Origin of the sequence: Limnohabitans sp. DM1, assembly GCF_001269385.1 — a bacterium.
GTDB lineage: Bacteria > Pseudomonadota > Gammaproteobacteria > Burkholderiales > Burkholderiaceae_C > Limnohabitans_A.
Map to the genome: position 1 here is coordinate 1 of NZ_CXOO01000016.1, position 53661 is coordinate 53661.

52 protein-coding genes and 2 pseudogenes are annotated in these 53661 nt (G+C 55.0%); 20 read left to right on the forward strand and 34 right to left on the reverse strand.

What is annotated here, in order from left to right; all coding sequences use genetic code 11:
• The 10 genes and pseudogenes from AMM33_RS07070 to AMM33_RS07115 all read right to left on the reverse strand — a co-directional run.
• Positions 1–374, reverse strand: a pseudogene (locus AMM33_RS07070) (ISL3 family transposase); the annotation flags it as partial.
• Positions 375–449: 75 nt separating this feature from the next.
• A complete protein-coding gene (locus tag AMM33_RS07075; RefSeq protein WP_194945293.1) occupies positions 450–1238 on the reverse strand; it encodes a hypothetical protein in 789 nt (262 codons plus the stop codon).
• Between the two features lie 305 nt (positions 1239–1543).
• Positions 1544–3463 (reverse strand): ATPase, T2SS/T4P/T4SS family, encoded by a 1920-nt coding sequence (locus AMM33_RS22715; protein WP_090139910.1) that lies wholly within the window; start codon positions 3461–3463, stop codon positions 1544–1546.
• Positions 3463–3957, reverse strand: a complete 495-nt coding sequence (locus tag AMM33_RS22370) for a hypothetical protein (RefSeq protein ID WP_090139912.1) — start codon at positions 3955–3957, stop codon at positions 3463–3465. Before AMM33_RS22370 ends, AMM33_RS22715 begins: the two co-directional genes overlap by 1 nt.
• Positions 3947–5368 (reverse strand): type 4b pilus protein PilO2, encoded by a 1422-nt coding sequence (locus AMM33_RS07090; protein WP_194945295.1) that lies wholly within the window; start codon positions 5366–5368, stop codon positions 3947–3949. The genes AMM33_RS22370 and AMM33_RS07090 overlap by 11 nt, the downstream gene beginning before the upstream one ends.
• Positions 5369–5378: 10 nt before the next feature.
• Positions 5379–6989 carry a hypothetical protein gene (locus tag AMM33_RS07095; RefSeq protein ID WP_194945296.1) on the reverse strand — a complete coding sequence of 537 codons (1611 nt, stop codon included), beginning with the start codon at positions 6987–6989 and terminating at the stop codon, positions 5379–5381.
• A gap of 24 nt (positions 6990–7013) precedes the next feature.
• The gene (locus AMM33_RS07100; protein WP_090139917.1) at positions 7014–7874 is read right to left on the reverse strand and encodes a TcpQ domain-containing protein; all 861 of its coding nucleotides are present in this window, start codon (positions 7872–7874) and stop codon (positions 7014–7016) included.
• Between the two features lie 29 nt (positions 7875–7903).
• Complete coding sequence (locus tag AMM33_RS07105) at positions 7904–9067, reverse strand: TraB/TrbI/VirB10 family type IV secretion system protein (protein WP_194945297.1); 1164 nt, start codon at positions 9065–9067, stop codon at positions 7904–7906.
• A gap of 113 nt (positions 9068–9180) precedes the next feature.
• Positions 9181–10119, reverse strand: coding sequence for a TrbG/VirB9 family P-type conjugative transfer protein (locus AMM33_RS07110; protein WP_090139921.1), 939 nt, complete (start codon positions 10117–10119; stop codon positions 9181–9183).
• Positions 10116–10826 carry a VirB8/TrbF family protein gene (locus tag AMM33_RS07115; protein WP_090139923.1) on the reverse strand — a complete coding sequence of 237 codons (711 nt, stop codon included), beginning with the start codon at positions 10824–10826 and terminating at the stop codon, positions 10116–10118. Before AMM33_RS07115 ends, AMM33_RS07110 begins: the two co-directional genes overlap by 4 nt.
• Before the next feature lie 137 nt (positions 10827–10963).
• On the opposite strand from AMM33_RS07115, the gene AMM33_RS21830 reads away from it, so the two are divergent.
• On the forward strand, positions 10964–11167 hold the full coding sequence (locus AMM33_RS21830) for a hypothetical protein (protein WP_194945298.1): 204 nt from the start codon (positions 10964–10966) through the stop codon (positions 11165–11167).
• Positions 11168–11172: 5 nt separating this feature from the next.
• Here AMM33_RS21830 and AMM33_RS07125 read toward each other — a convergent pair whose 3' ends face one another.
• From AMM33_RS07125 to AMM33_RS07155, 8 genes are read right to left on the reverse strand one after another with little or no spacing between them, the layout of a single operon-like run.
• Entirely contained in the window at positions 11173–12240 is a 1068-nt protein-coding gene (locus AMM33_RS07125; protein WP_090139927.1) for a type IV secretion system protein, read from the reverse strand.
• A gap of 1 nt (position 12241) precedes the next feature.
• Positions 12242–12544, reverse strand: coding sequence for a hypothetical protein (locus tag AMM33_RS21835; RefSeq protein WP_194945299.1), 303 nt, complete (start codon positions 12542–12544; stop codon positions 12242–12244).
• Positions 12545–12549: 5 nt separating this feature from the next.
• Positions 12550–13377 (reverse strand): TrbJ/VirB5 family protein, encoded by an 828-nt coding sequence (locus AMM33_RS07130; protein ID WP_194945300.1) that lies wholly within the window; start codon positions 13375–13377, stop codon positions 12550–12552.
• Complete coding sequence (locus AMM33_RS07135; RefSeq protein ID WP_090139932.1) at positions 13370–15985, reverse strand: VirB4 family type IV secretion system protein; 2616 nt, start codon at positions 15983–15985, stop codon at positions 13370–13372. Before AMM33_RS07135 ends, AMM33_RS07130 begins: the two co-directional genes overlap by 8 nt.
• Complete coding sequence (locus AMM33_RS07140; protein WP_090139936.1) at positions 15982–16308, reverse strand: hypothetical protein; 327 nt, start codon at positions 16306–16308, stop codon at positions 15982–15984. The genes AMM33_RS07135 and AMM33_RS07140 overlap by 4 nt, the downstream gene beginning before the upstream one ends.
• A 1-nt stretch (position 16309) precedes the next feature.
• Positions 16310–16624 (reverse strand): hypothetical protein, encoded by a 315-nt coding sequence (locus AMM33_RS07145; protein ID WP_194945301.1) that lies wholly within the window; start codon positions 16622–16624, stop codon positions 16310–16312.
• 22 nt (positions 16625–16646) lie between these two features.
• Positions 16647–17618, reverse strand: a complete 972-nt coding sequence (locus tag AMM33_RS07150; RefSeq protein ID WP_194945302.1) for a CpaF family protein — start codon at positions 17616–17618, stop codon at positions 16647–16649.
• 40 nt (positions 17619–17658) lie between these two features.
• Positions 17659–18240: a lytic transglycosylase domain-containing protein gene (locus AMM33_RS07155; RefSeq protein WP_228767992.1), complete on the reverse strand. Its 582-nt coding sequence runs from the start codon at positions 18238–18240 to the stop codon at positions 17659–17661.
• A gap of 528 nt (positions 18241–18768) precedes the next feature.
• Between AMM33_RS07155 and AMM33_RS07165 the strand changes: the two genes are divergently transcribed.
• Genes AMM33_RS07165 through AMM33_RS07180 form a run of 4 tightly spaced genes read left to right on the forward strand, consistent with a single transcriptional unit; the run spans position 18769 to position 24031 of the window.
• Positions 18769–19146, forward strand: a complete 378-nt coding sequence (locus tag AMM33_RS07165) for a hypothetical protein (RefSeq protein ID WP_090139944.1) — start codon at positions 18769–18771, stop codon at positions 19144–19146.
• Complete coding sequence (gene mobH, locus AMM33_RS07170; protein ID WP_090139946.1) at positions 19143–21260, forward strand: MobH family relaxase; 2118 nt, start codon at positions 19143–19145, stop codon at positions 21258–21260. The genes AMM33_RS07165 and mobH overlap by 4 nt, the downstream gene beginning before the upstream one ends.
• The gene (traD, locus tag AMM33_RS07175) at positions 21238–23352 is read left to right on the forward strand and encodes a type IV conjugative transfer system coupling protein TraD (protein WP_090139948.1); all 2115 of its coding nucleotides are present in this window, start codon (positions 21238–21240) and stop codon (positions 23350–23352) included. Before mobH ends, traD begins: the two co-directional genes overlap by 23 nt.
• Positions 23342–24031 (forward strand): IncC plasmid conjugative DNA transfer DtrJ family protein, encoded by a 690-nt coding sequence (locus tag AMM33_RS07180; protein WP_090139950.1) that lies wholly within the window; start codon positions 23342–23344, stop codon positions 24029–24031. Before traD ends, AMM33_RS07180 begins: the two co-directional genes overlap by 11 nt.
• Positions 24032–24102: 71 nt before the next feature.
• Here AMM33_RS07180 and AMM33_RS07185 read toward each other — a convergent pair whose 3' ends face one another.
• Together AMM33_RS07185 and AMM33_RS07190 are read right to left on the reverse strand one after the other, a co-directional pair.
• Positions 24103–24429: a type II toxin-antitoxin system PemK/MazF family toxin gene (locus tag AMM33_RS07185; RefSeq protein WP_090139952.1), complete on the reverse strand. Its 327-nt coding sequence runs from the start codon at positions 24427–24429 to the stop codon at positions 24103–24105.
• Positions 24416–24634, reverse strand: a complete 219-nt coding sequence (locus tag AMM33_RS07190; RefSeq protein ID WP_228767993.1) for an addiction module antitoxin — start codon at positions 24632–24634, stop codon at positions 24416–24418. The genes AMM33_RS07185 and AMM33_RS07190 overlap by 14 nt, the downstream gene beginning before the upstream one ends.
• A 483-nt stretch (positions 24635–25117) precedes the next feature.
• On the opposite strand from AMM33_RS07190, the gene AMM33_RS21840 reads away from it, so the two are divergent.
• Positions 25118–25255: a hypothetical protein gene (locus AMM33_RS21840; RefSeq protein WP_194945303.1), complete on the forward strand. Its 138-nt coding sequence runs from the start codon at positions 25118–25120 to the stop codon at positions 25253–25255.
• 301 nt (positions 25256–25556) lie between these two features.
• On the opposite strand, the gene AMM33_RS07195 is transcribed toward AMM33_RS21840, so the two are convergent.
• The 11 genes from AMM33_RS07195 to guaB all read right to left on the reverse strand — a co-directional run bounded on the left by AMM33_RS07195 (position 25557) and on the right by guaB (position 37186).
• The gene (locus tag AMM33_RS07195; protein WP_090139957.1) at positions 25557–26024 is read right to left on the reverse strand and encodes a DUF3237 domain-containing protein; all 468 of its coding nucleotides are present in this window, start codon (positions 26022–26024) and stop codon (positions 25557–25559) included.
• 422 nt (positions 26025–26446) lie between these two features.
• A complete protein-coding gene (locus AMM33_RS07200; protein WP_090140006.1) occupies positions 26447–28927 on the reverse strand; it encodes a penicillin acylase family protein in 2481 nt (826 codons plus the stop codon).
• A gap of 168 nt (positions 28928–29095) precedes the next feature.
• The gene (locus AMM33_RS07205; RefSeq protein ID WP_090139959.1) at positions 29096–30007 is read right to left on the reverse strand and encodes an LD-carboxypeptidase; all 912 of its coding nucleotides are present in this window, start codon (positions 30005–30007) and stop codon (positions 29096–29098) included.
• Between the two features lie 70 nt (positions 30008–30077).
• The gene (tadA, locus tag AMM33_RS07210; protein ID WP_090139961.1) at positions 30078–31448 is read right to left on the reverse strand and encodes a tRNA adenosine(34) deaminase TadA; all 1371 of its coding nucleotides are present in this window, start codon (positions 31446–31448) and stop codon (positions 30078–30080) included.
• The gene (locus AMM33_RS07215) at positions 31445–31795 is read right to left on the reverse strand and encodes a hypothetical protein (RefSeq protein ID WP_090139963.1); all 351 of its coding nucleotides are present in this window, start codon (positions 31793–31795) and stop codon (positions 31445–31447) included. Before AMM33_RS07215 ends, tadA begins: the two co-directional genes overlap by 4 nt.
• A 6-nt stretch (positions 31796–31801) precedes the next feature.
• Positions 31802–32179 carry a hypothetical protein gene (locus AMM33_RS07220; protein WP_090139965.1) on the reverse strand — a complete coding sequence of 126 codons (378 nt, stop codon included), beginning with the start codon at positions 32177–32179 and terminating at the stop codon, positions 31802–31804.
• A 43-nt stretch (positions 32180–32222) separates the two neighbouring features.
• Positions 32223–33368 carry a PQQ-dependent sugar dehydrogenase gene (locus tag AMM33_RS07225; protein ID WP_228767994.1) on the reverse strand — a complete coding sequence of 382 codons (1146 nt, stop codon included), beginning with the start codon at positions 33366–33368 and terminating at the stop codon, positions 32223–32225.
• Between the two features lie 29 nt (positions 33369–33397).
• On the reverse strand, positions 33398–35011 hold the full coding sequence (gene guaA / locus AMM33_RS07230) for a glutamine-hydrolyzing GMP synthase (RefSeq protein WP_090139967.1): 1614 nt from the start codon (positions 35009–35011) through the stop codon (positions 33398–33400).
• A 12-nt stretch (positions 35012–35023) separates the two neighbouring features.
• Positions 35024–35329 carry a HepT-like ribonuclease domain-containing protein gene (locus AMM33_RS07235; protein WP_228767995.1) on the reverse strand — a complete coding sequence of 102 codons (306 nt, stop codon included), beginning with the start codon at positions 35327–35329 and terminating at the stop codon, positions 35024–35026.
• A gap of 38 nt (positions 35330–35367) precedes the next feature.
• The gene (locus AMM33_RS07240) at positions 35368–35658 is read right to left on the reverse strand and encodes a nucleotidyltransferase family protein (protein ID WP_090139972.1); all 291 of its coding nucleotides are present in this window, start codon (positions 35656–35658) and stop codon (positions 35368–35370) included.
• A gap of 58 nt (positions 35659–35716) precedes the next feature.
• Positions 35717–37186 (reverse strand): IMP dehydrogenase, encoded by a 1470-nt coding sequence (gene guaB, locus AMM33_RS07245; RefSeq protein ID WP_090139974.1) that lies wholly within the window; start codon positions 37184–37186, stop codon positions 35717–35719.
• Between the two features lie 991 nt (positions 37187–38177).
• Between guaB and AMM33_RS07250 the strand changes: the two genes are divergently transcribed.
• From AMM33_RS07250 to AMM33_RS07260, 3 genes are all read left to right on the forward strand, one after another.
• Positions 38178–38405, forward strand: coding sequence for an XRE family transcriptional regulator (locus AMM33_RS07250; protein WP_090139976.1), 228 nt, complete (start codon positions 38178–38180; stop codon positions 38403–38405).
• A 204-nt stretch (positions 38406–38609) separates the two neighbouring features.
• Complete coding sequence (locus AMM33_RS07255) at positions 38610–39032, forward strand: putative toxin-antitoxin system toxin component, PIN family (protein WP_090139979.1); 423 nt, start codon at positions 38610–38612, stop codon at positions 39030–39032.
• Positions 39029–39265 (forward strand): toxin-antitoxin system HicB family antitoxin, encoded by a 237-nt coding sequence (locus AMM33_RS07260; protein WP_228767996.1) that lies wholly within the window; start codon positions 39029–39031, stop codon positions 39263–39265. Before AMM33_RS07255 ends, AMM33_RS07260 begins: the two co-directional genes overlap by 4 nt.
• 51 nt (positions 39266–39316) lie before the next feature.
• Here AMM33_RS07260 and AMM33_RS07265 read toward each other — a convergent pair whose 3' ends face one another.
• From AMM33_RS07265 to AMM33_RS07275, 3 genes are all read right to left on the reverse strand, one after another.
• The gene (locus AMM33_RS07265; RefSeq protein ID WP_369802414.1) at positions 39317–39952 is read right to left on the reverse strand and encodes an AAA family ATPase; all 636 of its coding nucleotides are present in this window, start codon (positions 39950–39952) and stop codon (positions 39317–39319) included.
• A 94-nt stretch (positions 39953–40046) separates the two neighbouring features.
• Positions 40047–41030 (reverse strand): virulence RhuM family protein, encoded by a 984-nt coding sequence (locus tag AMM33_RS07270; protein ID WP_090139983.1) that lies wholly within the window; start codon positions 41028–41030, stop codon positions 40047–40049.
• A gap of 54 nt (positions 41031–41084) precedes the next feature.
• Positions 41085–41432: a TA system antitoxin ParD family protein gene (locus AMM33_RS07275; RefSeq protein ID WP_090140010.1), complete on the reverse strand. Its 348-nt coding sequence runs from the start codon at positions 41430–41432 to the stop codon at positions 41085–41087.
• 303 nt (positions 41433–41735) lie between these two features.
• Here AMM33_RS07275 and AMM33_RS07280 point away from each other — a divergent pair, with 303 nt between their 5' ends.
• The 11 genes and pseudogenes from AMM33_RS07280 to AMM33_RS07335 all read left to right on the forward strand — a co-directional run.
• Positions 41736–42071 carry a type II toxin-antitoxin system RelE/ParE family toxin gene (locus AMM33_RS07280; RefSeq protein ID WP_090139985.1) on the forward strand — a complete coding sequence of 112 codons (336 nt, stop codon included), beginning with the start codon at positions 41736–41738 and terminating at the stop codon, positions 42069–42071.
• Complete coding sequence (locus AMM33_RS07285) at positions 42071–42355, forward strand: helix-turn-helix domain-containing protein (protein ID WP_090139987.1); 285 nt, start codon at positions 42071–42073, stop codon at positions 42353–42355. The genes AMM33_RS07280 and AMM33_RS07285 overlap by 1 nt, the downstream gene beginning before the upstream one ends.
• A 52-nt stretch (positions 42356–42407) precedes the next feature.
• Positions 42408–42791 (forward strand): response regulator transcription factor, encoded by a 384-nt coding sequence (locus tag AMM33_RS07290; RefSeq protein ID WP_090139988.1) that lies wholly within the window; start codon positions 42408–42410, stop codon positions 42789–42791.
• Between the two features lie 150 nt (positions 42792–42941).
• Entirely contained in the window at positions 42942–45146 is a 2205-nt protein-coding gene (zorA, locus tag AMM33_RS07295; protein WP_090139990.1) for an anti-phage ZorAB system protein ZorA, read from the forward strand.
• A complete protein-coding gene (locus tag AMM33_RS07300; protein ID WP_228767998.1) occupies positions 45146–45832 on the forward strand; it encodes an OmpA/MotB family protein in 687 nt (228 codons plus the stop codon). Before zorA ends, AMM33_RS07300 begins: the two co-directional genes overlap by 1 nt.
• A 2-nt stretch (positions 45833–45834) precedes the next feature.
• Positions 45835–46962, forward strand: a complete 1128-nt coding sequence (locus AMM33_RS22650; protein WP_090139993.1) for an EH signature domain-containing protein — start codon at positions 45835–45837, stop codon at positions 46960–46962.
• Positions 46904–47755 (forward strand): EH signature domain-containing protein, encoded by an 852-nt coding sequence (locus AMM33_RS22655; RefSeq protein ID WP_194945304.1) that lies wholly within the window; start codon positions 46904–46906, stop codon positions 47753–47755. Before AMM33_RS22650 ends, AMM33_RS22655 begins: the two co-directional genes overlap by 59 nt.
• A complete protein-coding gene (locus AMM33_RS07315) occupies positions 47752–51489 on the forward strand; it encodes an SNF2-related protein (RefSeq protein WP_090139997.1) in 3738 nt (1245 codons plus the stop codon). The genes AMM33_RS22655 and AMM33_RS07315 overlap by 4 nt, the downstream gene beginning before the upstream one ends.
• Positions 51490–51501: 12 nt before the next feature.
• Positions 51502–51921, forward strand: coding sequence for a hypothetical protein (locus AMM33_RS07320; protein WP_090140000.1), 420 nt, complete (start codon positions 51502–51504; stop codon positions 51919–51921).
• Positions 51922–52436: 515 nt separating this feature from the next.
• Positions 52437–52988, forward strand: coding sequence for a hypothetical protein (locus tag AMM33_RS07325; protein ID WP_194945305.1), 552 nt, complete (start codon positions 52437–52439; stop codon positions 52986–52988).
• Positions 52989–53441: 453 nt separating this feature from the next.
• Positions 53442–53661 (forward strand): annotated as a pseudogene (locus AMM33_RS07335) (hypothetical protein); the annotation flags it as partial.

Sequence of the window (53661 nt, forward strand, 5' to 3'; positions counted from 1 at the left end):
ACAAGACGCGAGACGGCGGCAAATGGCATCTGGCCAGACAGCATCAGAATGAAAGCTTCAAACAGCAAGGTGAAGCCATTAAGTCGCCCGGCAAAATCAGGCTCGACCAACCGCACCGAACCGTTGGGAAGTTTCACGCGAGGCGTGCGAACTTGCAGATGGCACTCGTGTTGAAAGAAGTTCAGGTGCCGATACGTCTTGGCCACCGTGTCGTGCACACCATGCAGCCCATCGTGACCCGAGACTGCAAAGCGACTGCCGACTTTGAAGTCAATCAATATCGTCAAGGTCTTGGCACCTTCGTCGAACTCAACCGAGGCAACGCACCACGGGTCAGTGATGCCCAGGGCAGATTCAAACAGCTTGGCAGTCATCAATTCACGCTCAAAAGTTGATCAATATGGCAGAAGCTTACCCACTCAAATTTCAAGAGAACCAAAATTGTTAAATCACTGATGCGAGGTCATCGCATTCATCATCACGGTCTTCATTTCTCCGACCGTCGATTGAAAAGCTGCAACCAGGAATACGACGACTGCGAGTGCCAAGAGCAGCAATATCCATCGCCAGACGATCATCTGGCGCACGAGCTTTGGCAGCCACAGGTCCTGAATGCTCTGTGCGATCACGCCGAATGCCTCAGCCAAGGGCTTTGCACGAGTGACATCCATCAAACGCCAGTACATGGGTTGCGTGAAAATTCCAGTGCCAAATACTTCTGCGGAAGCCGCGCCGGTCGCATCAATGTGGTCAATGACGCGCTGCAATTGCCAGCTTTTCCAGGTAGAGGTCGTGCTGCTGGCCAGCACTTCGATGGCCGAGCGCAAGGTCAGCATTGCGGAAGCGTTTTTGCGCGTGAGGGTCGCCATGGTCAGGGCCGCTCGGATGCCAAACATCTCGTGATAGACGCGGTACAGCAAAATTTTCCTGTCTGCCCAGTCCCGGCCTGGCCCTACCCATCCATCCAGTGACCAGACGACCCAAGCCAGAGCAAGGGCGAAAATCACACCGATGTAGGGGCCGTACAACTTGACAAAATCTGCCCAGGCGGCAAGCCGACGGCCTACGGGTCCCCAGTCGGATGTAGGCACCTCAAATGCTTGCATCAACACGCCTACGCCCCAGGATGGCATGAAGGCCACAGCCATGACTGCAATGGCCATGGCCAGCAAGCCGACCCCGACCGATGTCTGAGCAGCTGACTGCAATTGCCGCTTGATCTTGGCGGTCTTGGCCAAGTCTTTGAGAGCGCCGCAAATCGCATCGCTGCCAAGGTCTTGCTGAACTCGGATGATGGCCACATCATCGTCCGGCAAAAACCCCTCCCAAGTCGCGGCCAGATCGGCACCCAGTTCTTCGTACCTTTCGGCCCAAATTTGGGACAACTGCCCCCGAGGCGTGCCCTCGTACCGGGCAGCGTCAGACTGAAAAATTTCAAGCTGCCTAATGTTTTTGGCAGTCTCAAGTAGTGATCCCAGGTCTTCATAATAGTCGGGCAACTGTCGTGCAAAGGAGTACATGGCAAGCCGCGTGTTCAGTGACTTCATGCAACACCTCCTTCAGTTGATTTTTTGGAAACAAATGAAGGTGTGGATCCAAAAATACTTGCTCGTGAAGCATGTCGACGTGCTGAAAGCATTTTTTCTGCCGCAGCTTTGGCTTTCAGGGTCGAAAACGGTTCGAAGTGGTGTTCGATCTCGTAGGGATCAATCACCCCCTTTGACGCTTTGAGCAATGCGATTTCCATCGCGGATTTACCAACCAGATTGGATGAAGTCAGATCACCATCTGATAACCCTCTCCAGTACCTCTGCAGGTCAACTTTTTTACCCGCCAAAATCAGCTCGCACATGGTTTCGTCGGGCTCGATCATCTCGGCCACCACGGTGCGGCCTGAGAAGCCTGTCAAGGCCTCAAGTCCGTGGCGACGGCATTTGGGGCAGCCCTGCGGGTTGCGAACTCGGAAAACCCCCTGCCCCAGTCCATACAGGCTTTCGATGTCATCAAACATGCGCTTGTGGTTTGTCAGGGCATCACCCTTCAAATCATCTGCAAGTGCTTGAGGCGTCAAAGCACAATCACAATTGCGCAGCAACAACGCTTGGTAGACGTTGAGTTTCAGCATCCCTGGATCACCCAGTACATCCAGTGGAATGCCGACCTGGGGAGATGCAAACTTGGAGATGATGCCCAGTGCGCTGCCTGCGTGTGTTGTGGTGTAGCAGCTGTGTCCGCTTTCAAGGACAGCGCGAACCACTTTACCGGTGGTCACATCGCGCACCTCGCCCAGCATGAACATGTCCAGTGCCGAGCGAAATAATGCGCGCACGCCCGCTTGAAAATCCCTGTCATCGTCACCGACCAGGTCGCGTGAAATGGTCTTTTGGTGCAGGTTGTCGTTTTCGATTTCGACCGGGTCTTCAAACGAAACAATCTTGGTGTTGGGAGGCAGCAAACCCATCAAGATCGCCAATGTGACTGTTTTGCCCGAGCCCACCGTTCCGGCCAGCGTCGTCAAACCGCCCTTGCCCATCACCACCCGTCGAAAAATTTCGACTTGTTCCGACAAATACCCTGCCTCTTCGAGCGTCTGGACAATACGGCTGCTGCCAAGCGGCTGCAGCCGAAACGTCACCGTGCAACCCTTGTCGGTGGCCATGGAGGCCCAGCGAAGGCGCAATCTCGATTGCGTGCTCAGCGTGACATCGACATTGCACTGCTGCTCTTGGCGGGGCTCGAACTTAGAGCCCGCGCCGCCTTTGCTGTGCTGCCAGGCAATTCCCAGCATGGACATGAGCGTCTCGGTTGGCAGGCTCCACCTGGGCATGGTGATGTAGCGGCCGTTGATCTTGAAAAAAACCTGACTTTCGTGGGCTGCGTGGCAGATTTTGAAATCAATGTCGTTGGCACCCTGAGAGTGAGCCCACTCCACAATGTCCATGAACGATTGCCACAACGCCGATTGCGCACTGTCGCCCATGCGGGCTCGCACCATGCGGGTTTGCTGGGCAGACACGTCATCGGCCACAACGGCGGTGAGTACGGTGACTGAACACCACCAGGCCTGCACACCCGTTTCATTGGGGGCGATGCCCCTGTGCTCCAGTCGTTCAAGCACAGAGCGCACGACATCGGCAGATGCCGTCCTGGATACCAGCAGTGTTGCCCGCGTCTTGGTAGCGTCTGTGCTCAGCACAGCAATAGAGGCAGCCAGGCTCGGTGCCAGATCCAGCTCGCGATTGAGGCATGCCTCAAATCCAACACGGGTCAGGCCCTCGATGCTGGTGATGGGTTGAGGGTCAAAAACCAGACCCGCAAAATCCGCCGGGGCCGCTGCTTCAGAAGCGTCATGCTTCGTGGACGGGGTATCCGTAGACTGTGCTGCACTGATGGTGGTGGCGGGTAAGCGCAAAACCGATTGGGTAGCCTGGGGAGCCTTGGGGGTGAGAAACATCGAGAGCATCAACGTACTCCTTGTGTGGACGTGGCCAGGGCACCAGGTACAGGCGTCGGCGGATAAGGCAGAGGTAACAAGGGCGCTTTGGTGTTGGATGCAGAAAGGCTTGACTGATAGGGCTTGCCGGTCCAGCAAGCAGTTTTCGGGCAAATGTCCCCTGCCTTCTTTTCTTGACCTAAGTTGACGCAACGGGAATGCATGTCCAGAGCAATCACTTTGCAACTGGCGGTCTCTGATTTCAGAATCGCCCCCGGCGAAAGTGCACGAAAAACCTTGTCGTTGAGATGCATGTCCACCCGAAGATCGGAAGACTGACCGTAGATCGCATCAAGGGTGATGCTCGCCGTCACCCTGTCTTGTTCCCGAGGCTGAGAGACCTGCTTGTTTTGCACTGGTTGGGATAAAACATCCCGAATCGTCACCGTCTGTGACTGCTGGCCATGAGCGCTGAGCGCCATCACGACCAGCAAGGCACCACACCAGATGGACTTACTTTGCATAGATGGCTCCTGTCATGTCCAGAACGATCTCTGGGCGATCCCCGGGGTTCAAGGTCAGGCGTGCGGTTTGCCAGTCCACCGGTAATGCCACAAACTCCTTGAAGACTTGGAAGCGCGCACGCAGAGAAATATTCGCTTGCTGGAGCAAAACTGCGTTGACAGGCATGTCTATGACAAGCCCATCTTCGGACTTAGGAGGCTGCACCTGGATGGCAGAAAATTTGATGTCAGAGGTCGACATCAGACTGCTGAGGTTGCTCTGAACGATGGAGGCTGTTTGTACCAGGTGATGGTTAACAGTCTCCAGTGCATCCTGTGAGATTGGCGTGGCCGCATGTTTGACTTGCCAGGTCAATTTAAGCGCCTTGGTGGGCAGATACTCCACTTCAAACCCTGCAGGCACGTTGACCTTGGAATTGGGAGCGAAGAACTTTCCAGTCGTAGGCTCTGGTGCTGAATAACTCGCCTCGCAAGACCATGATTTGGTCTCATTTGCAAAACTTGAAGCGCACTGTGCGTTTTGTAATGCCCAGCCTTGAAGCTGCACGGGCAATGGCAAAAAACTGTCAAACAGCTTTTGAATATCCAGGTGATGTGCTCGTTTACCCAGCTCCTTGGCAATCACCGCAGTCCAAAGCTGCTGCCCCTCTTCTTTCTGACGCAATCTTTTAGCCTGAGATTGAGAGACCTTGTCATCTTGCTGCTGCTGCAGATAGACCTCATAGCCCAGCAATCCAAAGACCACCAACCCAAGGGCCACCTGAACGGGGACTGGGATGCGTTTGAATAGGCTTTGTGCGCCCACTGGCTGAACCCGTGCCCATGTGCCCGGAGGGATGAGCATCAAGTCGGCAAATGCCAGCAACTCAGCGCCACCGGGCACATGTTGCAGGTCCGAGTAAACAGACAGCGCTCCCCCACCATCCTTGATTTGACGCAGGCGCTCGATGGCATCGGCAATCGAATCCATGATCAGCTCGGCCCCTGAGGGCTTGCCGTTCTGAACCGTGCACAGCCATACACGTTCATCTGGAAGCCGTAAAGCAAACAAGCCATCACGGGCATGTTGTGCTGCCAGCATTGCAGCGCTGACCAGGTTGTCAGCCCTTTTGAGGGTCAAGCGCCCCAGGCCCAAAATCGCGGGGGCGACCACCATGTGCGTTGCTCGCGCTTTGAGGGCAGCGTTTCTGCTGGTTTTGCTTTGCGTGCCTGCTGTGACCACCGCTTTCCATGACAAGCCCAGCACCAACGTCTTATTGCCCGTGCTGCCTTCCAGCAGGGTCAGATCAGGTGCCATTCCTTGTGCACTTTTGGGCTTTCTCGAACCAAATGCACTGAATACTCGATTGGTGGACTCTGTGGCGGCCGCACGTGGGGGCGGCATCAGTTTTCTGCGTTTTTTCCAAAACATGGCGACCCTTTCAGAATCCATCCTCACTGACACAGGTCACCAGGAGTACCGTGTGTGACTTCTGAAGGCTTGCTTTATCGGAGCCCCCCGCCAGCAGCGGCATGCCTGGAGCCAGTCGGCGCTCGGTCGAGCTTCCCGTTACGCTGTCAATCGCCCCAATCACGACCGTTTGACCTGAGCGCATAGGCAACTCTTGAACAACGCCTGTGCCATTCACTGACTTTTGTTGGACCGTCACACCGTTGCTTGCGTTGCCGACAGGAAATGGCACCAGCGGGTCAGCCGTGGTCACGTCGTAGCTGATGCTCAAGAAAATTTGCCCAGAATCTTTGGCAACAGGGACGAACGTGAGGAAGGTGCCCACGGTTTCCTCTTTTTGGCTCACCGTCGGGGACGGTGACACAGTGGTCAAACCCGATGCCGGTATGGCTTGGACCTGATCCACATAGCTGAAGGTGTTGCGCAGCGCTTGAGTGATTGGGCGACCTGATGTGGTCACAAACGGGAAAGTCCGGCGACTGACCACGGTGCCGACTTCGGACAGCGCCTTGACGATCAAGGTGCTGCTGGCCAGCTTGCCGCTCAGCGCACTCAAGCCCACCGATCCAGATTGGCTGCCCGTCAGGCTTGCAGGACTGCCCAATGAAGCCGTATTTGCGAGGTTTTTGTAGACAAGGCTCCAGTCCAGGCCGACTTCCGAGCTGTCCTTGGCCACGACTTCAATGGTTTCCAGGATGACCCGCACACGGCGCGACATGGCTTTGTTGGTCTCTTCCACGAATGCCGTGATTTTTTCGAGTGAACTTGGTGTATCGGTCACCACCAAAGTTTGTGATTCAGGTGAAAGCACTGCGCGGCCACCAGACGTGAGCATGGCCTCAACCGTATTTTTGACACCTGTCAACTGGTCCTGCTTGTCGAGCGTAAATCCTGTTTTGGAAGCCGCTTCAAAAATACCGTTAGGAGCCGAGTTGCGGCCCAGGGATACCGCCGTGGTGGCTGAATGAGCCAATGCATTGAGTTTGTAGATTCGGGTTTCGGTCCTGAAAAATTCAGCGCCACCGCCGACCGGTCTCCAGCTGACACCCGCTTGCCGTGCTATTTCATCCAGCACGGTGTAGATGGGGGTTTTGTCGCCAATTGCAGATAGAAAAATCTGACCTGAACCGGTTCGAATGGAGCCGGGTGCCATGGGTGGATTGGCTGCGGTGCCAGCCATCACCGTGAGACGCGGCGAGAACATGGATGCAGGCAAAAGTGCGTCGGGCGTGATGGAAATCGAGAGTTTTGAAGCCTGGCTGATTTGCCGAATGGCTGTTTGCAAGTCCACCCCGTCACTCGAAAACAGTGCGGTCACGGGCAAGTTGGCACGCAAAGGCGCAGGCAACGTGACTTCGCGGGCCAGTGGCACGCTTTTGCCCGTCAAAAATGGTTTGTTGACATCCTGGCCGGCAACGCGTGATTGTTCGGCTTCGAAGATGGATTGTCTGGTTCGTTCTGCATAGCCCTTGGCATCGATGTCAGCTCGATCTGTGAGCTCAGCGACGCGTGGCTTGACGCTGCAGCCGCTCAACAAGGTCAACACAGCCAATGCGGCAATTGAAAATGGTTTGTGGTTCATTCCGAATCCTGTGGTTCCGTGGGTTTAGAGACGATCGCAACGCTCAGAGCGAAGAACGACACGAAGCACTTTGTTGCTGTAGAAGCAAGGCTGAATGGGGGCATCGGTCAAGGCCGTGCTGTCAAGCAGCAGGCGCACCGCAGTTTTGAAGTCGGTGCCCAGGTTTTCTGCATTGGCCACGACAGGAATATCGAAGCTGACGGTGTAATGCTCGGGACCAAAAGCCCAGCCCGCTGACTTTGACCAGCGATCCAAGGCCGTGCGCACCGTTTCTGGTGGCTGAAGCTTGAAAGGCGGAACCACCGGGGCGGGAGCGCTGATGGGTGTGCCAAATTGACCAGGCAAAAGTGGCTGTACCGCTGACGCCTGCACTGCTTCAACATGCTGGGCAACGTGAGGCACCCTCCCCGCTCCTGCCCATGCGCTTTCCAGAGCCCGTTGTTGCGCTGAATCGGGCAATTGACTCACGGGAGCAGGCTTTTGCGCCGAGGCGTACTGTTGGACGGGGTTCACGGCTCCGTAGGCAGCTGCACCACCCATTCGCTCGGGGGTACTTTCTCCGGCATAAGCCACATTGATTTCTCGGCCATTTGCCCAAATCAGCTTCAGGGTCTGATGGACACCAGGGATGACCAAATACGACCCCTCACGCTTGAGATCAATGATGCTTTGACCGCTGGTTTTGATGGTGATGACTGCTGGAATCAGTGTGCCTTCGGGCAGTTGCAAGCGCGTGTTTGAGCCATCATCAAAAATGTTGACGCGAGAGTCACTCACTCGGTAGCGAAAATTGAATGCACCTTTGTCCTGGGCTTGCACTTGCACAGAGGGCATGGCCAAAATGCAAGCCACCAAAATGGCAGATGCGATGGGCTTGGTTTTCATATCAGATCAGGTCCTTGGTTGGTTAGAAATCAGCGGCGAGAAAACGGCTCAAGAACCATGTCTCGGGTCACGACCACACGAAGCACATCGCCAGGTTTCACGCGAAGCTCAGGTTTGATGTTCAAGTTGCGTTCCAGTGTTTTGCGGGCGGTTTCCGCAAGCACGCCTGCGGCGGTGGCGGCACCGGATGCGCCAGTTGCATTGATCGTCACTGAGGCTGAGCCGCCTGTGCGCTCAGCTGCGCGAGTGACCGCAGCTATCAACAGCGAAGACCCGTAGATCCGCCAAAACCGTGAATTGACATCCGCAGGAGCCCCAATGGCACCCTCCATGTCTGCAGCTGGCATGCCCGCCAGGGCCACGGAAGTTCCATTTGGGAAAATCAACCGGGTGAAGGCGATCAAGAGCCTTTCTTGCCCTTGCACGACCCCAGAGTCATAAGCACAGATGACTCGCGATCCAGCCGGGATCAACAAATACCGCTGAGTCAACGAGTCGTAGATGTCTTCAGAGACCTGTGCGCGGCATGGGCCAGCAATATCAGAAGACACTGCAACGCGCATCACGACAGGTATGGTGTCGCCCTCCATGAGGGGATGGGATTCGGCATTGCCTGGCTTGCCTTGGGAATACAAAGGCGCGGCCACGCCTTTTGGCAATGACTGCCGAAATTGATCTTGACTGGTCTGTGCGGCAGCCTGGCCACCCTGTGATTTCAGATACGCATCCAACAATGCACTGGATGCTGGTGCACCGCCTTGCACGCCCCCTGCTGATGTGGTTGCCTGCCGCATCAAGGGGCTATCAGCATTGCCTTTAGAGTTGCTACTGTCGTCCTTATGCTCCCAGCTGGCCAGTCTGCGATTGGCATCTCTGACGTTGGCGTCTTTCGATTGCGCATAGGCATCCAGTTCTTGATCGCTTGGGGGCGGCGGCGGCGATGTTGGCAGCTTGGGCGTGTTGGCTGCTTTATCGGACGCTGAAGGGGCACCTGCAGGGACTGGTGGCAGAGATGGGAGTGGTTCTTTGGGTGCGCCACCCACGTCGGGGGCGGCTGCAGGCTTTGCAGCATTGGCCGCTTCTTCGCGGGCACGCTCCAACTTCACACTCAAGGCCTCGGCATTCGGGGCGGGCTTTTTGGACAGTTCCAAAGATGCTTTTTCAGCTTCCTTTTGCAGCTTTTGATCACGCAAGGTGCTACCCGTCAAAGAACGGTATAGCAGTGCTACGGCAATGAAAATGAGCATCGCACCACATGCGTAATGCAGCCACTTTCGCGTGGTTCCCGGCTTGAGCTTTAGCATGGTCAATCGCGAGTGATGTTGGATGTACGAACTTCGCGGCACGCCGAATCAAAGACCCCGCAACTGCCCGCCTTGTTTCGGATGCGCACTTCTTGCTTTCCGAGCTTCAAAAGCAAACCACCCTGGTAAGTCTTTGGCAGCACGAAATAGGAGCCTCTTGGGACGTACTCAACAGGTTCGCCCACGCCCTCTTTGCTCACAGCAAATATCGCTGGCCTGAGGACCAGGTGCTTAGAAAACTGGACCCATGTGCGAGAACCGTCATCAAACACCCGCTCAGGTTTGATGTCTGCATCGCCATCAATCGAGTAATTCATGTTCAGCTTGGACAGCTGAATGCTGTCATCCATGCCTTCGTCTGCCGCTGAATGACGTGCAGAAACTGCTGACTCAGAGCCCAAAATTTTGGGGGCCTTGGGCAGTTCATCGGTCTCCTTCGGTGCTTCAAACACACCGTCGTGAGTGACCCAGGAGACCCGCTGATAACGCGATTGGTCGGGACAACCCGCCACATCCAACAATTCGATCTGATAGCGGCGTTTTGAGGTGATCACGGTCATCGTTCCGCTGACGCCGCGCACTTTGGAGCGCACAAAAATATCCTGCCCAGTAATGGCTACCTTCTGCTCCCATTCAGACTCATCGTTGAGGAATGAAGACAGCACTTTTTCGCCATCCTGGAATTCAAAGTGCGTGAAGCGATTGAAGGTGGTGTAAATCGGAAACAAGGCATTTTTGTCATAGCCAAAGACCACCAACCGGGAGTCATGTGGCATGGGTCTGGCCTGAACGCCTGAGGCGGAGCTGGGGCCTTTTTCACGGCTCAATTGACACAGATCCTTTGTCAAAGATCGGGCATCTTTGGAATCCTTGGGTTGAGCTGCAGCGACATTGCAAAACACGATCGCTGTAAGGGCGAGCAAAGAAAGAGTGTGTTTCATTTGGATTCTTGATCGTTCATCGTGAAGTGGGTAATGACCAGGCCCAGTGGGTTATCCAGGTCATCAGCTGACGTGGATACCTGCTTGGAGCCCAGTGACGCGTTCTCAGCAACGGTGCCGAACTCCACGGTCAAGAGCTTTCGACGGCGATCTGTTTCAACGCCATTGATCTTTTCTGCCCAGACCAAATCAATGAAAGCCACCGAGCGGTCTTCGTTGAAGCTGACAACAGGCGTGCCAATGAGTTCTCGCGACAAGCCAGGTATCTTTCCGATCCGTGTTGCGGTTTGATCTACCTTATCAACCCAGTTGTCGAGTTCGGTTGATGCGGCCCCGCGTGTCCATTTGTAGGCCCCGGGCAAGCCTTGTTTGAGCGTGGCCGCATTGATGACCACCAAACGAGCCGCCCAAAGCCGGAGGAAAAAACCAATGTTTTTGTCACTGATCTTGAGCTCTTCAGCGACCTTTCCTGAGGCGGCCACTCGCCCAGTGACTGAATCCACCTCATAGAAAAATGGCACAACCTTTTTGAAGGGCATGGCAAACATCAACGTCACAATCAGCAAGCCGACCATGACCATCAGCACCCCATTCTTCTTTTCAAGGCGTGCGTTGTTGGCTTTGAGCGCCGATATCAGGTCTACGAATACACCAGCAGCGGCCAACCCCTCTTGGGTGCCAACTGGTGGTCTTGTGTGGTCGGTCATGCTTGGCCCCTAACTGGAAATTTGACAAAAGTTTGTGTAGGAAATAAAGTTCGCTTGAATGAGGTTGAAAGCCTCCCCACTTCGGCAGCGAGAGCCGCTCGCACTTGTCCAATGTTCAACAACAACTGGAGCGAGTCATGGAACTCTTGCACTATCTCTACATTCACGCGCTGATCATTTTTTCGATCCCCATCGTCTTGGGTGTCGTTCTGCGGAAAATCGCGGGTAAGCACGCTCCAACGCATTACCCCGAACTTGAAACACCCGAAGAAAAGCGCGCCAGAAAGCGCAGAGAAGAAGTTCGTCGCCGCAAGCAGCTTGATGACGTTTGGTGGTGGTAAAGCGCTCATTTGTCACCCTTACCTTTCCTCATAGCATCCGTAAAGGCTTGGAGTTGATTAGCCGCACCATTGATGCCTTTTCCTGGCAAACCACCAAGACTGGAACCAATAGTGCTTCTCCCAAACTTTTGCGCTGAAGCCCCACCCGATCCACTGATCAAGCCCTGAGCAATTCCAGGCACCTGCCACATCAAGAATGCGGAAATTGCCGCGCAGATGCAGATCAAAAACGCTGCCATTTCATCCACGGCCAGCATCTCTGAGCCACTTTTGACGTTGGCAACGTCAGCCACCGTTTTGGCTGCAGTGATGATTCCTGCGGTGATGCCAACCATGAAGAAGGCAACGACCTTGGTCAGGCATGCGCCAATCGTGAAGCGCAACCAACCATCAAACAGCCATTCCATGCGCTGCCAGATGAGCCATGGCACCAAAATCGGCCCCATGGTCAATGCCAGCCCGAACAGCACTTCGGCAATGAAGATGGTCAGCAAGAATGCGGCTGTAGCAAGCATCAGAAATACCAAGGCCAGCAGCTTGAACAACCAGGTGAACAAGATCATGGGGAAGTTCAGCAAAATGTCAGACCACGTGGGTTCGGCACCACGGGTTGTGTTTTCACACTGAACGCCTGTGCTGATCGTTCCGGTCATGGGATCACTGACTTCTACGTCTTTGCACTTGCTGGAGCGACTGTCGTACTCAGCTGAGACAAACAGTTTTTTAGCCGCTCCAAGCATCAAATTGATGGAGCCATCCACTGAACTCGTGCCCGCCACTTTTTTGGACAAGTCATTCACATTCGCTTGGAAAAATCCACCCACCGTACCGAGCCACCCGGCCAAAAGCATGGTGACGATGGAGTATTTGGCAATCGCTCCAAATGCATCCATCAATGCCGTGGAACCATCGCCACTGAGAAGCCAGATCACCACGATCCAGCCTGATGTGATGAGGAGCAATACAGCAGCCAGGTCCTGACCATCACCGATCAATACGCCCGACGTGCTTTGCGCGTGGGCGATGATCCCTTTGTAGATCGAAAGCAATGTATCGCCTGCATCCAATGCCATGTCAGGCTCCAATCAATCGAAAAAGGCGTAACACCAACGCCCACAGTCCATACAAAACAGTTGGTGGCGTGCAGACAACACCAATCGCAAAAACGGCGGGCTCATGAATGGCCAGGCGAAACGCTGAGGTCAATGCCAGCAGTGACATGGATTTACTGACGCGCTTGGGAACCTCTGGGAGTGTTACCCTGCTGTTGTATGCAGATGCATAAAGTTGCATCCAACGGAAAGTTGCACGGATTTGTGATCCGGTGACCAAATTCCGACGACCGAGCGCGAGGGCTGAAGTTTCAAAAATGTTCATGGCAATCAATACCCATTGCCACCAAGATTGCCCCAGGGTTTCAGGGGATCAATTCTTGAAGAAGTTGCTGAGTTGTCACGATTTTTTCGCTCACGGGCACCACGTACTGTTTGGTCATGAACGCCAGATTTGACTTCGGTATTGGCCACTGCATCAATTTGCTGTCGATTGGATTCTGCGTTTTGAGCGAGAACCGCAGCCTTGAGTTCCATCAGCTCACCGGCAGTCATTGCGCTCAGCTGTGACAGACGTTGCAGGCCTTGGACGTTGCCGGTAATGTTGGCCGTTTCGTCAGCTACACGGCGAAACTCCTGCGACCGCTGCTGCATGTTGTCCAGGGCACCGAGGTCTTGGTCCAGACGCTGTCTGTAAACACCGCCCTTGCGCTTAGCGAGCTCCAATTCATACAGGATGTATGAGCGCAAATCAGTGCGGCCTGACCCGGAAAAATCAATGCCTCGGGCCTCAAACATGGCTCGCGCAGATGCAGCCGCATCACGCAATCCCGTTGTTGCGTTTTTAAGGTCCTGGTAGGCGCGCACTTGAGAGCGGAACTGATTGATCACTGATGCGACATCGCCGCTACGCAACTTTTCCAAGTTTGTTTGCATCGAGGTGAGTTGATCGAGCTGAACCAGTTTGCTTTGCACCTGTTCCGCAACCATTTCGGCCTGCTTGTAAACACCTGCAACCAACTCGGAGTTGTTCAATATCTGGGTTATTTCAGTTGCCCCCCCAGTCCCCGCAACCGTCCCGGATTGAACTGAAGCTCCAAGAGCGATCAGAACAATGCCTGCGATCAGCCGCTGAAAAATTGAGGTTTTTTTACTCATGGCACAACTCCTGGATGTACTTTTGCTGCCAGCCATCTGGAAGCCCCAAGTGGATGTAGTGATCCAATGCCTTTTGGGCCTTGGGATCTGAACGCACCATGGCCACGAGTTCGGGCGATAAGCGCATGCTGATGCGCCGAGAAATCTCACCTTGCTTGATGTAGTAGTCCTGCCCCGGCGTGCCTCGTGCGATGTAATTCAGTTCGTGTTCGCTAAAGCCCAACTCTTCGATGTACATGCGCGAAAGCGATGCCGTTTTTGCCATCGGATTGGGCGTCAAGATCAGCGATGGAATGTTGTCGCGTATCGCGGCGAACACCGGGCTTTGAATCAGCTTGTCAGGGTTTTGCGTGTCCAGCGTGATGCGCGCTCCCAGCTTACGAAGCGTGACAAGCCATTCATCCAGCTCATTGGCAAAAGTCGGCTGGCGCACAAAATACCAAGCCTCTGGGATGTATATCTGCGTTGGAATCGGGGCGTCTTCGCGTGCTCCCATGTCCCTCAGTCGAACTTCAATTCGATAGAACGCGTACATCATGAACGGCGCTGCCAGTTCCTCATTGGACAGCACGCTGCCCATCTCGATGCCCGTCAATTGGTCGATATTGAAGTCATCGCTTGCGTTGTCGTAGTAGCCCGCATACACACTGTCGCCAACCCAGAGCGCCAATTGTTGTGCAAGCTCTGTCGTCGCATCAAGCCTGACGACAACGGTTCCCAACCGCAAAGCCGATGGTTCGACCTGGCCCAGCTCCGCCGTCGCACGCAATGCCACTTCAAGGTCTTTGCGGTCCACAGATGTGACGGTGTAGCCACGCATGCTGGCCAGAAGCTCCAGCCAACGCGTAATAAACGGCAAGTGCCTCTGACTACCCCCCTTCATCAAGGCCGCGATAGGGGACATTCTTTTACGATTGGCGCCCTCTTGTTTTTCTGGGTTCAGGTCAATGTAGTTGCCCCCTTGCAGGTAGATGGCAGGACGGCAGCTGTAGTTTTTGTCAAAAACCAAAACACGGGCACCGGGGTACTTTCTGAACTGTGACCACAGGATGGTGGAGATGGCTGTTTTGCCTGTTCCGGTTCCACCGATCACAAGCTCATGACCTACCTGGCCAACATACCCCGTGTAGTAAAAAGGTGTTTTTGATTTGGTCGGGAATGCGACCAAGGCATGACACGGCGCACCCATTGAATCGCTCAGATATTCATTCACATAAGCGCCATCACTGACGGTTCTGGATGGGCACAGATCGACAAAGTTTTCTGATGTGATCTTGACCCAACGAGCAACCTCTTCTTGGCTACCCGGGATGGTTGCGCAAAAGCTGCTGAATTTGTGCAAGCCCTCCAGACGCGGACTCAGGCGGGCTGCCTGCAAAATCTCTTCAACTTTTTTCTGAGCTGTTTCCAGGCCTGCCGTGGTGGCCGCTTGAATCATCACAACCCCATAGTAGTAGCCAGCCCCCTCTTTGCCCGCTTCAATGTTCTCCTTGAGAGCGCGGGCCTCGTTGGCATCGGACTCACGTGCTTCGTTTGTCTGCAGCCTGGACACGTCCCCATGGCTGACTGCAGCCGCAACGAAGGATTTCAGCGAGTACTTCCGATTGGCGTGATAAACCTCCGCCTCTGCAACAGCCTTTGCGCCCTTGCTTCGAGGTAACGCTTTGTAGACCTGAGACAGTGTGAATTCGCAGGGCGCTGACATCAGCTGGTCCAGAAGATCCATTCCGATTTTTTCGCGCCGACGCAAGTCCAGCGTGTAGCAGCAAGCCCATGATTTTTTGGTGTTGTGCTGAAACTCCAGCACATCCGCATACTCATTATTGATGGCGCCCTGGGGCAGAACTTCATCCAGCATGGATGCACCATGTATCGACAGTTCTGCTCGGCAGTCCAGATCGCTGGTAGGTGTGGACGCCAGCTGCAAAAATCCTCCGAGCACAGCACCGGTCATGACCTTCGTTTTCAAACCCGCTGTGCTCGCAAGAAAGGTGTCGACCACCTTCTCAAATGACACCAAGGCCTGCTCTACCTCCTCCATGTTCGAGTATGGAAAGTCATCATCGCCTTTGATGCTTTTATAAAGACCACCCAGCAGAATGCGGCCGATTTGTAGCAGCCCACGACTCTGTGCTCGTGCAATGGCATCAATCAACCGAGTCGAGCCCCCTGCAGGAGGGAGACTCAAGATCAAGGTATGCCGGTTGACGTAGTGCACATCACTGATGAATTTTTCATTCTGCAGTTCGTTCATCCGCGATGTGATGGCATCGGGATAGACCCCCTGCGGGTATTTCGTTGTGATTCGTCTGCGCACCTGCCAGGTGATTGTGGGCCCCAGGTCCTGCAGCTGCTCCATGACATAGACCAGCTGCGAGCGCACTTGATTGACAGAATCTGGGTCAGATGAATCAACGTCTTTGCCCACAAAATCGAAGCAAGCCATGAGTGATCCGTCTTTGTTCAGAATCACACGCTCATTGAGCGGCATCAGCCAGCGAATGACCTCAGTCAGTGGGCTGCCCTCAACTTTTTCAAATCGTTCCGTGCGCTGCGCGACACTGTGCCCCGGCTCAAACCGAAAGCCACCATACACTTTGCCGCTCATATGCCACGCCCCTGCATCAACCACTGTGGTCGGTGCCCACGGTTCATGCGCGCACCGAGCCAAGAGCCATAGGCTGCAGACTGCCTGACATACTTGATGTAGACGAACAACACGCGAGGCTGGAATTTGGTCACAACCATGAGAACCATGTGAAGCACCACGGTCATCACAAACCAAGAGTGAATACGCAGACCAACCGCCAAAACCAAAAAGATCTCCAGGTTGATGACGAAAAGCCAATCGTCCACGCCAAATGTCGTCATCTCAGTCAGCAAAGACTTTTTGACATCCGAGGTTTCAATGGTGCTCAGCATGGCGTTCATGTCAGCAAAACAATCCAACGCCAGTGACGACTTGAATCAAGGTTTCGATGTTCAGCGCGATGCTCAGGGCAGCCAGTACACCGACGGCCCTGGTCATCAACTGGCCGGATGGCGCCAGCTTCCACGCAATCAACAAAATGGCAGATGCAACGACTGAAAGAACCACGAATAATTCGTTGTCCACGAGCATTTTGTAGGGTCGGCAGATGCCCTTTGACAGCACCCCTGCAGACACCACTGAGGGGTGGTAGAGCAACCCCAGAATCGCGGCCATGACATAGGCCTTCGCGGTAGAAATTTGCGTGATTTTTCTCATGATTTTGAAGCTCCTTTTGGGTTTACCTTGCACGCTGAAATAGCGTGCGGGTTTGGTAGTGACCATCTTGAAATCCTTCGATCAAAAGAATTTCAGATGGCCCACGTTTTCCTGCCACATTCGAGCAGTGCACGACATAGCGAAAAGTTGATGCAATCTGGCGGCGCAGATCATTCAGTGGCCAATTCGATGCTTCGGGCGCAACGCGCACCATGTTCTCCAGCCTGGACAAAGCCATGCTCGCGCTGTCACTGTGGAACGTCACCGCTGAGCCAGGATGGCCCGTGTTGTAGGCATCCAAGATGTCGTAAAACTCAGCCCCACGCCCTTCCCCGACCCAGATTCGGTTGGGACGGTTGCGCAGTGCATGGCGCACCAGCATGCGCACATCAACACCTTGAGATGCATTCGCTTCGAATGCCAGCCAGTTGGGCACCTTGATCTGAAGTTCAGCGGTGTCTTCAATGGTGATGACCCGCTCATCTATGGGCAGCATCTGGGCCAGACAATTGAGAAAAGCGGTTTTGCCCGAACTGGTGGAGCCGGTGACCATGAAATTTTCATGACTGGCCACAAGCCAAGCCAAAAACTCCATGACCTCCGAGCCTCCGCCGCTGATGTCCTTGTCGAAGCTTTCGCGGTTGCGAATCAGGTTTTTTGCAGGATCAAACGCGCCCTGCTCCCGATAGTCCTCTAGCGTGAAAAGGCGTGATGAATGACGACGAATTGAGATCGACGGCCCATGGACGGCAATGGGCGGCAAAGTTGCTGCAATCCTCAAGCCTGGTAATCGGCAATCCAGTACCAACTGCTTGGACTTGGTGTTCAGGTTGCACAGTGTGGTGATGACCGATTCCAGCGTGGCCGATGAGAACGTGACATCGACTTTTTCAAATTTGCCATTTCGTTCAATGAATACGGTTTTAGGGTCATTGATCATGACCTCCTGGCAGGCTGGGTCATTCAAATAACCCCGGATCTGCTTGAGGTCCAACTCGATGATCCGTTCGGCCTGAGTTTTGAGGTCGCGTGCTTCACTCATGCGCCATCCCCTCGTTGATCTCGTAGACCGCCATCCCTGATGAAGCTTGTTGCTGCGTTTTCCCAAATGTCACCGGCACGGGGCCTCCAGCTTGCTTTTGCTCAGTCTTGCCAATCTTGAGCAACGTGCGATGTATGCGATTGGCGTAGGCGATGCGCTTATTTGGTGATGACGCGTTGTAAGCACCAACGGCCTCCCAGGTCACGCCGTACCTCTGGAAGTTTTGAGCCAAGATCCAAGCGCCCACAGCTGCGTTCACACAGGGATCAAACAACTTTTGTTTGTCGATGCCATATTTAGCAAGCGTGGGCAGCCAGAAGCTGTTGATCTGAAGCAGGCCAAAGTCAACACTGCCATTTGCGTTTTCCGGGCCGATGGCTCGATGGTTCAAACCGCTTTCGTGTGTGGCCATGGCAACCAGCAACTCGGGTGCGATTTGGTAGCGCTCAGCCGCTTTGTTTAAGCATTCAATGACTGGAGTCGGTCCACTGGACTGGCGCACTTGCGCGTGCGCCATCTGCTGATTCATCAGCAGAGCACCGCATACGGCCCAGAACATGGTCTTTTGGTTCAACACAATCCGACTTCAAAAAACCAGGGGGGCCGAAGCCCCCCTGGATAAGCCCCCTTTCGGGGTGGAGCAATGCAGCCGTGGTCAAGACGCCTGCATGAACTCAGTTTCGGATTTCGTCAACGCTTTGTCGCTGGATCGTTCGCTTTTTTTAGATGAAGATTTTTACTAACAAGGTTTGTGTATTGTTTTCAAAAAATATTCAATAGTGACAACAACTTACAAAGATTAAACGCCTAAAGACCATAAGGACGTAATGGGCTTACCCAAAGGATTCACCATCGTGGTGCATTTTTAACACGATGGTGCGTTAAATGATCTAAGGGTTAAATATTTCTTAAATGCCTAAAAGTCTAATAAAAACAAGGACTTAAGCGCTTCGCGCAAAAATGAAAAAAGGGAAATTGCATAGGCACAATTCCCCTTGAAGCAATATTACCATGGTCCTGTCTCGAAACGTTAACTTTTTCTTTCTCAACATTCCGTAAACGATACTTCAGAATCCAAATCTATAGCGGCACACTAGGCCGCATGGAATCCATCATCATCAAGCAGCTGTTCGACAAACTGGAGCAAAGCGTCTCTGGCTGGTCGATGCACTACAGCAATGAACCTTGGCTGCCGGAGCCAAATGAACTTGCCCAAGCGCTTTTGCGGCCAAGCAAATTGACAAATGTGCAAGTCACCCAGTTGCTTCAGCATTTTGCAATGCATCCCGCACTTCGTCAGTGGGCAGCCTATTCACCATCAGCAAAAACCCACTGGGACCCTCTGAGGCAGTCCTATGATGAGTTTTTATCGCTGCATCAGGACGCGGAGCCCTTTCTGCTGTTGACCCCCCGGGACCCGACCTCACTTCTCCATCGATTATTGGGGCTGGTGCACCTACATGATGACTCAAGCTCATGAATGATGCTGCAGCGAGTCTGATCGGTGCAACTGTGTTGCTGCTGTGCGGTGCCGCCATCATCATCAAAGGTCGTCGCCCACCGCCCACTGCTCAACCAGGCACTGCCGCGCCAATATTGTCCAGGCCTGCTGAGCATCGGCCTGCTGGCCAGCAAAAAATTCTGGCAGCGCACGAGCTGCTTGATGTGACCGGAGCCCAGGGTCTCGTAGAAGTCATTCGCAACCGGTTGGCGCTGACGGATCAAAACTGGCTGTCAGATGGTGCAACTGTCCTTGAGCGTTATTGCGAATTCGTGCAATTGTTACCGGCCAGTGAGTCGCACCACCATGCACAACCCGGTGGATTGCTCATCCACACGCTCGAAGTCACCTCATATGCGCTGACGATTCGGCAAGGCTACAAACTGCCTGCTGGAGCCTCTCCGGAGGATCAAGTCAAGAAACAAGCCATCTGGTCCTATGGGCTGATGCTTGCCGCCCTACTCCATGACATTGGAAAACCCGTCTCAGATGTCCTGGTGCAGCTTTATGGCTCTGATCCCAAGGTGCCCCTTGGACATTGGCAGGCTCTTTCGGGCTCCATGCTGCAAACGGCTGGCACGCATTACGAAGTGGATTTTCCGGACAGCTCAAAGCGAGATTACAAGGCTCATCAGCGACTCGGTGTGGTACTTCTGCACGCCATCGTGCCGACCGCAACGATGCGCTGGCTCTCAACCGATCCCCAGCTGCTGCCCGCGTTGATCGCCTTTCTGGATGGTCAGCAAGATGTACCTGGTGCAAAAGACTTCAAGGAGATCATCCAAAAAGCCGACTCCCTATCTGTGTCAGACAATTTGCTCAATGGTCCACGAACCCGGTATTCCAAGGCCCGACAAACCCCTCTGATTGAGCGCCTGATGTGGGGTCTGAGGACTTTGCTGGCCGAAGGCCAGCTGTCGCTCAATCGACCTGGTGCAACTCTTTTCTTTGATCCTGATGGACTTCATTTTTGGGCCGTCTCTGCGACTCTGGCTGAAAAAGTCAGAACCGTCCTCGATGAGCGTGAAATCAGGCAATCTGGTGCAGCGGCAATACCCAAGGACAACACTCGGCTGTTTGACACATGGCACGAATACGGAGCCCTTGTTGCCCCGACGAAAGAACACGGCAAAGGCTCCGTCTGGTGGGTACGAATTGACCTTCCCGAATGGACTCAAGTATTAACCGTCCTCAAATTCAGGATATCGGACACCTATTCCGGCCAGTCTGTTCCCCAGGCTTTACCGGGGACCATTACACCCGTTGCACCGAATCACAGCAGTGCCAAGGGTACAGCTGGTGCACCGGCTGAATCGGAGGCTACACCTGCAGGTGGCACAGTCAGCGGGGAAACAACCGCAGAAGAGGTCACACAAGTGCTCGATCAAAGCCACACACTACCGGCTGATCAGGCCTCCAGCCCAGCGCTGTCAGCCGTTGAAGCGGGAGACGCGATCATTGAACAAATGCTCGCTGGCTACGACAACGCATCAGCAAGCAGCAGTCCTGCTGCAGCTGCGCAAAATCCAGAAGCAGATGAGGATTTTTTAGACAGCAATGACAGTGCCGGAGCGGTCATCCTGCAGGTCAAACCACCCGTGCAGGCTCTGACCATACCCAAGAGCCCCCCTGCTCCCAAAAACAGATCCTACGGCTCTCAACCTCGGCCTGATGCAGACGCATTTTTTGCATGGATTCAGCAAGGGCTTGGAACAGGGGACCTTAGCTACAACGAAAGTGACAGTGTTGTTCACTTCACTGCTGAAGGTATGGCCATCGTCAGCCCGCGTGCTTTCAAAATTTACCTTGAAAGTCACCCCTATAAATCTGATCTGGGGCAGTCCAAAAATGCCCTGAATGCGATTCAAAAAGATGTGCAACGTGGGGGATACATACAGCGAAATACCAAGCTCAAAACGAGCTTTCATATTTACCTGGTCAAGGCCCCTGATGGGACTTTGAGTGGCGGTCGACTGACAACCTACATCGTCCCCAATCCGCAGGCATATATCCGCCCCGTTCCTTCTCCAAATCCGGCCTTGGTTTTGGACACCCAAAGTGAGAACAGCGATGACAACAAAGTATCCGATTGACAACCCTTTTCGAAAGCCTGTTGAGCTGATATCAGCGGCAACGAGTATTGGCGCGGCCATGGTGCTTGTCGGCACTGGTATCGCCTACGGACTTGATACCGGCATTTTGATTTCTGGTGCAGCCGCCTTGCTGACGATGGGACTGTGGCGATTGCGACAAGGTCTTGGTGTTCTTCGATTTCACAGGAACTTGAGATTCCTCCCCATGTATACATTGACCAGCGAGGACATCCCCTGGTCACCCAAAGAGATGTTCATGGGCATGGGGTTTTGGTGGTCACAAAAGCATACCCAGCGGCTTTACCTGGCCAGGCAGCCTCAAAACCGGCACCTGCGCGCCCGCAACGATCAATACGAGTGGGCCAGGCAATATGGACGTGATCATCCGGACAGCTGGCTGACGAAGTGGCTCAATCACCCCTCCCCCTGGAATCCCTACGCCCCATTGCCGCCGGTCGGCGGTGATCCCGCCATTCATGGGATTGAACCCGATGAAGGGGAAATTTGGGCGTCACGGGGTGAACGTGTAGGGCACACACTGGTGCTGGGCACCACCCGTGTGGGGAAAACGCGATTTGCTGAGATCTGGATCACTCAAGATATTCGAGCTGGAAACGTCGTGATTGTGTTTGATCCAAAAGGCGATGTGGCATTGCTCAAACGCATGTTTGCTGAGGCAAAGCGTGTTGGGCGCGAGAAGAATTTCTATTTTTTTCATCTGGGCTACCCCGAGGTCTCTGACCGTTACAACCCCATCTCAAGCATAGGGCGGATTTCAGAGGTGGCCACTCGCGTGGCCAACCCCCTGCCCGGGGAAGGCAACAGCGCGGCGTTCAAACAATTCGTCTGGCTCTATGTGAACATCATTGCAAGAGCAGCTGGGGCTCTTGGCCTGAGCCCCGACTACAAGATGATTTACAAGTACGCAGCCGACCTGGACGGATTGGCGCAGCAGTACCTGGTTGCCTGGCTCAATAGAGCCCATCCTGGCTGGGAAGCGGACAAAGAAGCCAATGATGCCAAGATGAGCGAGAAGCTGCTGCAAAACAAAATTCAGCAAACGGGACGCACGCAAACCATCATTGAGCTCATGGATCTGATCCAGAACAAGAGTTGGAACGATGACCCTATTGCCAACGGACTCGTGTCCGTTCTGGCCAACAACAAATCCAAGTACCAGGCGCTGATCAATAGCCTTTTCCCGCTCCTTGAAAAACTCACCACTGGCCAAATCAGCGAGCTGCTTTCTCCAAGCTGGGATGATCCCAAGGACAAACGCCGTGCGTTCACTTGGGAGCAAATCATGGACACCGGCGGCATTGTGTACTTCGGCCTCGATGCCTTGAGCGACGCGGAAGTGGCAGGCACAGTTGGCAATGCTGCTTTTTCGGACCTGACATCCACTGCGGGTCGCCGCTACAAGTTTGGCGGTGCCGTGGGTCAGAGCACTTCCGTCGACGTGAGCAAAGCGACGAAGGTTTCAATCCATGCAGATGAGTTCAATGAATTGATCGGGGATGAATTCATCCCGATGATCAACAAAGCTGGCGGTGCCGGCTATGAAGTCACCGCGTACACGCAGACATGGAGCGACGTGGAAGCACGGGTTGGCAACAAAGCCAAAGCCTCGCAAATTGGCGGCAACTTCAACAGCCTCATCATGCTTCGAGTCAAGAACACCGAAACGGCTGAGATTTTGACCAATCAGTTATCGCAAGTTCAGGTGCTCAGCAAAACACAAGTCTCTGGGACTTCCGATGTTCAAGACCCAGATCAATTTGCCGATTTCTCTGCTAAAGCGGAGGATCGGATTGCAACTGAAACAGTCCCCATGCTGGAGCCTGCAGATCTGACGCAGCTGCCCAAGGGACAGGCTTTTGCTTTGTTGGAAGGTGGTCAGCTTGCCAAAATTCGACTCCCATTGCCGGTAGAAGACTCTTCTGATCCGGCGTGGCCTGCGTCAATGGAAGTCGTTTTTTCGGGGATGCACGCTCAATACCAGAGGTATTTGGCCACGTTACCCTTGGAAGCTGGTGCCGAAGCCCAAGATCACGATGTTCTGACTATGGAGGGCAAGGGACATGCCCAGTAAGCCCAATGAAAATACGGTTGCACAGGCAACGTTTGCGCCCTTCCGCCTGGTCTGGCGGCTGCTAAGCGCCACCATGCTGCTTTGGTTCGTGAGTTGTGTCATCCAGATCGCCTACATCCATTGGCGACATGTTGATCCAGTGACTCACATCCAAGACCAACTTGAATACTACACAGGTGACTCTGCGTCCCATGGCCTGGCCGTGCAAATGGGAACCGTGACCTTTGAGCACTTGATTGAACGATGGAAGCTACACCGTTGGAAGCCAAATAAACCTGTCACTGCTGCAGGCGAAACTTCGGTTGCCCCCATGATAAAGCGAGGGATTTGGGCCAGTTTTCAAGCCGAAATTGAGACAACCATCTACAACACTGTCCTTTTTGCTGCAAAGCTGGGCGTTGCCCTTGGACTCATCCCCCTTTATCTGACCTGGCTGTTTGCATTCGGTATGGATGGACTGGTGCAACGCTACATCCGGCGAGCTTGCGGGGGTTATGAAAGCGCAAGCATTTACCACCGGGCCAAACTTTACGGCACTCGGTTATTGCCGCCTTTTGCCGCAGTGGTTTTCATGTGCTCACCGATTCCGATTTCAGCACTGCTGATCTTTGGCCCAGTGGCACTTTTCAGTGCGCTACTGGTGCGACTGCAAGCGACTTACTACAAAAAATATTTGTGAATTATTTCAAATTTGGAGATTCCAATATTTTGACTGCTAGGCATTAGACAGTTGGGGTCAGTGTGATGCCTCTATCTCGGCAAGCCAAGATGAATTTTTATGGCTTCTTCCACCGCCAGCATATCGGCTTTTTCAAGACTTCCAAGCTGGCTTTTTAACCTGGCTTTGTCTGCCGCCATGATTTGGTCGGCCATCGCTTTGCTGGCCTGTCCCGCGACGCTCACCAATGCCTCACCTGGATAGGCCCTACCGGTATTACTCGTCAGCGGCACAACCACTACCCTGGCCAGATTTCGATTGGCGGCATCGTTGCTGACGATGACTGCGGGCCGGGTTTTCTTGATTTCCGTACCCAAAGCTGGATCGAATTCAACCCACCAGACTTCACCTCGCTTCATTAGCCATGTCTTTCGCAAGTGCATTGGTCCATTCCAACGCTTCGGCTTCACGTGCCTGGTCTTGCGCCATGGCCTTGTATCCGTCATCGAGGGATTTGCCCAGGACGTGAGGGCGCAGCAAGTCCTCAATGAACTGGCTCATTTTACGCTTGCCAATCGTGCGCCACAGTCCTTCGTAGACTGCCTCATCGAGCGTGATGGTCATTTTCTTGTGCATGATCGTCCTTAAACACGTTATACGTATACATTTTACGCGATGATTTCCAGTTCTCGCCGATTCCGATTTCAGCCTTGCTGATTTTTGGGCCAGCGGTGCTCTTTACTACAAAATTGCTAATCCGTGGTCCACCGAAAAATAGCAATGTCAAAAAACAAGTTCTTCACTTATGCCCCAACACAACTCCCCTGCTTTCAAACTTTGATAGCAAGGTTACGGAACGGAATTCGTAACCCTGATGCGATTGCCAAGCACTTGGGCGTCACTCCGCAGACAGTCAGTCGGTGGATGAAATCCAACTCAGCTCCACGAGCCGTTTTGTACGCGCTTTTTTGGGAAACTGATTTGGGGTTCTCTGTGCTTAATTACGAGTTACACAACGAAGCACAAGTTCACCGGGCTCATGCCTCAAGTCTAAAGAGATACGTATCTACACTTCACGCCAGAATCGAGTTTCTGGAAAGTCGAAGAATGGATGAATCCGCCAATCAGCCGTTTTTTAGTCAGCTTCCTGGCATCAGCGAAAACGCAACCCTGAGAGGTGATAACTACTGGATTGAAAAATCTGTATCTAACGCCAATGGCCGTTCTCCAGTCAAACTGGCTTAAACGCGTGGCGCTCAACTGCTGCACCCTTGAACATTTTTCTAAATAAATACACATATTTGTGGTTTTTTCGTGATATAAAGGTGTCGGGTAGTTAACGAGAGTAAGCCTCTTCAACACTTTATAGAACTTAAGTGTTCGACTTTGCATATTATGTTAAGTTATGAAGATAATCAATCGGGCGTCCATACGAACGGCTCTATGCCAGTTCAAAATATAAAGAAGATAAAACGAGACGCTGTCCTAATGAAGCCGTTGGCATGTTTCTTTGACTGCGATGAATGGCAATCCTGCGATCGGGCTTTCAGGCCACTTCGAAAAATCGCATGACCACACGGTCAGGGTGACGCGCACCGGTGCCCACAAACAAGCGCTCGTTGATCCAACTCAAGGCGTTGGAAGCCGTTTCGAAACTTGGGCTGCATCTGAAATACACGGATTCCGGCTCCACGGGTTCGCCGCGCACCAGCTTGGCCATGACCTCAGGCGCAGCCGTGCGTACGGCCCGGTTTTGCACAAAGATCAAATCGCCGCCATCGGTCTCGATCACATAGCGCGCATCCAGCTCGGCCATGCGCTGGTTCAGGATCAATTGAAAGTCAGCCCCGCCTGGCAAAACGCGTGCGCTCCAGCCCTGCCCTTGCACTTCACCGCCCAAAATCGGGATCACCCGCCGCATGCCATGCAAGGCCTGTCCGACCTCAAGCGGCTTGTCGACTCGGACCGACAAATCGGCGAAAAAATTCAGTTCAGGCGTGGGTAAATTCAGCATGCGATAAGGGTATGCCCAAACATCCAAAGCAACTGTCCTGCTATGGACACTTGGGGCTTTGCGGGCTCGGCATATGTCCATCTCGGGGACTTATTCATTCGGTCATTTGAAGTTTTCAATGCTCAAAGATGTTGTGTGTCGGCGGTCAAAGACCCCGACATGGGCCTGTGCCGAAACCCATCATGTCGGACTCTGCGAGTACCGACCTACGAGATCAATGCTCAAAGCTGTTGTAGGTCGGCGGTCAAAGACCCTGACATGGGCCTGTGCTGAAACGCCATCATGTCGGACTCTACGAGTGCCGACTTGCGAGATGACCGTTCCGACACATTTCAAACTTCAGCGTGCCGGATCAATAGGCCACCGACAAGTCAACCTGACGGACGTTGGCTCGAAGAGTCCGACGTATTGGCGCGGTTTGCTCAGGGGTTCAAGACCATCTGATGCGCCCAATAGCCGGGTTCAAATCGCAAATCGCGGTATGTACCTTGTGCCCAAGCTGCGGCCATGTCACGGCTGCGCGATGAAAACACATGACCGCTTTGCCCAGTCTGGTAGATGAATTGCGAGGCGTCAGGCGCAGACAGGTCGTACACCGCCCGCAAAGACGCGGCATGCCGGTTGGCAAACGGTTCTTGCTTGTCATTGGCCCAGTACTGGCCCACGTTGACAGTGAACAAATCCCCTGCACTTTCGGTGCGCACATCAAACAGGGCATTCAGATAGGGCACCTTGCCAAAGGGCTTGTGCCCGCTGATGGCCGGGTGCCAGACGCCCCAGCGCCATTGCGACAAATTCTGTCCTTGACTGGCTGAAATGCGCGCAAGGGCACGGTCCAAAGCGGCCGACACCTGTGCCCCGCAACCTGATGCCCCACACCAAAAAGCATCCTGGCGGCTCAAGATGCCTTCCACGGCTGCACGGAAATGGCGTTTGCCGTACAAGCCCTGAAAGCGCTCTGCACCGAGTTGCGGCACCAGCAAAGCCCGCGTCAATTCATCGGCCCAGACGTTGAAGATCAAGGCCGGTGCACTGTCCTGGCGCATTTGACCGTCAAATGTGCTCAGCACTTTCAGGGCCTGCGCGCCCAAAGGGTGCTGAGGTTGCGCGCGCTGCAAAGCTGGCAACAAGGCTTTTACGCCCAATGACAACACATCGTATTGAATGGCCTGCAGGCTTTCGCGGCTGTGTTGGGGTTTGGCTGCCAAGAGCTGCTCGATGCGTTCAAAGCGCTCGGGGGTAGTCCAGTCACCGCCTATGAAGTGGGGGTAATCGGGCGGCAAAATATTCTGGTTGGCCGTGGCGTGCCAGCCTTTCTTTTCAATGTGCGCGGCGTCCAAGCCTGGGTTTTGGGCCGCAGGCAACCAGCCCGTCCAGTCGTATTGCGCCAGCCAGCCCGGCGATGGGGCCACGCCACGGATGTCGTTGTTGGCCGCACGCGTGGGCAGCTTGCCCACTGCGCGAAAAGCCACGGTGCCTTGGGTGTCGGCCATGACCACGCTTTGCATCGGCGCGTGGTGGTCGGCAAAGGCCTGCTGCAATTGCGGCACGGTTTGCGCCCAATTGGCCTGCATGCCCGCTTCTACGGTTTTGTTGTCAGGCGTCAGGGCCGACCAGCGCAGGCTGACGGCGTAGCGCTGCGCGTTGATCAAGCCCCGGTATTGAGGCTGCACATCGCTGATGACCGGGCCGTGGCGGGTGCTGCGCACGGTCAGCACCACATCCCCCTGCCCTTTGACGCGGATCGTTTCGCTGCGCTGCTCAAAATTGGCCCAGCCTTCAGGCGTGCGGTACTGATCGGGCTTGGCGCTGTCGAGTTGTTCCAGATAGAGGTCTTGCACGTCTGGTCCGGTGTTGGTAAAGCCCCAGGCCACGCCCGGCGTGCGCCCTAGCACCACAAAAGGCAAGCCCGGCAATGTGGCGCCCATCACGTTCAGCGCGGGGTGTTTTTGGCCGCCGGGCAACTCGCCAGCGGGCGCCTTGAGGTGGGCAAAGTACCAAATTGCAGGGGAGCTCAGGGCCAGGTGCGGGTCATTGGCAAGCAAAGGCTTGCCTGTCACCGTGCGGCTGCCGGGCACCACCCAGTTGTTGCTGCCCTTGCCTTCCAGAATGCCCATGTCTCGCACCCAATCATCCGACCACTGGGCCAAAGCCGAGACGGGTGGCTGGGCCTGCGCGGCTTTGGCGGTGGCTGGCGCATACACGCCCAGTCGGGCATACAAGGCGGGCAAGTCCACCGCGGTGGCGGGTTTTTCGCCGGGGTAGGCGGGCAACAATTGCCAAAGTTGTTCGTGTTTCAGCACCTGCGAAGCCGACAAACGGGCAAACTCCTGGCCCCAATTGCCGCCCAGATCCAGCGCCATCATGAGCGCCCAGCCCACGCTGTCTTCAGGGCTCCAGGCCTGGCCGCTTTGGCCACCCGCCTGCGTGCCCAGCAGCTTGAATTCAGGCGAAGGCCGAACCTGGCCACTTTGCCAGGCGTCCTGAATCCCTTCGCTGTAAGCCTGCAAAGCCGCCTGGGCAGCGGGCGACAAACCCTTCAGTTGCTGGCGAGCCATGCCGATGATGCCCAGGGTGCGCATCAGCTTGTCGGTGTCCAGCGTGGCAGCGCCCAGAATTTCAGACAACTCACCCCGCATCAGTCGGCGGTTGAATTCGAGTTGCCAGCCGCGTTCTTGCGCATGCACAAAACCCATGGCACGCCAGGCATCCATGACACTGCCTGCAGTAATGTGGGTCACATCCGATGCATCACGAGCAACCTGCACGGGCCCCTTCAAGCCCTTGAGCGAGGCTTGGCCGTCCAGCTTGGGCATGCTGCGCAAGAGGTGCACACTGACCACGCCGCCAGTTGCCAAGGCTGCCGCCACGCACAGCAATGCCAATCGTCCGAACCATTTCATGTGTGTCTCCTGTTTTTTGGGGCATTTGCCCTTGTCTGCGCCCATGTTGGGGTCTTCGAACGCCGACCTAAAAGGCAGCCCGAAGGTCAGCCTTGCAAAGGTCCGAAGACTTTTCCGTAGGTCGGCACTCGAAGAGTCCGACATCTGTCCTTCAACGAACCCACAAAATCAAATGTGGCTCCAAACCATTAGCGCGTCACGCCCTTCGGTGACAAGGTCGACTTTGGCGCCCACGGGCAGAAGTACCTTGGTTTCGACATGGCCAAAGGGCAAACCGGTGAGCACAGGCGCTTTGATCTGGCTGCGCAGCCAATCGACCACGGTGGCCAGCTTGAAGCCTTTGTCGTGGGTGGGCACCAGTTTGTAGTTGCTGAACTGGCCGAACAGCACCGCTTTTTGCTGGGCCAAAACGCCTGCATGCAGCAGCTGGGTCAGCATGCGCTCAACCCGGTAAGGGTGCTCGCCCACCTCTTCGAGGAACAGCACGCCGCCTTTGATTTGCGGGAAATACGGCGTACCAAGCAGCGAGGTCAGCACAGTCAGGTTGCCACCCCACAACGGCGCGTCTTTCACCAGCACGCGGCGCTCGGCCTCGGCTTTGGGCCGTTGCCAGCCCGTTCCCTCCCCTTGCTCCAGAAGCAGGTCGTCAAAGCAGGCTTGCATGATGTCGTCGGGCTCTTGTTCTGGGCCAAAGTCTTCGCCCAGCGCCGGTCCTTGCCAGCTGATGCGACCGGTCTTGGCCAACACCGCCTGGTTGAAGGCCGTGAAATCGCTCAGGCCCACAAACTGCATGCCACCGTCAATGGCTTTGGCAATCTGTTTATAGGGCAAGGCCGGCAGGATGCGCGTGAGGCCGTAGCCGCCTCGCGAGATGAGTGCCACATCGGCACCACTAGCCGCAGCACGGGTGATGGCGGCTATGCGCGTGACGTCGTCGCCTGCAAAGCGCATGTGGCTGGCCAAAGCGGCTTCGTCGACTTCCACCTCGTGGCCTTGGGCTTTCAGGCGCTTCACGCCCCGGCGAAATGCCGCTTTGTCGCGCACGGCGCTGGAGGGGGAAAAAATGTAAATGTGGGCCATGATTTTTTTGTGGATTGGAGGCTGATGTCACGCTCTGGCCTGGCTCGGCTGCCCTTGGAAAGCGAACGTATCAAGGCTTGAAGTGTCGCACAGCCGCCTCGGCAATTGCCCTGCCCTGTTCCTGCACAAAATGGCCCGCATCGGGCAAAACCATCGGCTCAGGGCAGCCCTTGATCTGGCTTTGCAACTGGCGCATCACGGGCTCGCCCAGCACCGGGTCTTGCTGGCCAATGGCCATCAAGCTTTGACCCTGCCAGTCATCGCGCCAAAAGGCTTGCGCTTGGCGAGAGATGGCCGCACCGGGAGAATCTGCAAACTCCGGCACCATCGGAGGAAAAGCCCTGAGAGATGCCCGAAAGCCCTTGTCAGGAAACGGTGCGTTGTAGGCCGCCGTTTCTTGCAGCGTCATGCCGGGGTTGCCGCGCTTGAACAACTTGCCCACGTCAAACTGCGGCTGGCTTTGGCACCAGTCGCGCCAGGCCAAAAAGCCTGCGCTCAAGGGGGTCTCGCCCGTGGCCAAAGTGGTGTTCATGACCAGCAGACCCTTGTAACGCTCCGGCGCAGCCATGGGCAAAGTCAGGCCCAAAATGCCACCCCAGTCTTGCACCACCAGCACCACGCGCTGCAGGTCAAGGCGTTCGATCAAATCGAGCAAAGACTGACGGTGGATTTCAAACTGGTGAAAGCTGTCCTTCTTGGGCTTATCGCTCTTGCCAAAACCAATCAAGTCGGGTGCCACCACGCGCTGCCCCGTTGCAAGCCAGACCGGGATCATCTTGCGGTAGAGGTAACTCCAGGCCGGGTTGCCGTGCAGGCACAACCAGGTCAGCGGCGCATGAGCGTCGCCCTCATCCAGGTAATGCATGCGCAAACCCAAGATGCTGGGCAGGTCGTTCACATAATGCGGCTGCCAGGGGTAGTCAGGCAAATCGGCAAACGCGGCATCGGGGGTGCGCAGCGCGTCTTCTCTGAGGGGTTGGGCATTCATTCTTTTGGGCCTGAAAAAATCCTTGAGCAACTGACCGCATTCATCGGCCAGCACACCGCCCGTCACCTGAGTCTGATGGTTCAGCTGCGTGTGGCCAAACAGGTTGAGCACAGAGCCCGCCACGCCCGTGCGCGGGTCGGCCGCGCCAAACACCACCCGGTTAACCCGGGCATGCAGCATGGCGCCGCTGCACATGGCGCAGGGCTCCAGCGTCACATACAGCGTGCAACCGTCGAGCCTGTAATTGCCCAGCACCCGAGCCGCTTCACGCAGCGCCACTACCTCGGCATGCGCTGTCGGGTCGTGGCTGGCGATCGGGGCATTGCGGCCTGTGGCGATGACTTGGCCGTTCTTGACGACCACCGCGCCCACGGGCACCTCACCCGCCGCAGCGGCCAGCTGGGCTTGCGCCAGTGCCAAGCGCATGCCTTGCTCATCGGACCAGGTGCTCATGCGTCGGTGTCCTCTTCGAGATGGAAGCGGTGCAAAAATCGGTGCAACACAGGTGCGCCGATCACGCCAACACAAATGAGGGCCACAAAGCCGCTGTAAAGGGCATATGTGCCTGCAAACAATTTGCCGCCCTGACTCAACGGCTCGCCAACGGGCCCCATGCCCGAGAGGATCATGGCGGCACTCAGGTAGGCGTCCACCCAGGACATACCCTCCAGCTCGTGGTAGCCGACCATGCCCGCCAACAAGGACAGGCCAATGAGCAGAAATGCCAAGCCTGCCGCACTGATCAATCGCCGGTGATAGGCAGCCTCTGGAATCAGGGGTTTGCTGTAATGTTCAAACATGGTGCATCACTTCCTGTCTTGGCTCGGTGGCATCCAACCCAGGTCTTTCATCCAAGGGGCTAGCGCTTGGGTTTGCTCCGTACCTTGCATTTGAGCCGCGTGCATGGCGGCATGGGCTTTGGGCCGTTGATGGTTGCGCTTCACGGCGCATTGGAAGGCGGTGATCTGCATTTCAAAAGCCTCAATGCCCTTGAGCATCGACCCGGTGAAGTTGGCGGGCAGGCCTTGCGCCCACAGCGAGGCCGCTTGCCAATACGCAGGTATGCGGCTGATCACCGGAAACCCCTCTGCCCCGACCGAGACGATGGACCCCAGCGGGTCATCGCGCATGATGCGCTGCGCGATGGCGGGGTCGGTGTGGTGGAACTGTTGGGCCAGGTACATGGTGCCTTGAGGTTACCAAAAGTCAGGGCATCCATCCCGCTGCTCAAGGCCGCTCAGGCTCCAGTCGCATCAAGGCCCCGTTGGGGGAGTCGCTCAGCAAATAAACCAAACCGTCCGGACCCATGCGGACATCGCGAATGCGCCCTGCCCGGCCTTGCAGCAAACGCTCTTCGCGGATGACTTTCTCGCCATCGAGCACCAGCCTCACCAGCATTTGGCCGCGCAAGGCCCCCACCAGCACATTGCCTTGCCATTGGGGAAACTGCGAGCCACTCACAAAAGCCATGCCCGATGGCGCTATCGATGGCACCCACACATGCAAGGGCTGCACCATGCCGGGCTTAGCCTGCCCCTCGCCAATGCGGGTGCCCAAGCCGTAGTTGACCCCGTAGGTGATCACGGGCCAGCCGTAATTGAGACCCGGGCGCATCACATTGACCTCGTCACCGCCTTGCGGTCCATGCTCGTGCGTCCACAGCTCGCCGGTTTGGGGGTGCAGGGCCGCGCCCTGCATGTTGCGGTTGCCCAAGGTCCATTTTTCGGGCAAGGCCCCGACCCGCTTGGACAAGGGGTTGTCGGCAGGCACTCGGCCATCGTCGTGCAATCGGATGACGGAGCCGGCATGGTCATCCAGCTTTTGGGCGCGGTCTTTGTCGCCCCGGTCACCCAAGGTCAGGTAAAGCAAGCCGGATTTGTCGAACACAATGCGCCCACCAAAATGCTGGCTTGAACGGGTTTTGGGCTGCATGCTGAACAACACCTGAACCTCGGTCATGCGCTGGCCTTGGAGTTTGCCCCGCGCCAAGGCCGTGCCCCAGCCGCCAGCGCCCGGCGCGTTGTAAGCCCAATAAATCCAGCCGTTTTGCGCATATTGCGGGTGCAGGGCCACATCAAACAAACCGCCCTGCCCGCGCTCAGCGACTTCAGGCAGCCCTTCAATCACTTTGGGGTCCACACGAAAATCGGCCCCTACCAAACGCATGCGCCCCGCCCGCTCGGTGACCAACATGTGGCCATCGGGCAAAAAAGCCACCGACCATGGGTTCTCAAACCCGGTCACCAAGGTGGCCAGACGGAAAGCGTGTTTTTCAGAAGTGATGACCGAAGACCGGTCTTGCGCCCATGAAGGCGTCAAAGCCGCCAAACTCAAGAGCAGGATGTTGAGGCCTCGAAAAATTTGAACTTTCACGGTCAACCTCCACTCAGGGCTTCAGGGGATTATTCCCATTCGATCGTTGCAGGCGGCTTGCTCGACACGTCGTAAGTCACTCGGTTAATGCCGCGCACCTCGTTGATGATGCGGCCCGACACTTTCTTGAGCAGCGCGTAAGGCAACTCGGCCCAATCCGCCGTCATGAAGTCGCTGGTCTGCACTGCACGGAGGGCCACCACGTAGTCGTAGGTGCGGCCGTCGCCCATCACGCCCACGCTTTTCACGGGCAAGAACACTGTGAAAGCCTGACTGGTCAGGTCGTACCAGGTCTTGCCGGACTCATCGGTGAAGTTGCGCAGCTCTTCGATGAAGATCGCATCCGCACGGCGCAGCAGGTCGGCGTATTCTTTTTTGACTTCACCCAATATCCGCACGCCCAGACCTGGGCCTGGGAAGGGATGGCGGTAGACCATCTCGCGGGGCAAGCCTAGTGCGACACCCAGTTCACGCACCTCGTCTTTGAAGAGTTCGCGCAGCGGCTCCAACAGTTTCAAGCCCAGTTGTTCGGGCAAGCCGCCCACGTTGTGATGGCTCTTGATGGTCACGGCCTTCTTGCTCTTGGCGCCGCCCGACTCGATCACGTCGGGGTAAATCGTGCCTTGGGCCAAGAACGTCGCGCCTTTGTGGCCGCCGTCGCCCGCCTTCAATGTGGCGGCTTGTTCCTTGAACACGTCCACAAACAAGCCGCCAATGATCTTGCGCTTGGCTTCGGGCTCGCTCACGCCTGCCAACTTGCCCAAGAACAAGTCGCTGGCATCGACGCGGATGACGTGTGCGTGCAACTTGCCCACAAACATGTCCATGACCATGTCGCCTTCGTTCAGACGCAGCAGGCCGTGGTCCACAAACACGCAGGTCAACTTGTCGCCGATGGCGCGGTGGATCAATGCGGCTGCCACCGACGAATCGACGCCACCGGACAAGCCAAGGATGACTTCTTCGTCGCCCACTTGCTCGCGGATTTTGGCCACGGCTTCTTCGATGTAGTTGCCCATGATCCAGTCGGGGCTGGCCTTGCAAATGTCGAGCACAAAGCGGTTGAGCAGCGCCTGGCCCTGCACGGTGTGGGTGACTTCGGGGTGGAACTGCACCGCGTAGAAATGGCGCGATTCATCGGCCATGCCTGCAATCGGGCAAGCAGGGGTCGAGGCCATGACCTTGAAGCCGTCGGGCAACTGGGTGACCTTGTCGCCGTGGCTCATCCAGACTTTGAGCATGCCGTGGCCTTCGGGCGTGGCAAAGTCTTCGATGCCTTTGAGCAGTTCGGTGTGACCGTGCGCCCGCACTTCGGCATAGCCAAACTCGCGGGTGGTGCCCGCTTCGACCTTGCCGCCCAACTGCTCGGCCATGGTTTGCATGCCGTAGCAAATGCCCAGGACCGGAATACCCAACTCAAAAACGGCGTCTGGCGCGCGGTCATCGACTTCGTACACGCTGGCGTGTGAGCCCGACAAGATGATGCCTTTGAGGTTGCCATCTTTGGCGTACTCACGCACCCAGTCGCTGCTGACGTCGCAAGGGTGAACTTCACAAAACACATGCGCTTCACGCACGCGGCGGGCAATCAGCTGGGTGACTTGCGAGCCGAAGTCGAGGATCAGGATTTTGGAGTGGGACATCGAAAAAGCGCTTTAAGTGTCAGAAGAAGCAACAGCTGCGAGCATGGTCTGCACACAGTCAATCAAAGGGGGAAGATGACGATCGATCACTGACTGGACAGTCAGTGCGTCGATGTCACCCAGGTAGTTGTGAACCAGAATGTTGCGAAAACCGCTGATTTCACGCCAAGGAATGGCAGGAAACTGCTGCTTGAGATGATCGGGCAGCATCTGCGTGGCTTCGGAGAGGGTCTGCAAATTGCGCAGCGCTGCGTCATAAAGCACTTCATCTTGCGTCAAATCGCCCCGCGCCTGAATGCGACCAATTTTGGCGGACACATCCAGAATTTGGTGCGCGTAAGCCAGCCATGACTTGCTCATAGCGACACAGCCTCAGCCAGCACTTGGGCGCGAATGTGCGGGTTCAGTTCGTGCTCAGGCACTAGGTCGACCTTGCGGTGCAGCAAGTCGCCTAGCGCTTGCGCCAAAGGCATGCGCTGGGTGAACAGGTCGTAGCCTCGAGGAAACACCACCAGGAAATCCACGTCGCTGTCGGGCGTATCTTCGCCACGCGCCACTGAACCAAATACGCGCAGATGGCTTGCACCGCACTGAGCAGCCAGGCTGTTCAGGTGCGTGTTCATCTGGCGAAGTTGATTCAGCAACATGGCTTGTTTTCTTCAATAACCGACATTTATGACCGGGAAAGTCAGAGGCCAGCAGTCATCACTCAGCCCGATAATTGGGAGCTTCCTTGGTGATCTGCACATCGTGCACATGGCTTTCGCGAATGCCGGCAGCGGTGATTTCCACAAACTGCGATTCGTTGTGCATGGCCTCAATCGTCGCGCAGCCGCAGTAACCCATGCTGGCGCGCAAGCCACCTGCCATTTGGTAAATGATCGCAACGACCGAGCCTTTATAGGGCACACGGCCTTCGATGCCTTCGGGTACCAGTTTGTCGGCGTTGGGGTTGCCGGTGCTGGACTCCTGGAAATAGCGGTCGGCGCTGCCCTGCTGCATGGCGCCGATCGAGCCCATGCCGCGGTAACTCTTGTAGCTGCGGCCCTGGAACAAGATCACTTCGCCGGGAGCTTCCTCGGTGCCCGCAAACATGCCGCCCATCATCACGGTGCCCGCGCCTGCAGCAATGGCTTTGGCGATGTCGCCGCTGTAGCGGATACCGCCGTCAGCAATGAGGGGCACGCCCGTGCCTTTGAGGGCCGTGGCCACAGAGTCCACGGCCATGATTTGCGGCACGCCCACGCCTGCCACGATGCGGGTGGTGCAAATCGAGCCGGGGCCGATGCCGACCTTGACGCCGTCCGCACCCGCCTCGACCAAGGCCAAAGCCGCTGCGCCCGTGGCGATGTTGCCGCCAATGACTTCGATGTGCGGGTAGTTTTGCTTGACCCAGCGCACGCGGTCGAGCACGCCTTTGCTGTGGCCATGCGCGGTGTCCACCACGATGGCGTCCACACCTGCGCGGGACAGCGCCTCCACGCGCTCTTCGGTGCCCTCGCCCACACCCACGGCCGCGCCCACGCGCAGTTTGCCTGCCCCATCGCGGGCGGCGTTGGGGAAGTTGAGTTGCTTGGTGATGTCTTTGACGGTGATCAGGCCCTTCAGCTCAAACGCGTCATTCACCACCAGCAGGCGCTCGAGCTTGTGTTTGTTCAGCAGGTGCTTGGCTTGCTCGGGCGTGGTGCCTTCGGGCACGGTGATCAAGCGCTCACGCGGGGTCATGATCTCGCTGACTTTCTGGTCGTAGCGGGTCTCAAAGCGCAGATCGCGGCCGGTCACGATGCCGACCACTTTGCCGCCGTCACAAACGGGAAAGCCCGACACACCCAGTTCGTCGCTCAAGGCCATGACCTGGCGCACTGTGGTGTCTGGGGTGATGACGACCGGGTCGCGCAACACACCCGATTCGTAGCGCTTGACCTTGGCCACCTGGGCGGCCTGCTCTTGCGCGGTGAGGTTTTTATGAACGATGCCGATGCCGCCCTCTTGGGCGATGGCAATGGCCAGACGCGCTTCGGTCACGGTGTCCATGGCAGCGGACACCAGGGGCAAGTTCAGGCGGATATTTCGGGTGAATTGCGTCGCAAGCGAAGTGTCCTTGGGCAGGACTTGGGAGTAAGCGGGAACAAGGAGAACGTCGTCAAAAGTCAGGGCTTTACCGAGTAGGCGCATAAGCTAGGGCTCCAAAAGACAGATTGTACCCGCGCCCAAATGGCCGCCCGCCCGTCTTTGTGGGGCTCTTTGGAGACGTCGGCACCCAAAGAGTACGAGATGGTTGATAGACAGACAGAGCAAAGCCGAAACCACAAAGGGGGGAAATCAGTATCTGACCTCAATGAAACCCACACCAAATTAATTTGGTGAAATTGGAAAAATTAAATTCACAATCGACAATAACCACATATTTATGATGTAATCCAACGCACTGACAGAACGAATTTCACACCAACCATCGGAAATAGAGCCCTGACACATCCGTGAAGAAAAGAGCCATTATGAAAATATTTCATCTTATTGAACAGCTGAAAACGGCCCTTACAACCCCAAGCAACTGCTGTGCCATGTACCAGCACGACTGCAATCAAGGCCGCAATTGCCCAGTGCGACAAACCCAGTCCACAGCCAAGAGCAGCCCCAAGCCGGAACACAAAACAGCTCAAGCGCTCTGCTGAGCAGAACATGACCAGGCATCGCAAGCCACAAAGCCTTCAAAAGCCGGCTTGACTGGCAAAACAAACGGGACCTGACCCCACCTATCCAGGAAAATCAGACCAGCTCTGCACCGCTTCCATCAAAACATCCTGCACACTGTTGTTATTGGTCACACAGTCGAATTTGCAGATGTAGTCATCAATGGGCTCCAAGTCCTGCTCGCCCCCTTCGGTGATCAGCCCCCCTCATCAGGCTGGCATACCAGTCATCCGTCAGAAATGCCTTGGGCGCACTGGCGGGCCAACACATCGGCCACGGGCTTGACCCTTGCCTGCTGCCAACTACTGGCTGCAAAACCGCCTTCGCCGCACCGAGCGACCTCACTGTCATCCACACACCCCGTGCCCAAGGCTGTGGATAAACCCTAGGACAACTGCGCCAAGGCGCATGGCGACTGGGCTGGCGTCATGCGCTCAAAAAATGGGCAGATCGGCCATGAACTGCCGAGACATTGATCCGACCCGATGAAGTTGAATCAACCATCACGAACAAACTTTTGTCATCCCGGGCGAAGAAACGGGATCCAGTGCGCACCGCAACCCTTTGGGGCGTGACTCAGCCACGCGTCTCCGATCTGATGCTCGGCAAGATCAACTTGTTCGGACTCGATGCGCTGGTGAACATGGCCACCGCTGCTGGACTGCACATTGAAACGCGCGTGATCGAAGCAGCCGCTTGATCTGGCTGGTTTACCTGGGTGACGACACTGTGCGCCATGACGATTTGGGGGAGCGGTGTGTGATGGCACAAATGGGGGCAAACACGGCGTCAGACGCTTGAGCAGATCAGCTTGGATAGCCTGCGAGCGTCCGGTCACACACATTCAATACAGACAAAGCGAAACCTGATTGACCTGATTTTTGGTATCTCTGATAATACCAATATGACTTTTAACCCCCGCATCGTCCTCGACACGAATGTGCTTTACAGCGCATTGCGTTCACAGCTGGGAGTGTCTCATCGGCTGTTGAGCATGGTGGGGCAAGCGCGATTTTTGCCGCAGGTGTCAGCGCCACTGATTGCCGAATACGAAGACATCCTCAAGCGCGGACAACTGGCATTGAGCCACGCCCAAATTGACGATGTCATCGACTACCTATGCGCCCAAAGTGAACACCACCGGATTTTTTACCTCTGGCGACCCTTGCTCAAAGACCCCAACAACGACTTTATTTTGGAGCTGGCCGTCAAGGCCCAAGCCAGCATCGTGACTTGGAACGTGGCTGACTTCAAAAAAGCTGCGAGCCTTCATGTTCAAGTCATGAGCCCCCGCCAACTGCTAGAAATTCTGGAGAAATCATCATGAGCACCATCAGCATTCGCCTGCCCGACTCGCTGCACAGCATGGCCAAAACCATGGCCAGCCAGGACCATGTGTCCATGAACCAGTTCATCGCCAGCGCCGTGGCAGAAAAAGTCTCGGCTTTGGCCACAGAAACCTACCTCAAAGAACGTGCCGAACGGGCCAGCGAGGACAAGTTCAAGGCTGCATTGGCCGCTGTGCCAAGGCAGCCGCCGGATGCACCAGACGCCATCTAAGGCCACACCAGTGCCCACGCTACCCTCTCGTCCTCACGCCACAAGCCAGAACTACGAAACCAGCGGCGTGGGCGGCTTGGCTGGCTGAACCTTTTTGGCCCAAGCCGGTGGCCGCGCCACCTGCCAATGCCACACCGCATGACGCCAACGGGCCACCAGCTTGGGGCCAGAAATGCCCTGTCGGCCCACGCCCGAGGTGTCGTACAGCAAAGCCAAATCGGCCAAGGGGATCGCGTCGTGTAAATTCTGCAAAGTCCGTGGGTAACGCGCCAAAATGCGCTCAGACGGGACATCGTGACCACCCTCGGCCACACGCTGCGCCACCCGGCCCAGCAACTGACGCGGGTCATTCACACACACCACCAACAGCACCACGGCAAAACCCGCCGCTCGCGCATCCCGCATCAAAGCCAGTTTGGACGGATGCGAAAACACCGTCTCGCTCACAAACGATTGGCCTTGCGCCAAACAAGCGGCGCGACGCGCATCGGCCCAAGCCCGGGCTTGGGCAGAACGCAGTTCGGGATCGGTGATGTGCTGCAGAGCGTGGGCTTCGTGCAGGTCCGCATTCACAAATTCAGCATCAGACGGCAACAAGCCCGAAGCAAGCGCTGAACGGTACAACGTCGATTTGCCAGCCCCATTGGGGCCAGCGAGTAAAAAGAAAACGGGTTTCAAAAAAGGCAATCGCTCAGGCGACCCCAGAAAATGGGCAGCCCCGCACTCATTGTTGACCGCCCTCTTTTTGCCTGGTATGGCAGGTCAGATTCAAAGTCAAGACTCATGCTGGCCTGCCCTTCGGTGCGGGCAACAACTCGACCATGCGGTCAAAGTCCGACTCGAAGCGTGCATCCTCCAGCACGCGGTACTTGGCAAACTCGCCCTCGGCGTGTTGCTTGGCCAACTCGGCTGAAACCTGCCCCGCGCTTTGCAAAATTTCGCGGTCGTTCAGGCTCAAAAAGCCTTCGAGCTTGTCCACCCAGGCTTGCATGGTCATGGCCACGCGGCGAGCCGCCTGGCCCTCGGCAAACACCAGGTATTGCTCGGTCAAGTTGTTCAGGGCAAGCAACTCTTCTTCGTTCAGGTAATTTTTGGCCACCACCACATCACTTTTGCGTATGCGCTCGCCCGGCCAATGGGTCATGCCCATGTGGGGCTTGGTGCTGTCGGCCCGCAGCTTGACCAGCTCGGCCGCTGTGTGGCCATGAATGGCGAAATGCACCTTGTTTTGCACCGTCGCAAAAAAGGCCTGTGTCAACTCGGCGCTGGCGTCATAGTCCACGCTGGTGGCGTAAATGTCGGTGATCTTTTGGTAGAACCGGCGCTCGCTGGTGCGAATGTCTTGCAGGCGGCGGGTCAGCTCGTCGAAATAGTCGCGCCCTTGGCCGGGGTTTTTCAGGCGCTCATCGTCCAGCAAAAAGCCCTTGACGATGAACTCTTTGAGTTGTGCAGTGGCCCACTGCCTGAAACGCACACCCGCTTGGCTGCGCACCCGGTAGCCCAGGGCCAGCACCATGTCGAGCTTGTAGTGCGCCACATCGTAGCTTTTGCCGTCAGCGGCAGTTGTTCGGTAAAACCGAACAACTGAATCCTCTTGCAATTCCCCATCCTCAAAGATGTGCTTGATGTGCTCACTGATCGTGCCCTTGGCCTTGCCAAACAGCTCGCTCAGCTGCTTTTGCGACAGCCAAAGGGTTTCGTTTTCCAGCACCACCGAGATTTGGGTTTTGCCCACCTCGGTCTGGTAAATCAAAAACTCACTCATCAAAGGCTCCTGTCGCCGTGTGCGTCCACTGAAGGGGTTGCACTTGAACGCACCTCAGGCGGCCTTCATCACCTGACGGCGGTTGCTCTGCACGGTCTGGCGCACGGCCTGGGCCAGACGGCCGGAGCTCTCGGCGGCCAAAAAGTCTGCTTCCAGAGCGTCCAGCGGGTCGGCATGCGCAGGGGCGGCTTGGCGGACATCGTAAAGCGCGATGGCCTCGCGCGCCTCAGAGACCGTCAAGCCTGATGCCTCGGCAATGCGCCCCAGCGTGGCCCAATACTCGATCTGCCCTGCCACCGAACGGCGCATGCTTGAGGCCGCGTCACGGGCCTGACTGACCAAACCTGAAGACAACTTGACGGATGAAAACGAAGATGAGGACGAAGACGACGATGCGGACATGAGGCTCTCCTTTTGGCGCATTTTGCGCCATAAAAAGCCAAAACGGGCAAGCATCGCTCAAAAAAACCATGGCGGTGACCATGAAAAGAAGCATCCACACCCACCGTGCCCAAGCCTGTGGATAAGCCTTAGGACAACTGCGCCAAGGCGCATGGCGACTGGGCTGGCGTCGTGCGCTTAAAAAATGGGCAGGACCGTAACGGACTTCGAAGATAAGGATGATTCAAACGCCGTAGCCACCATCCCTCAACCGTTAACAACAACTTACTTGCCAATCTATATAAAATTTTATATATTGCATGGATGACTGATCCAAAGCCTGTCGAATTTCGAGGCAGCTCCCTTGATGATCTTCGTTCCTTTCCCCTCTCGGCAAGGCGCGAGGCAGGCCATCAAATCGATCAGGTACAAAGCGGGCAAGCGCCGGACGACTGGAAGCCCATGAACACCGTGGGTCAAGGCGTTAAGGAAATTCGAATTCGGGATGCTGCCGGTGCATTCCGGATCATCTACGTTGCCAAGTTCGCCGATGCCGTCTATGTGCTGCACTGCTTCCAAAAGAAGACTGGGAAGACCAGCAAGGCCGATCTGGACTTGGCTGCAAAGCGTTATCGAGACTTATTAAAGGAGCTAGGCTAATGACCAAGCAACGATTTGCCAGCGTCTGGGATGCCATCGAGGACACCCCGGAAGAAGCGGAAAACATGAAGCTGCGCTCCATTCTGATGACGGCGCTGAAGAACCACCTGACCCGCACAGAAATGAGCCAAGCACAGGCCGCCAAGCTGTTCGGCGTGACTCAGCCACGCGTATCCGATCTGATGCGCGGCAAGATCAACTTGTTCGGCCTCGATGCGCTGGTGAACATGGCCACCGCTGCAGGACTGCACATTGAAATGCGCGTGATCGAAGCAGCTGCCTGATCTGGATGGATTGCATGATTGATCGCTGGGTTCATCCGCAAGCGCGGCGCCTTTGCCACCCAACACGAACTTTCGCGAAGATCTGGCCATCAGCCTGGGGCACGAGCCCGAGCATTACGATTTCCGGCGACTGGAAATTCTGATCCGGCGCTTGCGCAACAAAGCCAAAGAGGCGTGGGGCGACATCTTGCCCCTGGAAACAGCCCACCGACAAGGCTACGCCTTCACGGCCAATATCCGCATCGGAATGGCCCGACACAACGCCTTGGATGCCGAGCCGCACGGAGCCGCACCGAGTGGCCATGCCGTGCCAAGGCCACATGCCCATACGCAAGCGCATGCAGACATGGGCACGCCCATGACTGCGGCTGAGGGGTATTGCCCACACCACCATCCATCCACACCCACCGTGCCCAAGCCTGTGGATAAACCCTAGGACAACTGCGCCAAGGCGCATGGCGATTGGGCTGGCGGAGGCTGATTAAAAAACAGGCATGACTGGAGCGCTTCGGCGTCAAATTGGCGGTCTGTAAAATGCAAATATTGGTACTTATTTGCAGCCTCAAAAAATACAAAGCCCTTCTAAATGGACTATCCGTTGTCTCTGCCCACCCACCTGCTGATCACAGGTTTTATTCTTGCAGTGTTGGCCTTGGTCTTCATATTTTGGTTTGGCATCCCAGCGCTTAGGCAATGGCTTCAGCTTAGCCGGGTACTGAAGGCACTCAAGGGATCAAAACTTGAAAACGTGCGAACTCCGCAAGCACTGGACATGGCGTTTCCTGAAAAAGGAGAACTGGCGCATCTCTGGAGGGAATACAAGAAAACGCTTTACCCCATGACCGGCGAGAGCAACGACGGCATTGCCACAGTGCGTTGGGCTTCGACAGCACCTGGCGAAGTGATCTGGAATTCGCAACTTGCAGTCGACCAAAGGGTAAATGCTGAATTTTTTAAGCACCTGCCGGGCATTTTCACGGGTATGGGCATCATCGGAACCTTCTTTGGTCTGATCGAAGGATTACGAACCTTTAGGGTCAGTTCCGACGCTGATGTTGTTCGAAGCAGTCTTGAATCTCTTATGCACTCAGTAGGCGAGGCGTTCTGGATTTCAGCGATTGCGATATCTCTTGCTATTTTTGTCACATTAGTCGAAAAGTTTTTTTTGACCACCATGAATGGCAAGGTTGACGCTATCGCAGCAAATCTTGACCGTAGATTCCAAGCCGCTGTCGCCGAAAAATACTTGGAGATGACCGCCAACCATACCGAAGAGGCGGCAACTCAACTGAAACATCTCAAGGGTGAACTGCTCAAGGACTTACGGCCACTCTTACAAGAACTCAGCGATAAACACTCTCAGACCCTTGAACGTCTGGCCACAGGTCTACAGGACCGCTTCATTGAGACAACGCGAGCACAAATAGAAGCGAGCCAACACAACAGCGATGCGCTAGGAAAATCACTATCTGGAGCCATCACCACCAGCCTTACAGGGCCGATGAATGACATCAAGACGGCTGTCCAGCAGGCCAGTGGAGATCAGTCGGCCTCAGCTGTAAAGATGCTACAGGACGTCATGACAAGCTTCGGTCAGAAGCTAAACGACCTGTTTGGCGGTCAGATTACCGGCATCAATGAGCTCAATCAGCAAACAGCCCAAACCATGCAAGATGCGGTTACCAAGCTCAATGAACTGGTAATGGCACTGCAAGATGCCGGAAAGCGCTCAAGTGATTCCATGGCAGAGCAAATGGCCAAGGCAATTAACGACATGGGTACACGGCAGGAAATCATCACCGCAAACACCCAGGCGCTGGTCGCTCAACTGAGAGAGGCCATCATCCAGTCACAACAGACCACTTCCGAAGGCGTTCGCTCAACCACCGACGAGATGGCTCGACGCATGGCAGAGGCCATCGAAAAAATGGAACAACGCCAAGACAGCATCAACGAACGCACCCGGGAGTTCGTCGACCAGATCAAAGCACTTGTTGCCTCGTCCCAAAACGAAACCAGTGCCAAGGTTCAGTTGACGCTGCAAACACTTGGAGAGCAACTTGGCGAAATGCTCAAACGCTTCCAAACTGCGCAAAATGATGCCATTGAAACAGGACGCAAGCGAGAAGAAGATGCAAGTGGCCGAACGCAGGCCACAGTCGCTGGCTTGGCGGGCTCCGTCGAAGCACTGATCCAGCAGATCGCCCAAGCGTCAACCAAGATGGGTGAAAGCATTTCGGTTCTGAGCTCAACAACAACCACGGCCATTTCGGGACTCAACGAGGGTGCCACGCAGGTCAATACGGCCAGTCGGAACTTCACATCAGCTTCCGAAAAAGTGACGGGCGCCATGAACCAAGCCACAAGTCTGACCACCAAGCTGACAAGCCTGTCTGGCGACATGGCGGTCGCAGCAACCTCGCTACAGCAGGGCATTCAGGACTACAAAGCCCACCGCGACACCATGGGCAAGCTGGTCAGCGACCTGAACGGATTAGTGGCCAATGCCAGTGCGGACGTCAGCATCACCTCGGATGTACTGCGCCGTATCGAAGCCGCTACAAAGGCACTGGGCAATGCACAGGGCCAAACAGAGCAATTCATGAATGGGGTGGCAACCGTCCTCGCAAAGGCACACGAGTCATTCCGTGAAGCCATGCTTAAAACGGTGCGCGAAAACAACCATGAATTCCATGCCAAGCTTTCATCTGCGGTTGCGCTGCTCGGCAACTCGATCAAGGAACTCGATGACGTTTTGAGTACAGCCACACCCACTGGACGTAGCAAATGATGGGGCGCAGAAGCCCTACTCAAAGACGGGGCAAGGACGAGGCCGAAAAGCCGTTCTGGATTTCTTACTCTGATCTGATGACTGCACTGATGGTGTTATTTTTGGTGGTCATGGCTGTGGCACTGGTCGCGATCACCGGCCGCGACGGCGAACACAAAAAGAAAATCAGTGAATGCATGGCTCTGGCCGTTGATGCTGCAGGACGACATGAAGGCGTACGTGTAGACCTTGACCGTAACGTTATCGACTTTGGAGACAGGGCACGTTTCGGATTCAACAGCTCTGTTCTTAGTTCCGAACAGGAAGGCGTATTGCGACAATTTGTGCCCGAGCTCTTGTCCATGGCAGACAGCGCAACCTGTAAACGGGTACTCAAGCGGATTGTTGTTGAGGGTTACACGGACAGGACCGGCAACTATCTTTCCAATCTGAACCTAAGCCTGATGCGTAGCCAACGCGTTTTGTGCGCCATGTTCAAGGACGACGGCCCGAGCCCGCTCACCAATGCACAAAAAGAGGCCGTTAGAGATGTTTTTCTGGTGGGTGGCTTTGCATTCAACTCATCCAAAGATACGGCCGAAGAAAGTCGACGGGTCGAAATGCGCATTGAATTTCTGGGAATTGATGAATTGCAGATCAACTTACCAACCCGTCCATCAGGCGGTTTTGGAACCTGCGCCATCTGACCATGGACCTGTTGAACCTTTTAAGCAATCTGCTGAGTGACTCGGTTAGAAACACACCGATCTCGATGTCACGCAACACCGATATCGACGATGTACTTGATGGGCTTAAACAACGGGCCCGCCAAGGTACTTCCAATCATGTGCCATACGATCTTCAGGTCGAAGCTGTCAAAAAATTCTGGGACACAGGAGAATTCAAAACTTTTCGGGAGGCCCGTCTTGTCTCCTTTAGTCTTGCGGTTCGCCCATGGAATGATCGACGTTGTCTGATAGAAGAGCCTGCACGTTTCAGCTCAGTGCTCACAGAACTTGGTCACTGGGAAACAAGCCCTCGGCAATTTCGCAAGTGCTACCAAGGTCTCATGCACAGCTATTTCCATTATTACGGCGCATACAAACTTGATTTGGATGGAAATGCTGTAAGCATGACAGGCCAGAAAAACTGGGGGGCTCTTCGCACCTATTTGAACGAAAAAGCCAATCACGTTCAGGACGCAACGATCAACCCGGACTGGGTCGGGTGCTTGCTGGAGAACAAAGGCATCTTCTCTGCCACCCCATGCGATGCATACGCCGATGATGTACTGAACGGCAGAAATGGGAAAGTCCTCCAAATCCGTGAACACCTGGGCATAACCAACGCGAGTTGGTTTACGCGTTCTCTAGTTCTCACTCAGATTGAGAAGGTTTGCAAACAGCGCGATATGCTTTTCCTGTCAAAAGTAGATCAACTGATGACATTGCTGGGCGACAACAAGGTGCTGCGAGATTTGGGGCTCCAATTGATCCTGAATAGGTATGCACAAACCCAGGTTCGCCTTCCACACCCCAAACTAAAGGAAGCGTGTATCACAGCCTGGGACATTCCATGGTCGGCAAAGGATGACCCTTGGTTGTTATCGGTAGACACCAGATGGGCCGGCGTATCACACGATGCACGCGAGATGATTGGCGACTGGCTTAAGGAGGAATGCATTGAGCTGTTTTTCACCAAACTTGTCAAGGATGCCCAAGACTCAAGTCAGGGGGGGGAACACGAAAAGTTTGCGTCGACTTGCCTTTTGGAAGAGCTTGATACCACAGATCAAAAGAGTCCGATTTGCGCTCGGTTCACATGCACGAGATCCTAGGGAACGTGGTTTCGTAGAGTTACGAAAAAAAATCAAGGGCCTTGACGTAGAACTGCAAGACAGCAATCGTTTCAACAACGCCTTGATCATGACCATTGGCGATCTGGTGGCTGTGGAGTTTAGTGGGGAGTCCAATGCTTTCTATGGGTACAGCCTTAAGCGAACCCTTCCCTTTGATCTGGATACAACCGTCCGTAGCTCACCTGTCAATGGCCTTAACTCGCTGAAAAATGATGTGTGTGTATTGCGCCTTGGCCATCAGGACAATATCCTGGGGCACCCACACTGGGAAGACCGCTTCAAAGAAGAACTGCAAGAAAACTTTGGTCTGGTCATAACGGAACGCACTTCGCTGGCCTCTGTAACGCAAAGTGCACCAACTCCGAACAATACACCTGAGGCAATCGGCAAACCGAGCGTGCTGAAGTCCGGCGTTTCTTTTCCGCATAACGCCGAGCTACCCTTGAATCAAGCCGTGCCACCTGTATCCCAACGTGTCTTGGACTTCAGGGCCCGGATCTCTAGCCCACAAAAAACAGACGACAGCCCGCGTACACCCATAGTGAAAGAAACCTCAACAGCCATCAAATCAACCCCGCTGGATTTGAGGGACGACCTTGATGGCATACGTGAACTGGCCAAGCGCTTCAATGCTGCGGTTGTTGACCACCGTCCTAAGGGGGGCGCTCTGTGGGTAGTTATGGGCGAGCACCCGAATGCACGACGCACAATGAGCAACTGGGGTTTCACTTATGTCAAAGGCAAGGGCTGGTGGAAGAAAGATCAACAATGAGCCTCTTTAAGCTGTTCAATAAAACGAGGCCGGCCACTGAAAAACAAGGATGGCGCAAAAGAGACACGGATACCGGCATAGAACTACGGTCAGGTTCAGGTGATGGTGAGTTACTGCGTGTCGACGGCCTAAGCGGCGCACTTTGCCAGTTGCACGATGATGGTCTAGCAGTTGCGCATGAAGGCGGATATTTTTTGCCATGGGACTACTTTTTTGAGGCCTGCGCCCTGCCCGCCTACGAGGGACTTTCTGCGGCCTTGGGTTTACCCAAACAAACAGTTCTGCGGCCCGCTCTCTCTTCCCGTGGCGCAATCGTCGACGAGGACTTTGCAATAAGTTTAGGGCCCTGGCTCGATCCTGCGGGACAACAGCTCAGCCCGGAATATCAGGGGGCACTGCTTATCGTAGGTGGCCAAACGGAATTGATGCGACACGCGCACTGGACCTTGTTTCAGTCGATACGTGCGTTTGCGCAACGAACACCTGATCGGCGTACGGAACACGAGCAGCGCCACGCCTGGGGACGGATACGTCAACAGGCCATTTCGGCAAACGCTGCACTGAATGATTTTCTGATGAAAACCATTGTCCTTAGCCCCGATCGTCTCGATTTGGGGTTCCGCAAATCAGAGGCCGTGACCGATGACACAGTGATCGAGGTCATACCGGGTTTTGCAGGTGCACCTGCAGATTGGCTTGTTCAGTTCGACCGTTTTGAGCATGTAGCCAACCGTTATGACTTGCCCGGGCAGGATGGCGGTCTGATCCAGATCGTGATTTCGCCGGACGTCAGAACAGTGCTTGAGCAGGTCAAAAGAATGCCCGGACGACGGATAGCTGGCTCGAGGGCACAGGCTTTCCTGCTCAACCCGTTTTCCGCGCTTGGTGAAGTCGCCTCAGAAGTCATCAATGAGGCGCAGTTCGAACAGGCCAAGGTCGACGCAGGTATTTTTTTCGAGCGTTTCACACCGGTCATTGAACGGGACCCTATGGGCTTTCCAACCAAAGTTGGGCTGAGGATCGAAAGCGCAGATGAAGCAGGGCTTTCCCAGTCCGAGATACTTGATCTGTCGGACGCCGAGCTCAGCCACTTTGTGGATAGGCTGGACCAGGCGCTGCGGCGCGGTCTGCAACTTGTTTTTTGGGAAGGACATGATCTTGAGGTTTTACCCGAGGCACAACTCCACCTCAAGTCGCTTCAACAAGCACTGGAGCAAAAACGGATGCCTCGGGTGTTGGTCTCCTATGAGCAAGTCCATGACATTTCTGCCTACTCCCCCCGGATTGAGGGTGTCGGTATCGAGAAAACTTACTACTCCCCATACATCGCCAAAAAGAAAGATGACGAAGGATGGTTTCCAGAAAATGTCATACCGCTGATCACCTACACACCCGAGGGTAGTGACGAAGCCATCGCCGTACCAGTGCCCGGGGATGCCCTCAACACACTGCAGGCAGCTGCTGAGGCGGCTGCGCAACGTGGTGAAACGGAGTTTTCCCTCCCTTGGCTACCCCAGCCCATGACTGTTGAAGAAGCCCAACATATCGTTGGAGCAATCAATACAGTTACGGATCAAATAACCGAAGGGGAATTCAGGCCACCACGCCCACCCAAGGACGGTCCCAAGACACGAAAAACGCTGATGCTGCGGCCCAACATCGACAGCGTGGACTACCAAGAGCATCGCGAGAAGGCATTACGTGTCAAGCAGCGAGAACTGCGAATTCCCCGAAGCCTGTCACCACTGGCTGAACTGATGCCTCATCAGCGCGACGGTGTCGGTAGGCTGCAGTATTTGTTTGAACTGCGGTCTGGTTTCAATGTACGCGGCATGGTGCTGGCTGATGACATGGGCCTTGGCAAGACCCTTCAACTTCTCACCCTCATGGCCTCCATGCTCGAGGAAAAAGCCAATCCCAAACCCATTCTGGTGGTTGCACCAGTGTCCTTGTTGGAAAATTGGAAAGAAGAGGCAGAAAAGTTTTACCCGGGCACATTCAAGATCCTGACGGCCTATGGCGACACGCTAGCCAAGCTCCGTGTTCCCCGCGAGAACATTGACATTAGGCTACGCACAGATGATGCGTTACTCAGATTCCTGAAACCCGGCTGGGTGGGTGACGCCCAACTGGTGCTCACCACTTACGAAACATTGCGCGACCTGGAGTTCTCTTTCGCCGCCGAGCAATGGTCTTTGATGGTGTGTGATGAAGCGCAACGCATTAAAAATCCGGCTTCGATGGTCACCCGCGCCGCCAAAAAGCAAAACGCCGAATTCAAAATTGCGTGTACCGGGACACCGGTTGAAAACACACTCGCCGACCTGTGGTGCCTTTTCGATTACGTACAGCCCGGTCTTCTAGGTGCCCTGAACGAATTTGGCCGAATGTACCGTCGCCCCATCGAGATCGATGACCGTGACGAAACGGCCAAACAACGCATTGAAGAATTGCGGATACGCATTGAGCCTCAGATTCTGCGCCGCACGAAACTGGAGGTGGCAGCCGGACTTAAATTGAAAATCGTCGACCAAGACTGCCGCAGGCTCACCTTGTCAACTACCCAACGACAACTCTACGTACGGGCCATCGAAGACTTCAAAAACCGTGACGAGCCGGGTTCCCACACACCATTCAAGAACCACCTGGGTTTACTGCATTACCTAAGGTTGATCTGCACAGACCCGCGCCGACATGGCCTGTCAGTTTTTACATCAGAGCCTTTGGACCAATACAGAAAAGCAGCACCGAAGCTGGACTGGCTAATTAGGCAGCTGCGAAAGATCGAGGCACAAGGTGAAAAAGCCATCGTCTTCTGCGAGTTCCGCAATATACAAACTCTGCTGCAGCATTACATCGCCGAAGTCTTCGGCTTTCAGGCCGACATCATCAACGGCGACACCACTGCATCGCACACAAGCACAACAAGTCGACAAAAACGTATCAAGGCTTTTCAGGCCGGTCAGGGTTTTGGGGTCATCATCCTCTCCCCCATCGCTGTGGGCTTCGGCGTCAATATCCAAGCAGCCAATCATGTAATTCACTACACACGAACATGGAACCCCGCTAAGGAAGACCAAGCTACAGACCGGGCTTGGCGGATCGGTCAGAAAAAGGATGTGTTTGTTTATTACCCGGTGGTGGCAGCGGATGATTTCACTACCTTCGACGTCAAGCTGGACCAGCTGCTTGAGCGCAAGCGGTCATTGGCCGGCGACATGCTCAATGGCAGTCCGGACATCAACACGACTGAATTCGCCTTGCCGGATATCGTGCCGACAGGTATGGCCCAAGGTATCGATGAGGTGGTCACACTGGACATTGCCATGCGAATGGACTGGCGATATTTCGAGGCACTGGCCGCGGCCATTTGGAGCAGGCTTGGTTACGGCTTCGTCTACTGCACCCCTGCAAGCAATGACCACGGTGTGGATGTCGTGGCCATTCGTGGCGATAGAGGCGTGCTCATACAGACCAAGACTTCTGCAACAGATGGTCTGCGACTGGGCTGGAATGCGGTCAGGGATGTGGTCGCAGGAGAAGCCTTTTACGAGCAAAAACACCCCGGCGTCACCTTCGACAAAGTTGGCCTGACCAACCAGTACTTCAACCCTGGCGCACTGGCGCAAGCAGAATTGAACAATGTCGAACTAATCGACCGAACGAAATTGGCTCAGTTGCTTTCACAGTTCCGGGTCAGCATGCTGGAGGTTGAGAGGCTTCTTTTTCAATAGAAATTTCAATTTATGACGACTCAAATTCCTGAGGAAATCTGCTTCGAGGGCATTGAGCTTGATTTACTCGACGAGCCCGAACTGCCGATTGGACACCCCAGATTGATCAAGCTCGATAGAGATGCTGTCGTGGAACAATTCTGGATTTTTGAATCAAGCGCGTGCTGGCGTAGTTACATTGGTTCATGGGCTGTACGCCAAGGAGTTCTGTACTTGACCGGAGTGGAAGGAATCTACAAGCTTTTGCCAGGTCCCGACATTCCTGCGACTTGGTTTTCCGGCACGCTGCGCATGCCAACTGGCGCAGTTGTTTCAAATGTGGACGGCTTGTACCTTCCCAAGTACAGCTCGGAGTTTTTTGCCAACGTTGAACGGGGTGTAATCGTCAAAACTTGGAACGAATTCAACGAGCCGACTGACGCTGAAATGTGATGCCACAGCGTCGGGATATTAAATGGAACAAAGAAACGACCACGAAGCGTTTTCCTCATTGTCGGCAACAACCGCGTCGCGCCACTATTCCAGCAGGGCCATGGACCTCGATTCTTTGATGCCAAGCCGCGCCATGCGGCCTTGCAGTGTCAGGGGCAACATGGCCACACGCAAGCGCATGCAGACATGGGCACGCCCATGATGACGACTGAGTTTTGGCACCCGCGCAGCAACTTTGGACGGTTACTGTGGGATGTTGCCCACACCACCATCCATCCACATCACCCGTGACCAAGCCTGTGGATAAACCCTAGGACAACTGCGCCAAGGCGCATGGCATCTGGGCTGGCTTCATGCGCTCAAAAAATGGGCAGGACAGCTACGGCAGCCGAGGAAAAAAATAATCTGATAGCAGTACAAATAATGGACTGGCACGCCCAAGACCGGCGCGTTTGTAAGCTATAGTTTTCATCATCAAAGTTTGCGAGGTTTCTTGAAATTTTATCCCTGACTGTTTGAACACCCATGGACCTGCAAGCCAGTCTGTACACCAAATTCAGATGGAAATCGTGTCCAGCCCCCCCCATATCGTCCAGCTTGTTCCGAAGCCTCTGCAGTTCAAATCAGTTTTTAAAATCACGAAAATTAGTACAATGAAATTCACTAACGATCAAATAGATCAATATATCTACAACTCAAATCCAGTAATAAGCCTGTATCGTTTTGCAATGAAAATTGGTTTTTTACCTGATTTTCCTAACAAAGTAATAAATCGCCCTTTTTGGTTTTTAGAAAAGTTGAAAATAACAGATATTAATAGCATCGATGAGTTAATTAAAAATAACTCAGAAATATTAAATATCTACATTTATAACATTTATTCCAACAGAAAAACTGATTGGCGAGTAACCCCTATTTTTTTATGTGAACTGGCCCTTATTGCGATGCATCCAAGCGAATTCACGACTGAGAATTTGGTTGACCATGGTTGGGATAAAGATATTGCTTCAATCGTAATCGCGGCAGCAAAGCAATTGACTAATAAGACAATGCATGCGCCACTTTAAGGCGAGCGGTTGGTTTTCAATACTGGAACTACTCGAAACCTCTCTGTTTTACTTCATAAAAAAGATCTCTTATGGCCTACGTCAATCCTTCTACGCAAAGTCTGAAAACCTGCTTTCAAAGCCACTACTCCCTACCGTACTTCCAGAGGGAGTACAAGTGGGAGTCGCGGCACTTCGCAGAACTCTTGGATGACATACAAGCAGCATTCATACTGAACTACGACCCCACTCATGGCCGAAGGGAGGTGGCTGACCAATCCACCGAACTTAAGATATAATTATTGACGCAACTCATTGATTTAATTGAAGTTTTTCTTATTTTCTCTCGCCGCAACATGACAACCACCATGATAAGAAAATATAGGGTTAACCCTTGGGTCATCGCCTCTTGATGACCTGACCTCTGTCTTTGCCAAGCTGGGTCAGTTCATACACAGCACCGCCTTTGCAGATTTGGCCCGAGGTGCCCAGTCCACCGCCTTTGTTCGCCAACGCAAACTGCCCCTGCCTTGTCTCGTGGGCGCTTTGCTCAGCCAACGCTCTCAATCTCAGCAGCTGATGCTGGACTCGTTTTTCGCCAGCTTGGCCGGTCACCCAGGCCTGCAGCGCGGCGCCTCTGATCGCGCCTTTGCCCAAGCACGCAACAARCTCAAGCCCGCAGCCAGATCGGAAG

Bases quoted from the DNA above. Each gene is read 5' to 3' on its own strand.
- AMM33_RS07135 (WP_090139932.1), bottom strand. From the start codon at position 15,985: ATGAGCGGCAAAGTGTATGGTGGCTTTCGGTTTGAGCCGGGGCACAGT.
- AMM33_RS21835 (WP_194945299.1), bottom strand. From the start codon at position 12,544: ATGAACATTTTTGAAACTTCAGCCCTCGCGCTCGGTCGTCGGAATTTG.
- guaB (WP_090139974.1), bottom strand. From the start codon at position 37,186: ATGCGCCTACTCGGTAAAGCCCTGACTTTTGACGACGTTCTCCTTGTT.
- AMM33_RS07100 (WP_090139917.1), bottom strand. From the start codon at position 7,874: ATGAAAACCAAGCCCATCGCATCTGCCATTTTGGTGGCTTGCATTTTG.
- guaA (WP_090139967.1), bottom strand. From the start codon at position 35,011: ATGTCCCACTCCAAAATCCTGATCCTCGACTTCGGCTCGCAAGTCACC.
- AMM33_RS07255 (WP_090139979.1), top strand. From the start codon at position 38,610: ATGACTTTTAACCCCCGCATCGTCCTCGACACGAATGTGCTTTACAGC.
- AMM33_RS21840 (WP_194945303.1), top strand. From the start codon at position 25,118: ATGGATGAATCCGCCAATCAGCCGTTTTTTAGTCAGCTTCCTGGCATC.
- AMM33_RS07165 (WP_090139944.1), top strand. From the start codon at position 18,769: ATGGAATCCATCATCATCAAGCAGCTGTTCGACAAACTGGAGCAAAGC.
- AMM33_RS07130 (WP_194945300.1), bottom strand. From the start codon at position 13,377: ATGAGTAAAAAAACCTCAATTTTTCAGCGGCTGATCGCAGGCATTGTT.
- traD (WP_090139948.1), top strand. From the start codon at position 21,238: ATGACAACAAAGTATCCGATTGACAACCCTTTTCGAAAGCCTGTTGAG.
- AMM33_RS07205 (WP_090139959.1), bottom strand. From the start codon at position 30,007: ATGGCCCACATTTACATTTTTTCCCCCTCCAGCGCCGTGCGCGACAAA.
- AMM33_RS07315 (WP_090139997.1), top strand. From the start codon at position 47,752: ATGAGCCTCTTTAAGCTGTTCAATAAAACGAGGCCGGCCACTGAAAAA.
- tadA (WP_090139961.1), bottom strand. From the start codon at position 31,448: ATGAGCACCTGGTCCGATGAGCAAGGCATGCGCTTGGCACTGGCGCAA.
- AMM33_RS07140 (WP_090139936.1), bottom strand. From the start codon at position 16,308: ATGAACGCCATGCTGAGCACCATTGAAACCTCGGATGTCAAAAAGTCT.
- AMM33_RS07240 (WP_090139972.1), bottom strand. From the start codon at position 35,658: ATGTTGCTGAATCAACTTCGCCAGATGAACACGCACCTGAACAGCCTG.
- AMM33_RS22650 (WP_090139993.1), top strand. From the start codon at position 45,835: ATGGACCTGTTGAACCTTTTAAGCAATCTGCTGAGTGACTCGGTTAGA.
- AMM33_RS07145 (WP_194945301.1), bottom strand. From the start codon at position 16,624: ATGAGAAAAATCACGCAAATTTCTACCGCGAAGGCCTATGTCATGGCC.
- AMM33_RS07110 (WP_090139921.1), bottom strand. From the start codon at position 10,119: ATGAAACACACTCTTTCTTTGCTCGCCCTTACAGCGATCGTGTTTTGC.
- AMM33_RS22370 (WP_090139912.1), bottom strand. From the start codon at position 3,957: ATGCAAAGTAAGTCCATCTGGTGTGGTGCCTTGCTGGTCGTGATGGCG.
- AMM33_RS07115 (WP_090139923.1), bottom strand. From the start codon at position 10,826: ATGACCGACCACACAAGACCACCAGTTGGCACCCAAGAGGGGTTGGCC.
- AMM33_RS21830 (WP_194945298.1), top strand. From the start codon at position 10,964: ATGGAACTCTTGCACTATCTCTACATTCACGCGCTGATCATTTTTTCG.
- AMM33_RS07185 (WP_090139952.1), bottom strand. From the start codon at position 24,429: ATGAAGCGAGGTGAAGTCTGGTGGGTTGAATTCGATCCAGCTTTGGGT.
- mobH (WP_090139946.1), top strand. From the start codon at position 19,143: ATGAATGATGCTGCAGCGAGTCTGATCGGTGCAACTGTGTTGCTGCTG.
- AMM33_RS07275 (WP_090140010.1), bottom strand. From the start codon at position 41,432: ATGTCCGCATCGTCGTCTTCGTCCTCATCTTCGTTTTCATCCGTCAAG.
- AMM33_RS07215 (WP_090139963.1), bottom strand. From the start codon at position 31,795: ATGTTTGAACATTACAGCAAACCCCTGATTCCAGAGGCTGCCTATCAC.
- AMM33_RS07090 (WP_194945295.1), bottom strand. From the start codon at position 5,368: ATGTTTTGGAAAAAACGCAGAAAACTGATGCCGCCCCCACGTGCGGCC.
- zorA (WP_090139990.1), top strand. From the start codon at position 42,942: ATGGACTATCCGTTGTCTCTGCCCACCCACCTGCTGATCACAGGTTTT.
- AMM33_RS07095 (WP_194945296.1), bottom strand. From the start codon at position 6,989: ATGAACCACAAACCATTTTCAATTGCCGCATTGGCTGTGTTGACCTTG.
- AMM33_RS07300 (WP_228767998.1), top strand. From the start codon at position 45,146: ATGGGGCGCAGAAGCCCTACTCAAAGACGGGGCAAGGACGAGGCCGAA.
- AMM33_RS07200 (WP_090140006.1), bottom strand. From the start codon at position 28,927: ATGAAATGGTTCGGACGATTGGCATTGCTGTGCGTGGCGGCAGCCTTG.
- AMM33_RS07125 (WP_090139927.1), bottom strand. From the start codon at position 12,240: ATGGCATTGGATGCAGGCGATACATTGCTTTCGATCTACAAAGGGATC.
- AMM33_RS07280 (WP_090139985.1), top strand. From the start codon at position 41,736: ATGACTGATCCAAAGCCTGTCGAATTTCGAGGCAGCTCCCTTGATGAT.
- AMM33_RS07320 (WP_090140000.1), top strand. From the start codon at position 51,502: ATGACGACTCAAATTCCTGAGGAAATCTGCTTCGAGGGCATTGAGCTT.
- AMM33_RS22715 (WP_090139910.1), bottom strand. From the start codon at position 3,463: ATGCTCTCGATGTTTCTCACCCCCAAGGCTCCCCAGGCTACCCAATCG.
- AMM33_RS07190 (WP_228767993.1), bottom strand. From the start codon at position 24,634: ATGACCATCACGCTCGATGAGGCAGTCTACGAAGGACTGTGGCGCACG.
- AMM33_RS07180 (WP_090139950.1), top strand. From the start codon at position 23,342: ATGCCCAGTAAGCCCAATGAAAATACGGTTGCACAGGCAACGTTTGCG.
- AMM33_RS07270 (WP_090139983.1), bottom strand. From the start codon at position 41,030: ATGAGTGAGTTTTTGATTTACCAGACCGAGGTGGGCAAAACCCAAATC.
- AMM33_RS07285 (WP_090139987.1), top strand. From the start codon at position 42,071: ATGACCAAGCAACGATTTGCCAGCGTCTGGGATGCCATCGAGGACACC.
- AMM33_RS07195 (WP_090139957.1), bottom strand. From the start codon at position 26,024: ATGCTGAATTTACCCACGCCTGAACTGAATTTTTTCGCCGATTTGTCG.
- AMM33_RS07220 (WP_090139965.1), bottom strand. From the start codon at position 32,179: ATGTACCTGGCCCAACAGTTCCACCACACCGACCCCGCCATCGCGCAG.
- AMM33_RS07260 (WP_228767996.1), top strand. From the start codon at position 39,029: ATGAGCACCATCAGCATTCGCCTGCCCGACTCGCTGCACAGCATGGCC.